The 51,024-nt window shown below is 59.9% G+C and carries 45 protein-coding genes; 21 read left to right on the top strand and 24 right to left on the bottom strand.

Annotated features, from left to right (window positions below; translation table 11 throughout):
• Nucleotides 1-382 precede the first annotated feature (382 nt).
• Nucleotides 383-586 carry a hypothetical protein gene (locus tag IT585_04545; protein MCC6962503.1) on the top strand — a complete coding sequence of 68 codons (204 nt, stop codon included), beginning with the start codon at nucleotides 383-385 and terminating at the stop codon, nucleotides 584-586.
• Nucleotides 587-592: 6 nt separating this feature from the next.
• On the opposite strand, the gene IT585_04540 is transcribed toward IT585_04545, so the two are convergent.
• From IT585_04540 to IT585_04485, 12 genes are all read right to left on the bottom strand, one after another.
• On the bottom strand, nucleotides 593-1,588 hold the full coding sequence (locus IT585_04540; protein MCC6962502.1) for a glycosyltransferase family 4 protein: 996 nt from the start codon (nucleotides 1,586-1,588) through the stop codon (nucleotides 593-595).
• 48 nt (nucleotides 1,589-1,636) lie between these two features.
• A complete protein-coding gene (locus IT585_04535; GenBank protein ID MCC6962501.1) occupies nucleotides 1,637-2,296 on the bottom strand; it encodes a PD40 domain-containing protein in 660 nt (219 codons plus the stop codon).
• 128 nt (nucleotides 2,297-2,424) lie between these two features.
• Nucleotides 2,425-3,714 (bottom strand): aspartate aminotransferase family protein, encoded by a 1,290-nt coding sequence (locus tag IT585_04530; GenBank protein MCC6962500.1) that lies wholly within the window; start codon nucleotides 3,712-3,714, stop codon nucleotides 2,425-2,427.
• A 428-nt stretch (nucleotides 3,715-4,142) separates the two neighbouring features.
• Nucleotides 4,143-4,559, bottom strand: a complete 417-nt coding sequence (locus IT585_04525; GenBank protein MCC6962499.1) for a YjbQ family protein — start codon at nucleotides 4,557-4,559, stop codon at nucleotides 4,143-4,145.
• A 10-nt stretch (nucleotides 4,560-4,569) separates the two neighbouring features.
• Nucleotides 4,570-6,267, bottom strand: a complete 1,698-nt coding sequence (locus IT585_04520; protein ID MCC6962498.1) for an AMP-binding protein — start codon at nucleotides 6,265-6,267, stop codon at nucleotides 4,570-4,572.
• Nucleotides 6,268-6,382: 115 nt separating this feature from the next.
• On the bottom strand, nucleotides 6,383-8,476 hold the full coding sequence (locus tag IT585_04515) for an Ig-like domain-containing protein (protein MCC6962497.1): 2,094 nt from the start codon (nucleotides 8,474-8,476) through the stop codon (nucleotides 6,383-6,385).
• A gap of 51 nt (nucleotides 8,477-8,527) precedes the next feature.
• The gene (gene pilQ / locus IT585_04510; protein ID MCC6962496.1) at nucleotides 8,528-9,826 is read right to left on the bottom strand and encodes a type IV pilus secretin PilQ; all 1,299 of its coding nucleotides are present in this window, start codon (nucleotides 9,824-9,826) and stop codon (nucleotides 8,528-8,530) included.
• 19 nt (nucleotides 9,827-9,845) lie between these two features.
• Nucleotides 9,846-11,501, bottom strand: a complete 1,656-nt coding sequence (locus IT585_04505; protein MCC6962495.1) for an AMIN domain-containing protein — start codon at nucleotides 11,499-11,501, stop codon at nucleotides 9,846-9,848.
• Nucleotides 11,488-12,132, bottom strand: coding sequence for a type 4a pilus biogenesis protein PilO (pilO, locus tag IT585_04500; GenBank protein ID MCC6962494.1), 645 nt, complete (start codon nucleotides 12,130-12,132; stop codon nucleotides 11,488-11,490). The genes IT585_04505 and pilO overlap by 14 nt, the downstream gene beginning before the upstream one ends.
• Before the next feature lie 29 nt (nucleotides 12,133-12,161).
• Complete coding sequence (locus IT585_04495) at nucleotides 12,162-12,950, bottom strand: PilN domain-containing protein (protein MCC6962493.1); 789 nt, start codon at nucleotides 12,948-12,950, stop codon at nucleotides 12,162-12,164.
• 5 nt (nucleotides 12,951-12,955) lie between these two features.
• Nucleotides 12,956-14,005 carry a type IV pilus assembly protein PilM gene (pilM, locus tag IT585_04490; protein ID MCC6962492.1) on the bottom strand — a complete coding sequence of 350 codons (1,050 nt, stop codon included), beginning with the start codon at nucleotides 14,003-14,005 and terminating at the stop codon, nucleotides 12,956-12,958.
• 211 nt (nucleotides 14,006-14,216) lie between these two features.
• A complete protein-coding gene (locus IT585_04485; protein MCC6962491.1) occupies nucleotides 14,217-14,711 on the bottom strand; it encodes a GspH/FimT family pseudopilin in 495 nt (164 codons plus the stop codon).
• 394 nt (nucleotides 14,712-15,105) lie between these two features.
• On the opposite strand from IT585_04485, the gene IT585_04480 reads away from it, so the two are divergent.
• Nucleotides 15,106-16,809, top strand: coding sequence for a S8 family serine peptidase (locus IT585_04480; GenBank protein ID MCC6962490.1), 1,704 nt, complete (start codon nucleotides 15,106-15,108; stop codon nucleotides 16,807-16,809).
• A 74-nt stretch (nucleotides 16,810-16,883) separates the two neighbouring features.
• On the opposite strand, the gene IT585_04475 is transcribed toward IT585_04480, so the two are convergent.
• From IT585_04475 to IT585_04465, 3 genes are all read right to left on the bottom strand, one after another.
• The gene (locus IT585_04475) at nucleotides 16,884-18,188 is read right to left on the bottom strand and encodes a hypothetical protein (GenBank protein ID MCC6962489.1); all 1,305 of its coding nucleotides are present in this window, start codon (nucleotides 18,186-18,188) and stop codon (nucleotides 16,884-16,886) included.
• Nucleotides 18,189-18,273: 85 nt separating this feature from the next.
• The gene (locus IT585_04470) at nucleotides 18,274-19,068 is read right to left on the bottom strand and encodes a GNAT family N-acetyltransferase (GenBank protein MCC6962488.1); all 795 of its coding nucleotides are present in this window, start codon (nucleotides 19,066-19,068) and stop codon (nucleotides 18,274-18,276) included.
• A 2-nt stretch (nucleotides 19,069-19,070) separates the two neighbouring features.
• Nucleotides 19,071-19,610 (bottom strand): hydrolase, encoded by a 540-nt coding sequence (locus IT585_04465; protein MCC6962487.1) that lies wholly within the window; start codon nucleotides 19,608-19,610, stop codon nucleotides 19,071-19,073.
• Nucleotides 19,611-19,853: 243 nt separating this feature from the next.
• Here IT585_04465 and IT585_04460 point away from each other — a divergent pair, with 243 nt between their 5' ends.
• The 17 genes from IT585_04460 to uvrC all read left to right on the top strand — a co-directional run bounded on the left by IT585_04460 (nucleotide 19,854) and on the right by uvrC (nucleotide 36,794).
• Nucleotides 19,854-21,239: a hypothetical protein gene (locus IT585_04460; GenBank protein ID MCC6962486.1), complete on the top strand. Its 1,386-nt coding sequence runs from the start codon at nucleotides 19,854-19,856 to the stop codon at nucleotides 21,237-21,239.
• Nucleotides 21,240-21,341: 102 nt separating this feature from the next.
• On the top strand, nucleotides 21,342-23,120 hold the full coding sequence (locus IT585_04455; GenBank protein ID MCC6962485.1) for a hypothetical protein: 1,779 nt from the start codon (nucleotides 21,342-21,344) through the stop codon (nucleotides 23,118-23,120).
• Between the two features lie 96 nt (nucleotides 23,121-23,216).
• Nucleotides 23,217-25,049: a hypothetical protein gene (locus IT585_04450; protein MCC6962484.1), complete on the top strand. Its 1,833-nt coding sequence runs from the start codon at nucleotides 23,217-23,219 to the stop codon at nucleotides 25,047-25,049.
• Between the two features lie 97 nt (nucleotides 25,050-25,146).
• The gene (locus tag IT585_04445; protein MCC6962483.1) at nucleotides 25,147-25,299 is read left to right on the top strand and encodes a hypothetical protein; all 153 of its coding nucleotides are present in this window, start codon (nucleotides 25,147-25,149) and stop codon (nucleotides 25,297-25,299) included.
• A 10-nt stretch (nucleotides 25,300-25,309) separates the two neighbouring features.
• Nucleotides 25,310-27,190, top strand: coding sequence for a hypothetical protein (locus IT585_04440; protein MCC6962482.1), 1,881 nt, complete (start codon nucleotides 25,310-25,312; stop codon nucleotides 27,188-27,190).
• A gap of 83 nt (nucleotides 27,191-27,273) precedes the next feature.
• The gene (locus IT585_04435; protein ID MCC6962481.1) at nucleotides 27,274-27,900 is read left to right on the top strand and encodes a hypothetical protein; all 627 of its coding nucleotides are present in this window, start codon (nucleotides 27,274-27,276) and stop codon (nucleotides 27,898-27,900) included.
• Nucleotides 27,901-28,084: 184 nt separating this feature from the next.
• Nucleotides 28,085-28,519, top strand: coding sequence for a 50S ribosomal protein L13 (gene rplM, locus IT585_04430; GenBank protein ID MCC6962480.1), 435 nt, complete (start codon nucleotides 28,085-28,087; stop codon nucleotides 28,517-28,519).
• 24 nt (nucleotides 28,520-28,543) lie between these two features.
• Nucleotides 28,544-28,936 carry a 30S ribosomal protein S9 gene (rpsI, locus tag IT585_04425; GenBank protein ID MCC6962479.1) on the top strand — a complete coding sequence of 131 codons (393 nt, stop codon included), beginning with the start codon at nucleotides 28,544-28,546 and terminating at the stop codon, nucleotides 28,934-28,936.
• A gap of 141 nt (nucleotides 28,937-29,077) precedes the next feature.
• Entirely contained in the window at nucleotides 29,078-29,848 is a 771-nt protein-coding gene (gene rpsB / locus IT585_04420; protein ID MCC6962478.1) for a 30S ribosomal protein S2, read from the top strand.
• A gap of 6 nt (nucleotides 29,849-29,854) precedes the next feature.
• Nucleotides 29,855-30,448, top strand: a complete 594-nt coding sequence (gene tsf / locus IT585_04415) for a translation elongation factor Ts (GenBank protein ID MCC6962477.1) — start codon at nucleotides 29,855-29,857, stop codon at nucleotides 30,446-30,448.
• Entirely contained in the window at nucleotides 30,448-31,185 is a 738-nt protein-coding gene (locus IT585_04410) for a UMP kinase (GenBank protein ID MCC6962476.1), read from the top strand. The genes tsf and IT585_04410 overlap by 1 nt, the downstream gene beginning before the upstream one ends.
• On the top strand, nucleotides 31,182-31,745 hold the full coding sequence (gene frr, locus IT585_04405) for a ribosome recycling factor (GenBank protein MCC6962475.1): 564 nt from the start codon (nucleotides 31,182-31,184) through the stop codon (nucleotides 31,743-31,745). Before IT585_04410 ends, frr begins: the two co-directional genes overlap by 4 nt.
• Nucleotides 31,742-32,494 (top strand): isoprenyl transferase, encoded by a 753-nt coding sequence (locus IT585_04400; GenBank protein MCC6962474.1) that lies wholly within the window; start codon nucleotides 31,742-31,744, stop codon nucleotides 32,492-32,494. Before frr ends, IT585_04400 begins: the two co-directional genes overlap by 4 nt.
• Nucleotides 32,491-33,309, top strand: a complete 819-nt coding sequence (locus IT585_04395) for a phosphatidate cytidylyltransferase (GenBank protein ID MCC6962473.1) — start codon at nucleotides 32,491-32,493, stop codon at nucleotides 33,307-33,309. Before IT585_04400 ends, IT585_04395 begins: the two co-directional genes overlap by 4 nt.
• Before the next feature lie 64 nt (nucleotides 33,310-33,373).
• Entirely contained in the window at nucleotides 33,374-34,336 is a 963-nt protein-coding gene (locus tag IT585_04390) for a UbiA family prenyltransferase (GenBank protein ID MCC6962472.1), read from the top strand.
• Nucleotides 34,333-34,890: a C40 family peptidase gene (locus IT585_04385; GenBank protein ID MCC6962471.1), complete on the top strand. Its 558-nt coding sequence runs from the start codon at nucleotides 34,333-34,335 to the stop codon at nucleotides 34,888-34,890. The genes IT585_04390 and IT585_04385 overlap by 4 nt, the downstream gene beginning before the upstream one ends.
• A 53-nt stretch (nucleotides 34,891-34,943) precedes the next feature.
• Entirely contained in the window at nucleotides 34,944-36,794 is a 1,851-nt protein-coding gene (uvrC, locus tag IT585_04380; protein MCC6962470.1) for an excinuclease ABC subunit UvrC, read from the top strand.
• A gap of 27 nt (nucleotides 36,795-36,821) precedes the next feature.
• Here uvrC and mtnA read toward each other — a convergent pair whose 3' ends face one another.
• Nucleotides 36,822-37,820 (bottom strand): S-methyl-5-thioribose-1-phosphate isomerase, encoded by a 999-nt coding sequence (mtnA, locus tag IT585_04375; protein ID MCC6962469.1) that lies wholly within the window; start codon nucleotides 37,818-37,820, stop codon nucleotides 36,822-36,824.
• 131 nt (nucleotides 37,821-37,951) lie between these two features.
• Here mtnA and IT585_04370 point away from each other — a divergent pair, with 131 nt between their 5' ends.
• A complete protein-coding gene (locus IT585_04370; protein ID MCC6962468.1) occupies nucleotides 37,952-38,722 on the top strand; it encodes an HAD-IIA family hydrolase in 771 nt (256 codons plus the stop codon).
• Nucleotides 38,723-38,851: 129 nt separating this feature from the next.
• Nucleotides 38,852-39,820, top strand: coding sequence for a PD40 domain-containing protein (locus IT585_04365; protein MCC6962467.1), 969 nt, complete (start codon nucleotides 38,852-38,854; stop codon nucleotides 39,818-39,820).
• A 66-nt stretch (nucleotides 39,821-39,886) separates the two neighbouring features.
• On the opposite strand, the gene IT585_04360 is transcribed toward IT585_04365, so the two are convergent.
• The 8 genes from IT585_04360 to IT585_04325 form a co-directional block, all read right to left on the bottom strand.
• Entirely contained in the window at nucleotides 39,887-41,356 is a 1,470-nt protein-coding gene (locus tag IT585_04360) for a leucyl aminopeptidase (GenBank protein ID MCC6962466.1), read from the bottom strand.
• A gap of 48 nt (nucleotides 41,357-41,404) precedes the next feature.
• Entirely contained in the window at nucleotides 41,405-43,234 is a 1,830-nt protein-coding gene (locus IT585_04355) for a bifunctional homocysteine S-methyltransferase/methylenetetrahydrofolate reductase (protein ID MCC6962465.1), read from the bottom strand.
• A 6-nt stretch (nucleotides 43,235-43,240) separates the two neighbouring features.
• Entirely contained in the window at nucleotides 43,241-44,206 is a 966-nt protein-coding gene (locus IT585_04350) for a methionine synthase (GenBank protein ID MCC6962464.1), read from the bottom strand.
• Nucleotide 44,207: 1 nt separating this feature from the next.
• Complete coding sequence (locus IT585_04345) at nucleotides 44,208-45,176, bottom strand: hypothetical protein (protein MCC6962463.1); 969 nt, start codon at nucleotides 45,174-45,176, stop codon at nucleotides 44,208-44,210.
• A 116-nt stretch (nucleotides 45,177-45,292) separates the two neighbouring features.
• Nucleotides 45,293-46,594 (bottom strand): HDOD domain-containing protein, encoded by a 1,302-nt coding sequence (locus IT585_04340; GenBank protein ID MCC6962462.1) that lies wholly within the window; start codon nucleotides 46,592-46,594, stop codon nucleotides 45,293-45,295.
• Between the two features lie 72 nt (nucleotides 46,595-46,666).
• The gene (locus IT585_04335; protein MCC6962461.1) at nucleotides 46,667-49,384 is read right to left on the bottom strand and encodes a response regulator; all 2,718 of its coding nucleotides are present in this window, start codon (nucleotides 49,382-49,384) and stop codon (nucleotides 46,667-46,669) included.
• A gap of 67 nt (nucleotides 49,385-49,451) precedes the next feature.
• Entirely contained in the window at nucleotides 49,452-49,604 is a 153-nt protein-coding gene (locus IT585_04330) for a hypothetical protein (protein MCC6962460.1), read from the bottom strand.
• A gap of 161 nt (nucleotides 49,605-49,765) precedes the next feature.
• Nucleotides 49,766-51,024 (bottom strand): dockerin type I repeat-containing protein (locus IT585_04325; GenBank protein MCC6962459.1); only part of this gene is annotated, 1,259 nt, incomplete at its 5' end.

Raw genomic sequence — 51,024 nt, 5'->3', positions numbered from 1 at the left:
TTGGCCATAAACAGCAGTGATTCCGCCAGCGTCGTCTTGCCGCTCGAACCGTGTCCGACTATTCCGATATTGCGAATTTGCTCAGCAAGGTACTCTTTCAAGGTCAGCTCCTCTGTGGAAAAAGGCCTAAAATCATAAGACAAATAGCTTAGCGGAATCGGGCGAATTTGTCAACCGAATTGTCGCCGCTCGCAGGCTCCGCGGAGAGTCGCGCCTGGAGCCAGCGCAGCACAAAAAACGGCACCCAAACCACCGCAGCAATCAGAAGCAGCACCAGACCTTGCAGCCGATGGCGATACTGCGGCTGTGCAGAATCTGCGCAGGCCGCGATTCGTGTCAATTCGAAGTGAAACGGTGTCGATCTTGAAGCATGGAGGAATACATGTACGTCCACTCGATTGCCGGCATTCATCGCGGCCTTGATCTGCTTGACCGCGCCGCGCGCCGAATCGCCGATTTCGAAAACAGCAACCCCGCGCGCGATCAGGTTGATCTGATCGTCGCCGAGCACGCGGTTAAGGCCAACGTCGCCGCCTTGAAGGCCCAAATCGATGCCGGCGGCGCGCTGCTGGATATCTTAGCCTGATTGCCCCTAAGAGATATGACGCACCGCAACCGCTTCGTCAATCACAGCCAATAGCCGATCCCGCCGTCGCGCGTACGAGAATTCCGTCAACACCCGTTGGCGCGCCTTCACGCCCGCGCTGGACGGCAGTGCCAGCGCGCCTCGGATCGCTGCCACAACATCCGCAGTCGCCCAACTTTCGACGATGATCCCGGCGTCGCCGACAACCTCCGGCAGCGCCCCGCCACGACTCACCACCGGCACGCATTCAAACAACATCGACTCCGCGACCGCACAGCCGAAGCTTTCGTGCCGCGACATCTGCAAGTAGACCTGCGCCGGAGCATAGTAGGAGCCGATGTCGGCATACGGCACCGCGCCGACGAGCTTCACGTTGGGCGGCAGGGTGCCCACCTTGCTTTGCAGCACCGCCGGAGCGATTCCGCCGACGTGCACGAAGCTCACGTCCGGCATCTGCGCGGCCGTGGCAAAGAATTCCTCCAGCCCCTTGATTCGCCAGGTGTCTTCCCGGCCATAGCCCACCGTCAACACACTCGGCGACTTGGGGCGCGCGATACCCTCGGCCAGGTCTTCGAAGCCGTGCGGAATCACCTTCGTCCTGGCCGGGTCAACCTGGAAATTCGCCAGCAGATCGTGGTGTGAAGATTTTGAGACCGTGAGCACCCGCGTTGCCCGATTCAGCACCGATTGTGTGGCCTGGCGGTGGAGGAGTCTGCGCGCGGTGCCGTAGTTGAGATCGGGGCGATGCACGACTTCATACCCGCCGATCACCAGCACAATCGGCTTGCCCTGACGTCGCGCCCGCACGACCAGCGGCCAGGCGCGCACGGTCGCAAACCAGACGAACAGCAGGTCGCAGTCGTCCACCAGCCGGCGCGAAGCGGCGGAGGGCCACAGCGCGCGCGGCAGGACGTATTCGACGACTTCGTGTCGTTCGCGCAGAATCCTGGCATCGCGCGTGATGAAGGACGCCGCATTCGCTGCGGCGAGCAGGATTTTCACGGGAGTAAATTACGATAAGCGTCGCTTGCGGACAAAGACTAACTGCCGCTACCGATCGGACGGCTGACTCGGCGGCGCGGGACGGTGCAGCGGAATTTCCTGTCTCTCGCTGACCCGCCCGAGCGAATCGAGCACTTCGAACGCGAACGACGTATCTGCCGCCTGTTTCCAGCCGACCAGTCGCAGGTTCTCGTTGCTCTGGGTCAACTTCTGCCAGCCGTTCATCGGCTTCGGCCTGACGTCGTTCTTCCCTTGCGGCTCCATCAAGTGAATCAGCAGGCGCTGGTCCGGCCCTTTGAAGCCGTAGGCCAGGTACTTGCTGTCGGGACTCCAGATCAGATCGTAGAAGCGCGTCTGGATTCCGAACACCACGAATTTGTCATATTGCTGTTCGCAATTGTAGACGCCTAGCCACTGATCGTCGGTGCCGGACACGAACGCGACCCATTTGCCGTCGGGGGAGGCTGCCATGTGATGGAATTTCTGATTGTCAAAGCGTTGATCAGCCGAGTGCGGAAACGCCATCGGCACGGTGTCCGCCAGATCGGAAACATGCAGCAGTACCGTGCGCTTATTTTCGCCGGAGCGAACGAAGATCTCCGTGCTGTCGCGATTGAGTTGGATTTTCGGGCTGCCCGGTCCGGCGGCATCGGCACACCCGATCAGGATGACGGTCAACGCGGTGGTCGCTATGGCAATGGCTTTCATTATTGCTCTCCACTCAGCTTGTGTGTTATGACTTATACACTCGAATCCCGGCGTTGACAACACAAAAGCAATCGGGCCTGCCCCAGCGGGCAGGCCCGATCAAGATCAGGAACCTCTGCAGTTCTGTCTTAGTCGACCAGCACTTTTTCCAGCCGTTCGACGATATAGTCGGCTTCGGCCTCAGTAATGACCAGCGGCGGGCTGATGCGAATCGTGTGGCCGTGGCTGTCGTTGGCCAAAAGATCCAGCTCCAGCAGCTTGCGGCAGAACTTCATGGCATCGCCGTCCTTGACTTCAATGCCGATGAACAGGCCGCGGCCGCGCACTTCCTTGACATGCGTCGAGCGCTTGGCGACTGCCTCGATCTTGGCCTTCAGATACGCGCCCATTTTCGCCGAACGCTCGGAAAGCCGTTCGCGCTTGAACACCTCGATTGCGGCAATTCCCGCCGCCATCGCCAGCGAATAGCCGCCGTAAGTCGAGCCTTCCGTCCCGGGATGGAAGACCATGTCCATCAATTTCGAGTTGGTGACCAATGCCGACAACGGTACCAGGCCGCCCGAAATCGCCTTGCCGATAATGATTGCATCCGGCGTGACATCCTCGTGCTGGAAACAGAAGTCGCGGCCGGTACGGCCCAGACCGACCTGAATCTCATCAAAAATGAGCATCAGGTCATGCTTGTCGGCCAGTTGGCGCAAGCCCTTCAGGAAGCCGGTCGGCGGAATGTACATGCCGCCCTCGCCCTGCATCGGCTCAACCAGGATGCCGCAAGTATTGTCGTTGATAAGCGATTCGACGCTCTTGAGGTCGCCGTACTGAGCCAGCTTGAAGCCGGGCGTCAGCGGGCCGAAGCCTTCCTTGTACTTCGGTGTTTCCGAGAAGGAAACGACGGTAATCATGCGGCCGTGGAAATTCGACGAGAAGACGATGATCTCCTGCTTGCCGTCCTGAATGCCCTTGGCCTTGTAGCCGTAGTAGCGCGCCAATTTGATGGCAGTTTCGACCGACTCGACGCCGCCATTCTTGCAGAGGGCTTTGTTGCCGTTGTTGCCGAAACGCGGCCCCAGTTGCGGCACGAGTTCGCAGAGATTCTTAAGGAATTGCGCCCGCACGTCGGTGTAAACGACGTTGGAAATTACCGAGCCATAGCCCTTGTGGAGAGCATCCACGATCGCTTTGACGATATGTGGATGATGATGCCCCGGATTGGCAGCACTGTAGGCCGACAGGCAGTCAAGAATCTTGCGGCCGTCCTTGGTGTACAGCCACGCGCCTTCCGTGTGATGAATGACAGTATGCAAGCGGGTGTAGTGGTGTGCGCCGTAAGTATCTTCGAGCTTGAAAACGTCGTCATCCGGCATAGAAGAATAGCCAACGTTTTGGAGGGTCTTTTCCGACACGGCATCGTAGTTCATACACATCACCTCGTTGCTTGAAGATTATCGGCGAACAAGCCACCAATCAGAATTATCGTCTATCAATAATAATATTACGGGAATAATTGTCAACAAGTTTCACTAAAAAATGACGGCGTATATGCAAACCAATAAGCAAGTTACGTAACTGGCTGGCACATATTGTAAAACGAATTTTATTCTGTCGAGGCAATTAAGCGGGATGAAAATTGTCCGACTGACACGCAGCCGCTTGAGTCTTACCGTCAGCCACCGCCCCGCTTGAGCCAGTAGGCGTAGAAGATCACCGCGCCAATCAGGACGATAATACTCAGCCAATTGCTCATTGTGGCCGGCTCAAGATGTCAAGCGTGGGGTTCCGCATACCGCTGTAAGAACGCAGGACGTGGCGCAAGGTTCCTCAGAATCCCGGTGCACAGCGCGACGCGCTATTCGCCCTGAATCTGCACGATGATTTCCCGCCGGCGTGGGCGGTTGTCGAACTCGAGCAGGACGATTTGCTGCCAGGTGCCCAGCATCAGTTTGCCGCCGACAATCGAGAAAGTGAATGAAGCGCCGACCAGGGCAGCGCGCAGGTGCGCGTAGCCGTTGCCGTCACCCCAACTGGCATCGTGGTGATAGGTCTTGTTTGACGGAATCAGCTTCTCAAAGATTTCCGGCAGATCCGCAATCAATCCCGGCTCATACTCGATCGTCGTGATGGCGGCTGTCGAGCCCGGCACAAACGTGAGGGCGGTGCCGTCGATTATGCCGGAATCGGTGACGGATTGCGCGACCCTGAGCGTCAGGTCGATGATATCGCCGTCACCCTTCGTCGTCACCCGGATTCCGAAGTTCTTAAACATGACGCGCGGGTCAGATCGCTCCCAATTTCTGCAGCGTCTCGAGCAGCACGTGGCGGCGCACTTTACGCGTCGAGGTCTTCGGCAGCTCTTCCGTCATCACGATGACGTCCTTGACGCGTTTGTACTCCGCCAACTGATTGCAGTGGCGCAACACTTCTTCGCGCAGTAGCTCGCGAATCTCCGCGTCGTTCAGGCGGTTGCCATTATTGATCGACGCGATGAATTCATAATCGGGAACGACGACGGCGATCGGCTCCTGCCCGGTACCCTTGGGGCGCGGCAGGATGGTGCATTCCATAATGAACGGCGAAGCGTCGATCACGGCTTCGATCTCCTCGGGGTAAATGTTCTTCCCCGCCGGAGTGATGATCACATTTTTCTTGCGGCCGGTGATATGAATGTGTCCGGCGTTGTCGAGGTAGCCGAGATCGCCGGTCATAAAGAAGCCGTCATTCATCACGGCGGCAGTGGCGCCGGGATTTTCGAAGTATCCGAGCATCACCATGCGGCCGCGGACGGCGATCTCGCCGATGCCCTGTTCGTTCGCATCGATGATCTTGACCTCCACTCCCGGCAGCGGGCGGCCGACGGAGGCATAATTGTTGTCGGATTTGTCATTCACCGAGAGCACCGGCGAGGTCTCGGTGAGGCCGTAGCCCTGCAGCAGCAAGATGCCAAGATTGTTGAAGAAGCGCGCAATCTCCGGATCGAGCGCGGCGCCGCCGGAGACGAGCATGCGAATCGAATCGAGCCCGGCCTTGCGGCGCAGCGCTGCGAAGATCAGCGATCCGGCCGGCTGATTGAGCAGCGACTTGGTCAGGTCGGAGAACCTCTGTCCGAACCGCACGAACAGCCGTGCCGGTAGTGACTTCTTCTGCAGCGCGCGCTCGATGCCGCCGTACATTTTCTCGAACAGCAGCGGCACACCGCACATGACGGTGACCTTGAATTGCTTGATGTCCGCCATGACATCGGCCGACTTGAGCGAGCTGACATACACGATCGACGCGCCGATCGACAGCGGATATAGAAAGCCGCAGGTGGCCTCAAACGTATGGTGCAACGGCAGTACCGACAGGAAGACGTCGTCCGGTCCGATCGCCAGACACGCCGTCACAGCCTGCAGGTCGGAGACGATGTTATCGTGCGACAGCATGACGCCCTTGCAGTCGCCGGAAGTGCCGGAAGTAAAGATCAGGATCGCCATGTCGGTCGGCTGCGCCGCCGAGGGACGCAGCTCGCGACCGCGGCCCAGGTCGATCAACTTGTCGAGCGACAGGTCGATCGGCACGCTGCGGTCACGCGGCGGGTCGATCGCGATGATGTCGGGATAGGGCGCCGACATCGACTGTAACTGGGTCAGATCGTCGTAGGTGCTGCCGGCGCAGAACAGATACTTCATCTGCGAGCGCGTGATGATCGAGCGCAATTCCAGATACTTCGCCTGCGGATCGAGCGGCACGACGATCCCCCCCGCCGTCAGGATCGACAAGTAGATCTGCCCCCAGTCGGGAGAATTGGGCGCATAGAGGCCGACGCGGTCGCCGGCGCCGACACCAAGTTCCTGCAGGCCGGCCGCGAGAGTCCGGACGCGATCAGCCAATTCGGAGTACGTCAGGGGACGCGTCTCCTGCCCGTAGCGCAGCCAATAGGCCGGGCGGTCGCCGCAACGATCAGCGGTCGCGAAGAGCAGTTCGTGTATGAGCATGCATCATATAATACCCTGCGACGACCCCCCTTTGGCAAGGGAAAATTGGGAAAACGAAACGGCCCGTCTCGTTGCCGGGACGGGCCGCCTCAACAGGAATTGGAGCAAGTTCGAACTATTCTTCGTTCTTGATCTTCACCTTCTTGGCAAAGGCGACTTCGCCGCGCGGATCGCGGTCGTTGACCGTGATGATCGACGCGCCGATCGAGGCCGGAGCGGTGAAGAACAGGTTGGCTTCGCCATAAGAATCGGTCGTCAGGAAGACGGCCGACAGCGTACCCAGGCTGGCCGAAACCTCAAGGGAATGGCCGCCGAGCGGATTGCCCGCGCGGTCTTTCACCACGATCGAGAACGGGACGGTAGCGCCCGGCTCGATTTCGGGTTCGATGATAATGTCGCAGTTGCCGACGTAGGTATAACCGGTCAGGAACAGCGTCTGGAAGGTGGCATCGGGACCGACAACACCGCCGGCCTGATAACGCACCACCGCGACCGCGCCGATGCCGTCATCCGGCGAGACCGGCGAATAGTCGCGCTTCAGGACTTCGGAGTGGTACTCGGTCTCATAGAGCGAGTTGATCCAGCCGTCCTGCGTGCCGCCGCCATTAATGGTACCGAAATCAGTCTTGAAGGTGACCGGTGTTCCCGGCACGACCCAGTTATTGTTGATGTCGCGCACCTGGATGATCACGGTACCCTTGTCTTCGCCGTCGGCGATGAGCGAGCTGGGGTAAGCCAGCGCGGTCATGTAAACGGAGGGACCGGAGGTGATGAACATCACCGTGTCGCCGACCTGGCCGCCCGCGGTGCTTACGAAGACATGCGCGAGGCCATCGTTGCGCGGATTACCGGAGTACCAGTCGACTTCGACAATACCGTCCGGCCACTGCGTGCCGGTCATCGCTTCGGCCTGCACGGTACCTTCTTCGGTACCAAAGTACACCGAGGTCGAGTCAGGCACGGGGTTGCCGTAGATGTCGTTGACATTGACCGCGATCCGGTTCAGCACGTTCACGACATCCCACGCGCGGATATTCAGGCTGGCCACGCCGACCGACAGGTGCGCCGGCGGACCGGCGTTGATCGTCAGGTGCGTCACCGCTGAGAGCACCGAGCCGGAGGAGGCGCGGAGACGAATTGTTCCCGCGACGGTTCCGGAATAGATGGTCACCGAGGCCTGTCCGGACGAATTGGTCGCAACCGTTACCGGACCGTAGCCCTGGCCCTGGATATTCTCGCCGCCGTTCGGACCGTTGGCGATGGTAAAGTCAATCGGAATGCCTTCCGGCACCTTGTTGCCGTACTGATCGTAGGCCGTGGCGGTCACGATCGAGAATTCGATGCCGCCAACGCCGCGGACGCGCAGGTCCTCGCCGTTGTGGGTCATCGTAATCGACGCGACCGAGGTATTCGGATTCAGCTTCGCCGGAATTTCGGAGTATTCGACTTCGGAGCCGTCGATCATGGTAGCGCGGATATAGACCGTCGTGGCCTGGCTGCCGGCGCGGTAGATCACCGACGCGGAGCCGCCACTGGTTTGAACGGTTGACGGAATTGAACCGATCGGATCCCAACGGCCGTTGGCGTTGGCGTCGAACATCAGACTGTCGATGCCCTGCGTGTAATAGCCGTCCTGATCGCGATCTTCAAAGCGTTCACCCGCGACCAGGTAGAGCACGGTGCCGTCGGCGACGGGGGCGCCGGCGGAAGTCTCGGCCGTGATCGTGACAAACGCGCTGTCTTCGCCGTTGGCCGTCATCAGCGCCGGCGTCAGTTCGATCGAGACGCGGCCGGTGGAGACGGCGGATTCGTTAATGCGCATCGCCTTGCTCTTGAAGTTGCCGCCGGTGGTGGCGGTGAGCGTGGCGTTACCGGCGGAGGACGCGGTAAACACCGCGGCGACCAAACCGCTGGCATCGGAGGTATCCGTCGTCGGTGTGAAGTAGCCGAGCGACGTCGGGCTGACCGTGAAGGTAACTTCGCGGCCGGCGACCGGGTTGCCGTTGGCGTCGGTCACCTGGGCTTCGACAATCACGGTCGAACCCTTGGTGACCTCGGACGACGGCGTCGAATAGATAGTTTCGATGAAGTAATTGCCGCTGCCCGAGAGCGTGTCATCACCGCAGCCAGCGATCACAAACGCGAGCGCGGCGGCGGCAGCGATCATCAACCCGACGGCGAGCTTGCGCAAGGGGGAAATCGACTTCATTGCGATCATCTCCTTAAGGCTGTTAAAGTCCTGAGCTTAATCTCGCCCGAGTTAATTGCCACGATCGCTGTCGGGCGGCGTGCCGGCCAGGCTGCCCTCGACAACGGTCGGAGTTACAAAGATCACCAGGTCACGGTTCTCGACTTTCTTGCGTTCGTAACGGAACAGTGCTCCGAGTAACGGAATGTCTTTCAAAACCGGGATACCGGAAACGTCGTTAATCACATCCTGCGTCGTCAGACCGCCGATGACGGCCGTTTGGCCGTTTTCGACGACGACGTTGGTTTCAGCATTGCTGGTATTGATGATGACGCCATTCGCGTCAAACTGGTACGAGCTGCGTTCCGGCCGCAACGCCATGAGGATCTTGTTCTCCTCGGTGATGTGCGGGGTGACGCGCAGCAGCGTGCCGATTTCTTCAAACGTGATGACCACGTTGCCGGCCTGGTCGAACTGCTTGATCGGAATCTTCTGACCCATCTGGATCTTGGCTTCCTTGTTGTCGACCGTGGTGATTTCCGGGTGCGCCACGATTTTGCCGTGACCGTCGGAAACCAGCGCCGAAATCGTCGCCTTCAGATCCCAGCCATCCTGAATGGTCGAGAAGGTGAAGTTGCCGGCCGGATTGGCGACGCGGTCGAGCAACTGACTCGATTCCTGCGTGTACTCCTTGCCGGAGGAAGTGCGCTTGAAGCCGGTCGACGTGATGTCGATGCCGTACTCTTGCAGCTTCGAGGTCGAGACTTCGACCATCTGGGTCGAGATCCGGATCTGCTTGGTGGCATAATCAAGATCGCTGACCAGCTTGGAGATCTTGGTGACGTTCGACGGCACGTCGCGGACGATCAGGTTATTGGTGCGCTTGTCGATCTGCACCTTGCCGCGCTCCGACAACAGCGGGGTGACGGTCTTCTGCAGGTCTTCCGCGGCGGCATTGTCGATCTTCATCACCGAGGTGTTGAGTTCGGTGAGTTTTTCCTTCTCGGCGTTGTGCTTTTCGAGGGTGGCGACTTCGTCGAGATAGGTCTTGGTCGGCACGACGCGGATGAACTTGGCGGTTTCATCGACGGTGAGGCCGTAGGTCTTGCAGAGAATGTCGAGCGCCTCGCGCCACGTCACGCGCTTCAGGCTGAACGTCACGTTGCCCTGCACTTCCGGAGTCGTCACGATATTCACCTGGCCGTAATCGGCGAGGAAACCGATGACGGTGCGAATGTCGGCGTTTTGGAAGCTGAGGTTTTTGATCGGCGCCGACGGATCATCCTGCGCCAGCGCGGGCTGACCGGCAACGGCCAGGGCGAGCGCGAGCAGGACAATCGCTATCAGGCAATCGAGCTTTTTCCCTAACATTGGTCCCTCTCTCTATTGATTATTGACTGTCTTCCAGATCCAAGGCGACCTGACGGTTCCAGCCGTACTGGCGAATCTGGAAGACCACGCGGTCTTCCGTAATCGACAGCACAAAACCGTTCTTCACGCGATCACCAGTCTGCAGGATGTAGGAGTAGCCGTTGGCATCCTCGAACAGCGCGCGACTGGAACGTTTATCAAGGAGCACGCCGACCAGGCGCAGCGACTCGACATCGGGGATGCGGTCGTAACCGGCGCTCTTCTGGGCGTCCTCGATTAGAGGCTCGAACGGATCGAGACGGCCGCCGGTGTTGTAGACGACGATCTCACGTTCGGGCAGGAATTCGTTGTAGGGGCCGACCTGCGGCGCTTCCGCGTATTCCTCGGTCGGGACTTCCATCAATTCCTCCGCCTGCCGCTGTTCGTCCGCTTCGTTTTGCACGAACTTGATTCCGCGTTTGTATTTCAGGCGGATGCGGTCGATCTTATTGAGCGACGCCGGGGTGTCGGTGTTCTGCGCGAGTTCAGACGTCTCGGCTGCGCCCTCGTCGCCGGCGCTCTTGTCGCGCTGCGCTTGATACTTTTCGCGCACGGCTTCGCTCTTCGACTTCACGGCGGCGTTCGCGTCATCCTGCGCGACTTCCGGCGCGGATTCCGCCTCAGTCTCGTTTGGGGTGTGGTTCAGCGCCGTGCCGACGGTGCCGGCAGCGGGCGGCTGGTTCTCGGCAAACTTCGGTTTCGGATTCACCTTCACATCCGGCAGCGCCGTTTTCTGGCTGGTTGGCGGCTTGATCGACTCGCTCGGAGTCGCCGCCGGCTGCGTGCCCGGCTTGTTGAGCTGCGGGATCACCGCCGAATCCACCACCTTGGCCGGTTCCGACTTGGGTTGCGCTGCAGTCGTCGCGGGCGCGGGCGCCGGCTTGGTCGTCGTCGCCGGAGTAGTTTGCTTCGAATCGGACGGACTGGCGCCATAGATCGTTTCGAGCAATGCCGGATCGCCGGTGACGGTCGGCGGCGGAGTCGAAGTGCCGGCGGTCGGCGGCGTCTGGTTGGTACTCGAATTGGTCGGTTTTTTATTCAGGAGCTTGCCTTCGTCGATCGGCTTGCCGGCCAACTGCAGGTTCTGCTTGGCCGGATCGCTCCGGTCGACCTTGGGGGCGTTGGCTTCATTGCCTTCAATCGCCGGCATCGGTTTCGGTGCGGCCGGCTGCGAGCTGGCCACCACCGGAGCGGCGCCCGGCACCGCCGACCAGGCGGCAAAATCCTGATCGTTCGGCGTGTTGATCATCAGCGTGACGCCGTTGTCGCCGGCCTTGACCTTGTAGGTCACGGTCGCCGCGGCATCAACCACGATCCGGACGATCTTCTCCGGCTCGGTTGAGAACTGGCTGGTGCGGATCTGCTTGATCGTCGCGCCCGGCAGGTTCGCAAACGCGTGCTGCGGCAAGCCGTGGATGGCATCCTTGATATCAACCACGATGCGGTAAGGCTTATTGGCGGCCTGCTCGACAATTTGGTGCGTGAAGTCGCACTTATCGCTGCAGGCGATGGTGAGCTCGGTAAACTGGCCGCTCTTCACCATCTGGAGATTCGTGACCTGGACGGTCGCGTAAGCCGAGAGCGGCGCGGCGACCAGGATGATCGTCAGCAGCAGCAGAAGCTTAGTTCGTAACATTGCCCGGCTCCTCTCCTTCAAACTGCACGCCTTTCAGCTTCTCTTCCGGCTTCACGAAGTAGGTCGAGAGGAAGAAGTTGGCTTCCAGCGTGCGCGTGTCGTAATCACCCTTCTTGCGGTCGGCCGTCTTCTGGGAGGCAACTTCCGGAGGCAGTCCCTTCAGCGTCAGACGCGAGACGTTGGTGATAAACGGGAAATTGGCGACGGCGGCGAGGAATCGTCCCAGTTCATGGTAGGTGCCGATGAACTTGACGCCGTATTCCGACGTGTTGTAGAACGACTCGCTGCTGGCCATTTGCGGCGTCACTTCGCCGATCTTGGCCTGCGCGACCATCGAGGCGGAATGCAGTTGCAGCAGGAAGTCGGGCACCTGCTCTTCTTCCGGCAGCAGTTGTTCGATCGCCTGGTAACGGTCGAGCAGCTTCTCATATTCTTTGCGCAGTCCCGCCAGCGATTTGGCCTTGAGTTCAATCGTTTTGAGATTGGTCATCACCTGCTCGTAGCTGGCGCGCTGGGCACTGAGCCGCTCGCTCGCGGGCTCGAACACCTTCGAGTGCCAGAAGTAGATCGCCAGTATGAACACCAGCGCTACCAGGAGCAGCTTTTGTGTTTTCGGGTCTTTGAAATCCATCTATGCCTCCGGCTCGCTTGCCAAAATCCTTACTGTTCCCTGTAATCCGCGGTATAATCGAAATCGTAGACGTCGTCTTCGTGCCCGGCGGTCGACGATAAGTTGAGATCGTCATCGGAGCCGTCCTCGAACTCGTCGCGCGCGCGGTCAGCATCATAATTCAGACTACAGGTGATCTTGAAGTTGTAGGCCGTGACATCGCCGACGTCTTCGGCGACCGCACGGCTCAATTTGATGTTGTCAAAGAAATCGGATTTCATCAGCCCGATGATGAAGGAGCCGATGGCGTTCAGGCTGTGGGCGTAGCCGTCGATCTCGGCGGTGCCCACGGCCGGACCTTCCAGCGCCGGCGGGGTTCCGGCGGCCGGCGGCGGCGTCTTGGCGGTGCCGCTGGACGGTGGCGCGCTCTTGCCGGGCTGCTGCGGCGACACCGCGCCGATGCTGGGTGGCGTTTCCTGGAAGCCGGTCATCCAGAGGAATTCCGGAATGCGGCTGTTCAGGTCTTCCATCAGCCGGATATAGAAGTCGCGGCGCTGGTCGAGCTTTTCGATCGCCGACACGCGCGCGAGAATCTTGCCTTTGACTTCGGTCAACGCGTCGATAATCGCGATGTCCTTCTTGTAGCGGCCTTCTTCGATGCGCGCCTTCTGGATCAGCTTTTCCAGCCGGCTGACCTGGTGCGTCTGGTAGAAGCTGATGCCGCCGAGGGCGACCACGACCGCGGCCGCGGCGACGCCGACGTACATGAACTTCTTGTCGAAGTTGAGCACATTGCTGCGCCGGCGGTATTCTTTGGGGAGTAGATTGATTTCCAGCATAGTATCTATACCTTCCTTGCTGCCAGTCCAATCGGCACCGCCAGCAGGGGTGCAATTCGCTCCGGCTGGACATTGGTAAAGATGTCGGGATCGTATTCGATGTTGCGCAGCGGGTTGGCGATCTCGATCGGGATATTCAGCTTCGACTGCAGGAATTCCGGCAGGTGCGGCATCAACGCGCCGCCGCCCGACAGCACCACCCAGTCGATCTTGTCAACTTTCGCCAACGACCGGAAGTACGAGAACGCGACTTCCAGGCCGGAAATCAGTTCTTCCGCCGAGGTGATGATCGTCGCCTTGAGCATATCCTGATCGATCGAAGCTTCCATTTCCCCCTTGATCGCCTTCATCGTCAATTCCTGATTCAGGCGGAATTCCTTCTGGATCGTGTCGAAGATGATGCGCCCGCCGGCGGCGACGTCGCGGGTCGAATGATAGATGCCGTCCTTGATGAAGACGACGTTGGTGTTGTCGTAGCCGATGTTGACCAGCGCCGTGACGCGCTCGGGGTGAATATCGTAGTTGATCTCGTAGGCATTGAGCACGGCAAAGGCGTCGGTATCGACCAGCACCGGCCGCAGGTTAGCATCCACCAGCAGATCGAGGTATTGTTTGAGGAAGTCGTTGCGGGCCGCCACCAGCAGTACGTCCATCTTGTTATTGACCTCGTCGACGCTGAGGACATGGTAGTCCATCGTGACATCGTCGAGATCATAGGGCGCCCGCTGTTCGGCTTCGAACAGGATCGCCTGCTCGGCTTCCGGACCGGTCTTGCGGTCGAGTGTGAATTTGTCGGTGATGACGCCGTGACCGGAGACCGACACGACGACGTCGCGCGCGCGCGGGTCGACCATATCGATGACCGACTGGATGTTGAAGATCACGGTGTCGCGGTCCTTGACCTCATCCGAAACAATCGCTTCCGGCGGAAGATCACGGGTCTCCATGGCCAGAAGCGCGTAGGTACCACTGCGGCGCTCGAGCTTGACGCACTTGATGGACGACGCGCCAATATCCAGGCCGACGACCGTCTTGCTGCCTTTGCCAAACAACATATCGTACCTTATCTGTTAAAAGTCGCTAATTTCTTCATCGCAAAGGGAGACCGTGGCGTCCCCGCAATACCGGATCCTGTTAAGTCCTTTAACTCTGTTTTATTATCGTCGAGCGCTTCGGAAAAAATTAGCGAGGGTGCTAAATTTCTTTACAGCGGGATGGGGCCGCGCCGAGGTGTTGACGCGGCCCTGTACTAAAGTGAAGCAAAGGCTAATCGTAGCGTTCGAGACGGGCGCGCCCGGATCCCGCCACCAAAGAGACTGAGAATGAAGAGCTTGAGTAACCGGAGGCGCCGTAACAGAGGATATCGCCGCTCTGCGAGGCCGTGCCGTCGGGATTGAAGATCACTGTTGAATTTGCGAACGTGCTGTTCATCGAGCTCAGGGGCACCTGGATCGTGTCCGTCTTGACGACTGAATCGCCCATTTCATAGGTACCGAGTTCCGGACTGACCAGGTCGACGAACACCAAGACCTTGCGGCTATCGGCGTCGAAGAACACACCGTGCGGGCGCTGCGTGCCGATCGCGGCCGCGCGGGCATAGCGCAACGAGCTCAACATTTCCCGACCAACATTGTCGAATTTCATCTTCTTGATGGCGCCGCCGAAATTCGGTACGGCGATCGCCGCCAGCAGCCCGATGATGACGACGACAATCATCATCTCCATCATTGACATGCCGCTATGAGACTTGATTCTGGTCATCGTTTCTCTACTCCGTTCGTATAGTAACCGGCAAATGTCTCTGCAATTGCGTTGCCAAACCGTTGGGCGGGCGAAAGCTGAAGGCCGATGGCGGGTTAGGCGCCTCGGTCGCGATCACGCTGATGCCGGCCGTGCGCAAAACTATGAAGCTGAGTCTCCAGAGTATGGGATGGCGGCAATACTGGACAGCGTTGTGCGCGCGAAACAACACTACGATCGACTGTGTTTAACTCGATGACGAGTCACTCCCGGTTGCCATGCCGAGCTTGCGCCGGAGTGAAATGTGCCGATACATTGAGCAAATGGGCGAGTTCAACGTTGACATAACGAGGCTTCGTTAATATCTTGACGTAGCGTTAGTTACTTCGATTCACTACCACGCACGAGGTGCAGCATGCTCAATTTCCGCCTTTGGATCGCCGCGTTATCGCTGCTGGCAATATCCATGGCCGTTGCTAAAGTTCGACCCGAAGCCGAGGATCCGACGCTGGTGCGCGCCAAGCGCGCCGCCGTGATCACCGACCGGGCAGTTCAATACCTGGCGAACCACCAAACTGACGGTCTGGTCAAGGTCTGGGTCTACTTCACAGACAAGGGGATATTCAACAAGGCACAACTTCAGCAAGCCGCGCAGCTTGTTGATGCCGGCATGACCGAGCGAGCCAAGGCGCGCCGCCTTAAGCATGGCGTCTCCGACGTGAAGTTCACCGATTTGCCGGTTTACGCGCGCTATGTTGACCAACTGACCCAGCAGGGAGCGCGTGTCTTGCGCACTTCCAAGTGGTTGAACGCTGCGGCGATCGAGATCCAACCATATCGCCTGGGCAGCCTCGCCACCGCCGAATTCGTCGCATCGATCGAGCCGGCCGTGGCGATGAAACGTTCGTTGCCGGCGGAAGAACCGCTCAAAGGCGATGCCCCGGTGGAGAAACAGGCGTTGGGCACACACGCGCTGTCGTACGGAAATTCTCTGACCCAGTTGGCGCAGATCAATGTTCCGGTGTGCCACGATTCCGGCTATGCCGGCCAGGGCATGATTATTTCGATGTTTGATACCGGCTTCCGCAAGACGCACAATTCCTTCGCGAATGCCTATCTCGACGGGCGCGTCCTCGCGGAATGGGACTTTGTTTACAACGACGGCAACGTCGCCAACGAGGCCGCCGACTGGTCCTCCGCCTGGAGCCACGGAACCTCAACCTGGTCGACCTCCGGCGGCGAGAACCCGGGCGTCCACTACGGCCCGGCGTACGAAGCTTCGTTCATTTTGTGCAAGACTGAAGACGTGCGCGATGAGACGATTCAGGAGGAGTACAACTGGGTCGCAGCGATCGAGTGGGTTGATTCCATCGGCACCGACATCGTGTCCTCTTCCCTCGGCTACACCGACTGGTACACTGCTCCCGATTATGACGGCAACACCTGCGTGACAACGGTCGCGGCGGATATTGCCGCTGCCAACGGCATATTAGTTGTGAACTCGGCCGGCAATTCCGGGCCAAGCGCCTCAACCCTCGGGGCACCGGCGGATGCCGATAGTATTGTGACCGTGGGCGCAGTTAGTTCTTCGGGTGCGATTGTCTCGTTTTCCTCGCGCGGTCCGACCGCCGACGGCCGGATCAAGCCGGAAGTCTGCGCTCAGGGATCGTCAGTGTCGGTGGCTTCGTCGGGCGGCGATGCGTCCTACACGTTCTCGAGCGGCACGTCGTTCTCCTGTCCGCTGACGGCCGGAGTAGCGGCGATCGTCTGGGGCGGTCATCCGACCTGGACGAACATGCAGGTGCGGGAAGCCTTGATGATGACGGCCTCGCAGTCGGCCACACCAGACAACAACTATGGCTGGGGAATTGTCAATGCCTGGGCAGCGCTGCACTACTCCTATGCCCCCGCGTTCATGCCTGGCGACGCTGACGGCAACGGCAAGATCACCGTGTCGGACCCGGTCTACATGATCAATTACATTTTCTCGGGCGGGACTCCGCCGGCTCCGACTTCATCGGGCGATGCGGATTGCAGCGGCTCGCTGTCGATTTCGGATGCGGTATACCTGATCAATTTCATTTTCGCGGGCGGTCCAGCACCGGCGCTTTGTCTCTAATCCGCGATTTGATCCTGGGATTTCAGCGGCAGGCTGTCACGCCTGCCGCTTTCTTTTTGCTGATTACTCGTGCTTTAGAAGGCCCGTTGTTGGCGCAGTTCCTGTAGCGCCAATTCTGAGATCACCATCCGATTCTTGCAATAATCGCTGGGAGGAATTGTGTCGACGATGGCGACTTCGACCGTGAACCAGCGGCCGAGATACTTGCGGTAGGCATTCTCAATAATCTCGAGATCGCGGGGAAACTCAAAGTCCGCCGTTGGTTCGACGCGGACCAGGACCCGGTCAGCGGCGGTCTGCTCCAATTGGACCCGCTTGAATCGAGAGAATCCGACGTCGCGCAGCTGCGACGCCATGTAGGGGCAGAACAGGCCCTCGGGCGTCAGCAGCAGATCCTTGTTGCGCCCACCGACGATCTCGAGGGTCGGGAAGCCGACGAGGGCTTGCGCCGGATGGTCGCGGTCGATACCGACATCTTCAGTGTGATAGCGGATCAGGGGAAACGCGTAGTTCTCGAAACCGGTCGAAACGATGTTCGCCGGTGCGCCGACAACCGGCTGTCCGGCAACATCGAGGAACTCGAGGTGGACGAAATCCGCGTGGACGTAGAGCCGGCCGTCGGCAAGTTCGCCGGCGGAGGCCGTGTTCTCGCGATTGCCGTAGTATTCCCGAATCGGCCCGCCGAAGAAGTCGGCGATGATGTCGCGATATTCCGGGTAGATCTTTTCGCCGACGAGATAGACGATCGGGACTCGAAACGGCGCGAGTTGGCGCTGGCGCCAGGACAACACCAGCGCCGCCAGATTGGACGGCTGCGCGTAGATCAGACGCGGGCGGAATTCGCGGATACTGCTGTACAGCCGCGGCGCCAGCTCGAAGGTGATGGCGCGGGGATCGATTTGGCGGCAATTCTCGCTTAAGTCATCATGAATGGCGGATTTGTCCGCTGACGCCAGTGCGGTCGTCAATTGCACCCGCGGCTCGCGGTAGCGGTAACCGAGGTTGAACCAATGCCGCCACACGATCGCGCACCGGATGGTCTCGGCGCGCGCACTGCGATACATCACCATGCCGTCGCGTGTCGTTGCGCTCGTGACCGTCTTGATCGGTCGCAGGCGCTCGAACTCGTCGGACTTGAACTCCTCCCCAAATTGAAAAACATCGGCCTTGTGGATGCATGGTAATTGCAGAAAATCGGCGGGTGTGTTCAGATCGCCCGGGCGAAATCCCAGCGCGCCGTAAACGCGGCGATAGAACGGCACGTGGATAACCGCATAGTCAACGATTGCCTGCAGTCGCCGGAACTGATACCGAGCAATTTCGTCACGGCTCCATTGCTGCAGATTCCGATGGCGCTTGTAGCAGCGTCGATATTCCACGCCATACTTCAAAGGGAGGGGAATCGCCGAATGGAAGGCTTGGCGCAGTGGATCGAGAAGACGGCTCATGAGTTGTGCCCCGATATCAGGTGTCCCGTTTTATCGCGCTCAATTCACGGTAGGGCGCGACTTCCACGAACCCCAGCCTGCGGTAACAGGCAATAGCGGCAGCATTGTCGGCTTTCACATTGAGGCCGACCGAAGTTATCGTGGGAGCCAGCGCGTGCATGATCGCCTGCATCACCGCTGTCGCCAACCCGCGGCCGCGGTACTGCGGCAGCGTCGCGACATTGCCGATCGCCGCCACCTGGTACTGCGGTGAATAGACATGAACGCCGCCGGCGGCAATCAATCGTCCATTGTCACGCGCGCCAAAGTACATTCCTGTCGCCAGCATGCGCGGATCAAACCAGTTGCCCGGATACGCCGCGCGGTAGAATTCTTCAATATCCCGTGTTTGCTCTATCGTCAGCGGCTCAATACCGCTTGACTCTCCGCTCGATCTGGCCGGACTCAGCGCCGCATGCATCTTGAGGTGAAGGCCGTGGTCGTCCAACTCGCAGAATTCTGCCAAGGCGACTTCCATCCCCGGTGACAAATGTGCATAGAACCGTGACGGCAACTTCGGCCGCAGCGCACGCACGAGCGCCAAATTCGACGAGTGATTATCGCTGTCAAGGACGATCAGCGTCGCGCCGGACTGCGCATGATAGATGAGGGCGAGCGCCTCAGTCGTGCCTTCCCCCGGCCAACTCCACCATTCGGTGTGAGGCCAGAAGAAGTCATCGAGATCACCGATCTGGTAGATATGCAGCGGGACGTTGCGCCGCAGATAGGCGCAGATCGTGGCCCGATCAGTCAGTCTTGTTGGTTCCGACACATCTATTTCACTGACTTGAGAATCGCCTTGAATTTGTCGCCTTCGGCTACGCGCAGAAGCTCGAACAGCGCCATCTCAGTGCTGGTGATGCCGGCGCCGAGAGCTTTCATGCGTTCGAGGCCGAGCCGGCGGTTGGCCTCCGTGCGCGACGACACCGCATCGGCGACGACCTCGACCTGAAAGCCCTGTCCGAGCAAATCCTGCGCGGTTTGGTACACGCAGACGTGGGTCTCAATGCCGACCAGCAGCACCTGGCGACGACCGCTCGCTTTGATCTTCTCGGCAAACGCCGGATTGCCGCAGCAACTGAACGTGTTCTTCACCAGCGGCTGCTGCCCGGTCAAGATTTCGGCCAGCTCGGGTATCGTCGCGCCCAGGCCGAGCGGATTCTGTTCGTTCCAAAGGATTGGAATCCCCAGGGTCTTGGCCCCGCTCGCCATCCGCTGCAGGTTGGCAAAGAGGGATTCGCGATCGTGCATCAGTTGCGCCAGTTTGCCCTGGACGTCAACGATCACCAAGATCGCCTTCGCGGCATCAAGCATCACTATCTCCTTTCTCAGGATGAGATTTCCTGAGAGAACATAAGCGGTGCGCCGTCGCTTGCCAAGCAGGATTGGACGGCAGTCGAGGCTTGACTTTGTCACAAGATTGGATATATTTCTCGACGTTAAGTCCTGATTCGGGAAAGCCCAAAAAACGGCGTCGCTTTGCCCCGCCCGCGCGGAGCTGCTTTTCGACGTGGTCGGCGCCGGTTGAGGACGCAACTCACAAAAGAGGAAGAGCCAATGAATCGCATCCCGTTAACCGTCGTGCTGGCGATGGCGTTTGTCGCGCTGGCAACCGTCCGGCCGCTCAATGCCGGCGTGCCGTTGCTCATTTCCAATCAAGGCCGATTGACCGACGACAGCGGTGTCGCGTTGAACGGCAGTTTTCAACTCACCTTCCGCATCTACGAAAATCCTGTCGGCGGGATTGCGCTCTGGACAGAGGTACACGATGATGTGTCCGTCGTCGGCGGTCTTTATGGAGTCCTGCTGGGAGCCGTCACGCCGCTGGCACCGGAAATTTTTGATTCTCCTAACACGTTTCTTGGTGTCACCATCAACGGCGGTGCTGAATTGTTGCCGCGCCGCCAGATCGTGGCAACCGCTTACGCCCTGCGCGCCGGCAGTGTCGACGGCGCCGGCGGCGGCGAAATTCTCGGTGATTTGTCGGTTCAGGGCGAACTGGCGGCCGGCGATTCGCTATACGCAGTATCAGTTCGCATCGGCAGCAGTGCGCGCGACGGCGGCCTGTCGCTCTCCCGTGGCGGATCATCGCAGCCGGTGGCGCTTTTGGAGGCCACGGCCTCCGGCTCGCGGCTGGTTCTGCGCGATCTTTCCGCGGCGCCGGCGGCGCAACTGGCGGCAGATTTGTCAAGCGGCGGCGGCGGTATGCTGGTGATCAACCGCGATAATCAGGGCCACAGCGGCGTGGTTATCGACGGCAACTACGCGGGCACGGCCAGCCCGACTGTCGCCATTACCGGCGCCGAGCGGTCAGCGCTGTTTGACATGACTATCGGCGGCGACAATTCCGTGATGCTGCCCGTCGGATCGATCAGCGCTCTCGAAATCGCCAACGAGCCGGGAGTGGCCTCAAACGTTGTCACTGCCGCCGCGCTCAGCAACTCGCTCGGCGTCCTGACCGATCGCAGCCTGAACTGCCCCGGCAACGGCTATGTAATTGTGATCGCCACCGCGCAGCTCGAGGTCAATCACTTGCAGGGTGCAGCGGACGAAATTCACTTTGCGGTTTCCGACCAAGCCGTAACGATTCCGGCTTCGCAGGACTACCGCTGGCTGGTCCCGTCGGCGCAGCCGAGCGCGACGATTGCCCAGCCTGTCACCGTGCAGGCAGTCTTTGTCGTCAACGCCGGCGCAAGGCACTTCTACCTCTTGGGGCGGCAGGACTCCGGAGCCGGCGCCACCGCTGCCAACATCAACCTTACCGCGCTATTTGTCCCGACCTGGTACGGGATCGCGCCGGCTGCAAGCAACTCGGCTGCAGGCGAATTAGACGCACAGATTGCGGCTCGCGCGGCCGCCGAACAGGCTGCCGCGCTGGAGAGCCTCGAGGTGCGCTTGCGGCGGCTCGAAGCGGAACTCTTGCCGCAGGCCGGCGCCCGCTGAACGCCGATTGCCATTGGCTCAACTTTCGCTTTACAATTCCTCAAAAATGGATAATATGGGGCTATACTTGCGATTATCGACATCCGACTCAAGGAGATTCCCATGCCCCGTGCAATTGCGCGTTCGATTCTTGCCCGCTTGGCCCTGCTCTTGCCCTTGGTCGCGGCGCTGTCGCTGCAGGCAGCGGTTCCCGGTCTCGTCAGCTACCAAGGACGATTGACCACTGCCGCTGGCGACCCGGTTCCCGACGCCACTTACTTCCTGCGCTTCCAGATCTACGACGCTCCCACCGGCGGGACCTCGCTTTGGAATTCCAACATCCAGCCCGTAGTTGTGACCGGCGGGGTTTACACCTATCTGCTGGGCCAAGATGTTTCCCTTCCCGACGGCATTTTCAACAACGGCAACCGCTGGCTGGGAATTACGGTCGGCGCCGATCCGGAGTCCACGCCGCGCAAGCAGTTCCTGACCAGCGGCTTTGCGTTCGTCAGTCAAAATGCCGATTCGGTCAACTGGGGCGGCATCAGAAACATGCCGGCCGGGTTTGCCGACGGTATTGACAACATTGGAACCGGCGATATCACCGCGGTGAACACAACCGGCGGCTTGACGGGTGGAGTGACGTCGGGTGACGCGAATATTGCGATAGCGTCCGGCGGCATAACTTCAAGTCACATCCAGAACGGAACCATCGTCGATGCCGACATTGCGAATTCCGCCAACATCGCTCCGGGCAAAATCGCCGGCGGCATTCCAACACTCACCGGTACGCAGACATTCTCCGGCGCAAATACGTTCAATAGCACCGTCATTTTCGGTGACAGTACGGCGCGGATTGACAATACGACAATTGCGCTCGGGCGAATTACCGCCGCACCGACGGCGCTGCTGTCCGCGCGCCGCAAGTACAACGACACGTTTTTCAACTACGGCCTTTATTCCTGGCTTGAAAACGCTTCCACCGGCCAGACCACGGCATTGTACGGGCTGAGCCGCGCCTCGACTCCCGGTGCCGGCAACGGCGGCCTGGCGCAAGGCGTTTATGCGCGCGGTGAATCCGACGGCACCCCTCGCTACGGCGTCCAGGCGATTTCCCGCTCCCTGACTCCCGGCCTGACGACCGGAGGTTCCTGGGGAGTTGTTTCCAACGCCAAGTGGGGATCGGATGTCTTCGGCATGTACGCTTCCGGCGACTCTGCCTCGTTCGCTGCCTACGGTGTCATGGCCAAGGCCCTGAATAGCGGCTCTGGTTACGGCGTACACGGGGCCGCGAACAATAACGCAACTTACGGCTACGGCGTCTGGGGCGAAGCATACAACAACGGCTGGGCGAACTATGCCGGCTACTTCGCCGGAGACGTGAACGTGAGCGGCACGATTTTCACGCCGGCCAAGGTCACCCAAATCGATCATCCGCTCGACCCGGAGAACCAGACGCTCCGCCTCGCCGGTATTGATGCGCCCGATCAGAAAGTGATCTATGACGGAATTGTGACCACGGACAACAACGGTGAGGCCGTTGTCGTTCTGCCCGCGTACGCGGATGCACTCACTACTGATTTCCGATATCAACTGACGGTAATCGGCGATTTCGCGCAGGCAATCGTTATCAGAAAGGTCGAACACGGCCAATTTACGATCAAGACGGAGAAGCCGAATCTCGAGGTTTCCTGGCAAGTGGCCGGCTTGCGCAAAGACGCCTTTGCCCGGGCCAACCCGCTGGTGGTTGAGTCCCGGAAACGCCCGCAAGAACGCGGTGCCTATTTGCAGCCGGAGGCCTTCGGTCGGGCGCGGGATCAGGGCATCGATGCGGTGCGCTCGCACGCGCCGATCACGCCGACGACCAATGATGACTTGCTTCCGGCTGAACTGAAACCATGATCAGCCGCGGCGGACCGACGATCCCGAACGGCGCTTGTGCGGACAATCTTCGAGCGCCTGCTTGCACTCTGAGAACTACACTAAAGGAGACCTGAGATGATGAAGCCCGATTTCCTCCGAACCACTCTTGCGGCCCTGATTCTACTCTCGTTCCTGGGAATGGTCGCACGTCGCGCCGAAGCCGCGACTCCCGGCCTGGTGAATTTTCAAGGACGCTTGACCACCGCCGCCGGCGATCCGGTGGCCGATGGGCTCTACTTGATCAAATTCCAAATATATGATGCCCCCGCAGGCGGCCTGGTGCTCTGGAACTCGGGTTACCAGAGTGTGCAGGTCTCTGGTGGCATTTACACTTACTTGCTCGGTCAGGATGTCCCCTTTCCCAACGGACTCTTCGTCGGCGGCAGCCGATGGCTCGGAATCACCGTCGGTGTGGATCCGGAGCTGTCGCCACGCCGGCAATTGGTCGCAACCGCATACGCGATTGTCAGCCAGACTGCCGATTCGGTAAACTGGAGTGGGATTAGAGGCGTTCCGGCCGGATTTGCTGATGGCATCGACGATGCCGGTAGCGGCGACATCACGGCAGTCAACACGTCAGGCGGTCTCACCGGCGGAACTGCTTCGGGCGACGCCAATATTTCCATTGCCAACGGCGGTGTGACCTCCGGTCACATCGGCGACGGTCAGATTGTTGATGCCGACATCTCCGCCGCCGCGAATATTTCGCCCGGCAAGATCGCCGGTGGGATGGCGACGTTGACCGGTTCGCAGACCTTCTCCGGCACCAACACGTTCAACAATGCCCTCATTGTCGGCGACAGCACGGCGCGGCTCGACAACACGAGCATTGCCATCGGGCGGATCACGGCCGGGCCGAACGCGCTCTTGTCGGCTCGGCGCAAGTACGACGATACGTTCTTCAATTACGGCCTCTATTCCTGGCTCGAAAACGCTTCGTCCGGCACGACTACCGCGCTTTATGGATTCAGTAAGGCGTCAACGCCCGGCTTCTCCTACAGCGGCGTAGTACAAGGCGTGTACGCGCGCGGCGAGTCGGACGGAAGCGAGCGCTACGGCGTCCGCGCGCTCGCGCGCACCCTGAGCGGCTCCGGGGCGGTAAACGGGAATACCTACGGCGTCTACTCGCAGGCCTACAATGGCGCAACCACTTATGGCGTGTACGCCGAGGCCGATTCTTCGGGGAGCCTGAGCTACGGAGTCTACGGATTAACTAAGCACAACTACAAGGGCTATGGTACAGTCGGGACTTCTTATGCCAACTCCAATGACGGCTACGGCGCCGTCGGCAGTGCCACCGGCAACCTCGGAAGCGGCTACGGTGTGTACGGTAACGCTTCTACCAACAGTGTGCAGAACTGGGCCGGCTACTTCACCGGCGATGTCAACGTCACCGGCAATGTCTTCACGCCGGCCAAGTTCACCGAGATCGACCATCCGCTCGATCCGGAGAATCAAACACTCCGATTGGCCGGAGTAGACTCACCGGAGCAGAAGGTCATCTACGACGGCGTGGTGACGACAGATGCCAATGGCGAGGCTGTAGTTGCAATGCCACCCTATTTCGATGCTCTCAATGCCGAGTTCCGCTACCAACTAACGGTCATCGGGGAATTTGCTCAAGCGATTGTTCTCCGGAAGCTGGATCACGGCCGATTCACGATCAAGACCGACAAACCGAATCTGGAAGTTTCCTGGCAGGTAACCGGAGTCAGAAAGGATGCTTTTGCAATCGCGCATCCGACTCAGGTCGAGATGCCGAAGCGGCTAGAGGAGCGCGGCACGTACCTGCAGCCAGATGCTTTCGGCCAGCCGCGTGAGCGCGGTGTCGATCAACTTCGCCACGGCCAATTGCGACAGCCCCAGCCGGAGCCGACGGCCATGCCGGAACCGACCGACAATCGATAGCTCTCCCATAACTCGCGTTCGCTGAGTAGGGGCCAGTCCGCCCATATCAAATTCCTTGACAATTTTGTCCGGTTTACTATGTTTTGGGAGCGCCGGTATGGCCGCAGCCACAATCTACCACATCGACTTGATCTTTCCGTGGGAGGGCACCGTGCCGTCCGATATCACCGCGCAGGACTGCTGTTCCCAGTTCTGCCAGCAACTGCGACCCGACACCGGTGCGCAGGTAATCAGATCGCTTCAACCATAGGAGTCTCGCTGTGCGTCCTCATGTACTAACAACACTCGTTTGCTTGCTCGTCTTCTCGACTGGTCTCTTCGCGGCAACACCGCTCCTGCTGAGCTATCAAGGTCGACTTACCGACGATGCCGGCCTTGCGCTGAACGGATCCCATCAAATCGCGTTTGCGCTCTTCGACAGCGACAGTGGCGGTATTCAGCTTTGGTCGGAGTTACACCCGGCGGTGACGGTCACCGATGGTCTGTTTTCGGTCGTTCTTGGCTCGATCAATCCCCTCGCTCCCGGCTATTTTGTCGAACCGAACCGCTATCTGGCGATCAGAGTAGACGGCGGCCCCGAACTCGCGCCGCGGCGCCAGATGATTTCTTCGGCATATGCTTTCCACAGCTATGACAGCGACCTGCTTGAGGGAGAGCCGGCATCGCACTATCATAGTTGGACGAACCTGACCAACGTCCCCGCTGGGTTTGCCGACGGGACCGACAACGTCGGCACCGGCGATATTACCGAGGTCGTGGCCGGCGAGGGGCTGGAGGGCGGCGCGACGACCGGCAGTGCATCGCTTGGCATCGCCGACGCCGGGGTGACCTCGACGCACCTGCTCGACGGCACGATCGTGAACGCCGACATCAACAACTCCGCCGCCATTGCCACCGGCAAGATTTCAGGCACCGCGATGAATCTGACTTCATCGCAGACCGTGTCCGCCTCGAAGACCTTTGCCGGCGGCCTGAACATCGGCGATTCGACCTTCTACGGCAACAACAGCGGTGTCGTGATCGGCACCGACGCCTTTAGTCCGTCCTCATCCTATTTGCTCCAGGCCATACGCAACTACAGCACGACGGGATCTCGCTACGGCCTCTACGCCGATCTCGACAATTTCAGCACCGGCACGGTCTACGGAATGCGCAGCCGCGCCTCGGGAGCCACCGCCGGCGCCGCCAACGCCGGCACTGTCTACGGGTATTATGGGGTGGGCATTTCCGACGGCGATTATCGATACGGAGCGTATGTCCATGGGCGAGCCCGCACTGTCGATCTTAAGACGGGTTCAAGTTATGGCCTGTATGCTGAAGCCAGCTACGGCGTTGCCGCCTACGGCGCCGAGCTACACACCTCCAACGCGATTTCGGGATTCGGTGTGTTTGCCGAAGTCACCGGTAATAGCACTGGTACGGGCGTCTACACCAGCGTACACGATAACACCGCAAGTTCTTCATCGATTGGAATTGTCAACTTTGTGCTGGATAATGGGGGCAACGCCTACGGTATCTCCGGCACTACTGGCAGCAACGTTGGTACCGGCTACGCCGTATATGGCCACTCTTACAGCAACGCCACCAACTGGTCCGGCTATTTCACGGGCGATGTCTATGTCGGCGGCAATGTCTATATGCCCGCTAAGATCACGCGAATCGACCACCCGGCCGACCCGGAAAATCAGAATCTGCAACTGGCCGGGGTTGATTCGCCGGAAATGCTGGTGACGGTCTCCGGCAATGTCGAAACGGATGCAGGCGGTCAGGCGGAAGTGGCCGTGCCCGCCTACTTCACGGCGATCACTTCTGATCATCGCTACCAACTGACGGTGCTCGGCCAGTTTGCCCAGGCGATCGTCGCCAAGGAACTCTCGGGCGATCGCTTCCAGATCAGGACGGATCAGCCCAACGTCAAGGTGTCCTGGGCGGTCACCGGCGTGCGGACGGACAAGTTTGCCAAGGCCAATCCGCTGATTTCCGAGATCGCCAAGCCAGCCGAACAGCGCGGCCGCTATCTCCATCCGCAGGCCTACGGCCTGCCATTTGAACGAAGCATCGACTTTCCGGCCGTGCAGGAACTGACCAAGTTGCCGCCGGCTGCGACCAAGCCGCAGGAACCGGATCAACCTGCAGAGTGAGGAGACTCGCAAGGACGGGTTAATAAAGATTTGCGTTCTCGCAAGAAAGTACTATTTTGATCTATATTCGCAGGAGACTTACCATGAAATCACCGATTTCGCGTGTTCTAATCATACTGACTGCGCTGGCCCTTGTCGCTTCTGCTTCCGCCGCTAAGACCGACACCAAGGCCAAAACCGTTAAGTCGGTTCCGACGACAACCGTCAGTTCTCCCGTCACGCAACCGGCGCCGACGGCCGCCACGACGACGAATCAGACCGCCGTGCCGACATCCGGGAGTGAATCTGATAACCCGACTTTGCCGGCGACACAGAAGCCGAATGCACCGCGCGCCGGGGAGCAGATTAATTGGGATGTGATTGCCTCCGGTGGCGGCACCATGTCCTCGGCCAATTTTGTGCTTGATGGCACCATCGGTCAAACCGTGGCCGGTCCATCCAGTTCGGCTTCATTCGTGCTCAATTCCGGATTCTGGCAGAACTTCGCGACCGGAGCCGCCTACCTCTGCGGGGACGTCGACGACAACGGCCGGGTGGACATCACGGACGCCGTGTTCATCGTGAACTACATTTTCGCCGGCGGTGCGGCACCCGATCCGCTTGCGTCAGGCGACGTCGACTGCAACGCCCGCGTCGACATCACCGACGCCGTCTATTTGGTGAACTTCATTTTCGCCGGCGGTTCGGCGCCTTGCGCGGGCTGCCCGTAGACGGGCGATCGGAATAATTGTCGTCAGAAAGGGGGAAAAGGGCAAAAAAAGCCGCTCGAGCGGCCAACCGGCTCTCCCCCAACGGCGTAAAAAAATCGCGTTATTGTGTGCGCACCCTTGACAAACCGATCCGGTTCACTATCTTGCGGGTCTTGTTATTGGTGAGAAGTGTAAGGAGTAGTTAGTGAGAACCGCTTTTCTAAAACCCGAGGCCGTCGAACGCAAATGGTACGTCGTCGACGTCAACGGCAAGATCCTCGGACGCCAGGCGACTAAGATCGCCCGCATCCTGATGGGCAAGACCAAGCCCGAGTATTCGCCGTTTATGGATCTCGGTGACTTTGTCGTCGTCGTCAATGCCGACAAGGTGCGTCTGTCGACCCCGAAGAAGGAATCTGAGAAGACCTGGCATTGGAACACCCTTTATCCGGGCGGCCATCGTCAGATCACCTTTGATAAGGCGATCACCCGTTATCCCGAAACGATCATCCGCGATGCGGTTTGGGGCATGTTGCCCAAAGGCCCACTGGGACGCAAGATGATCCGCAAGCTCAAGGTCTACAAGGGACCGGTGCACCCGCACGCGGCGCAGAACCCGGAACCGCTGGAATTGAAATAGTTGTTGGAGATAGAAAGGTAGTTAATGTCACAAGACAAGATTCACGCTACCGGACGGCGCAAGAACGCCGTGGCCAGTCTCTGGCTGATCCCGGGTCGCGGCAAGTGGAGCGTCAACGGACGCGAGATTCTGCCCTACCTGACCCGCGAATCGCTGGTGACGCACGCGTCCGAGCCGCTCAAGGTTACCAGTCTCGCCGGCCGCTTTGACATCGAAGTCAACGCGACGGGCGGCGGTTTGTCCGGCCAGGCCGGCGCCATCCGCCTCGCCCTGGCGCGGGCGCTGGCGACCTTCAATCCGGAACTGCGCAAGCCGTTGAAAGTGGCCGGCATGCTGACCCGCGATCCGCGCGCGGTCGAGCGCAAGAAGTACGGCCAGGTCAAGGCGCGCAAGCGCTTCCAGTTCTCGAAGCGTTAATTGGAATTCACCGGGCAGCCCGCAAGGTCTGCCCTTCGATATCACACATCCGGGGATTCGGACGGGTGGTCGAGTCGCTGACTCGTCCCGTTGACCGAAGAGGATCCGGGTGGCGGTTTAACCACACATCAGGAGTTCTTAATGCCCGCAGAAGTCACTGTTCGTGACCTCCTCGAAGCCGGCGTGCACTTCGGTCATCAGACCCGCCGCTGGAACCCGAAGATGAAGAAGTTCATCTTCACCGCCAAAAACGGCGTCTACATCATCGATCTCAACAAGACCCTCAGCGCCATCAAGATCGCCAGCCGCAAGGCGCAGGAAGTCGTCGGCAAGAATCAGTACATCTTGTTCGTCGGCACCAAGAAGCAGGCGCAGGATGTCATCAAGGCCGAGGCCCAGCGCTGCGGCCACTTCTTTGTCATCGAACGCTGGCTCGGCGGCATGTTGACCAATTTCCAGACGATCAAAAAGAACATCAAGCGACTGAAAGATATCGAGAAGATGCGCGAAGACGGCACCTTCGAGAAGCTCACCAAGAAGGAAATCGCCGGCCTGACCAAAGAGCACGAGAAGCTCGAGAAGGTGCTGGGCGGTATCCGCGACATGAATCGCCTGCCGGGTCTGATGTTTGTCGTCGACTGCAAGAAGGAGAAGATTGCCGTCGCCGAAGCCAACAAGCTCGGCATCCCGATCATCGGCATCATTGATACCAACTCCGACCCCGACCCGATCGACTTCCCGATTGCCGCCAATGACGACGCCATCAAGTCGATCCGCATCATCACCCGCCAGGTGGTTGATGCCGCCCTCGAGGCGAAAGCGATGATGATCCCGCAGCAAACCGAGGCTCCGGCTGCCGACCACGAAGCTTCCGCCGGCAAGTTCGATGGAGCTGAACACTCAGAGAGGTAAACAACAATGACCATAACAGCTGACATGGTAAAGGTCCTGCGCGAGCGTTCCGGCGCCGGCATGATGGAGTGCAAGAAGGCGCTGACGGAGGCCAACGGCGACATGGACAAAGCCGTGACGATTCTGCGCGAACGCGGCATCGCCAAGGCTGCTTCCAAAGCCGCCCGCGAGACCCGCGAAGGCCTGATCGGCCACTACGTCCACCCCGGCGACAAGCTCGCCGTCCTGGTCGAAGTCCAGTGCGAGACCGACTTCGTCGCCCGCACCGACAACTTCAAAGAGCTGGTCAAGAACATCGCCATGCACATCGCCGCTTCCAATCCGCTGGTGGTGCGCCGCGAGGACATCTCCCAGGATGTCTACGACCGCGAACGCGAAATCTACCGCCACCAGACCCTCAACGAGGGCAAGCCGGAAAAAATCGTCGACAAGATCGTTGACGGTCGCATGGAGAAGTGGTATTCCGAGGTCGCGTTGCTCGAACAGCCGTTCGTCCGCGATCCCGAAATCTCGGTGGGCGATTTGGTCAAGAACGCCATCGCCAAGATCGGCGAGAACATCGTCGTCCGCCGCTTCGTCCGCTACCGGCTCGGTGAATAATGGCGGTCGCACCGGTTTATAAACGGATTCTGCTCAAACTCTCCGGCGAGCAACTCGCCGGAGAGCAGGGCTTCGGCATCGACCTCCGCCGCCTCGAATACATCGCCAACGAAATCAAGTCCGTGAAAGAACTCGGCGTCGAGGTCGGCCTCGTCATCGGCGGCGGCAATTTCCACCGCGGCGCCCAGGGCACTGCGCTCGGCATCGGCCGCGCTACCGGTGATTACATGGGCATGCTCGCCACCGTCATCAATTCGATGGCGCTGCAGTCGACGCTGGAGAATTACGGCATGTATACGCGGGTGCTCTCGGCGATCCGGATCGAGGCTGTGGCCGAACCGTTTATCCGCCGCCGCGCTATCCGCCATATGGAGAAAGGCCGCATCGTCATCATGGCCGCCGGCACGGGCAACCCCTACTTCACGACCGACACCGCGGCCGTGCTGCGCGGGATTGAGACCGAGGTCGACGTGGTGCTCAAGGCGACCAAGGTCGACGGCGTCTACGATGCCGACCCGATGAAGCACCCCGAGGCCAAGCGCTTCGCCGCCATCAGTTACGACGAGGTGCTGCGCCGCGACCTGAAAGTGATGGACGGAACCGCTTTCACGCTTTGCCGCGAGAACAAGCTGCCGCTGGTGGTTTTTAAGTTGACCGATGCCGGGAATCTGTATAAGGTGGTGACGGGCGAGAAAATCGGTACACTGGTAACGTTCCGTTCGGAGGAAGTTGTATGACAATCGTCAAGCAGTTGTTGACTGAAGCTGAAGATAAGATGAAGAAGTCGATCGCTGCCTTGCAACACCATTTCAGCACCGTGCGTTCCGGCAAAGCCAATGTCCATATGCTCGACGAGGTGATGGTCGACTACTACGGCACCCCGACCCCGCTCAAGAACGTCAGTTCGATCAGCACTCCTGAAGCGCAGTTGATCGTCGTGCAGCCGTGGGAAAAGCCGTTGCTCGGCGAGATCATGAAGGCGATTCAGAAGTCGAATCTTGGCTTCAATCCGCAGTCCGACGCGCAGGTGATCCGCATCCCGGTGCCGTCGTTGAGCGAAGAGCGCCGCAAGGAGCTCGTCAAGCTCGTCAAGAAGATGGCCGAGGAGAACAAGGTCGCCGTGCGCAACATCCGCCGCGACTCGCTCGACCACGTCAAGCGCCAGCTCAAGGATCACAAGATTTCCGAGGATGAAATGGAAAACGCGGAGATCGATGCCCAGAAGCTGACGGATAAGTACATCGCGCAAATCGACAAGCTCACCACCGCGAAAGAAGCCGAGGTGATGGCGGTCTGAGCGCGCGCCTGACCTCCGATCTGGCTTCTCTCAAAGAGAAGATCGTCCCTGACAAATTGCCCGCCCACGTTGCCATCATTATGGACGGCAACGGCCGGTGGGCCGCAAAACGCGGCCTCGACCGCTCCGCCGGCCACAAGGCCGGTGTCGGCGCCGTGCGCCACATCGTCGAAATCTGCGGCCAAGTCGGCATCTCCTATCTCACGCTCTATACCTTCAGCCTGGAGAACTGGAAGCGCCCCAAGTCCGAGGTCGGCTTCCTGTTCAAGCTCCTCGACGACACGGCGCGCTCGGAACTGGCGGAACTCAACAAGAACAACGTCCGTCTGATCGCAACCGGTCAGCTCGACCAGATTCCCTTCACGCGCCGCCGCGCGATCCTGCACGCGATTGAAAAAACGTCCAAGAACTCCGGCCTGGTGCTCAATCTCGCCCTCAACTACAGCGGCCGGATGGAGATCGTCGAGGCGACCCGGAAACTAGCGCGCGACGTCAAGGCCAACAAGATCAAGGTCGGCGATATCGACGAGTCCCTGTTCTCGACCTACCTGTTTACGCATCCGCTGCCCGATCCCGATCTGCTGATCCGCACGTCGGGCGAAATGCGGCTGTCGAATTTCCTGCTCTGGCAGACGTCGTACACCGAGCTTTTTATCACGCAAACGCTGTGGCCCGATTTTGCCGAGCGCGAGTTCCTTGAAATCATCCTCGATTACCAGAAACGCGAGCGCCGTTTCGGCAAGCTATGATTTCGCGCAATCTGTTCCAGCGCCTGGCCGTCGCCGCCATCTTTATTCCGCTGCTGCTTTACATCTTTCATCTGGGCGGTGTCGCGTTTCTCGTCTTCGTTGAGCTGCTGATCATCCTCTCGGTTTGGGAGTTATTCAGCCTGACCAAGATCAAGCTCTACCTCTGGCAGAAGCTGATCCTGATTGCGCTGGCGGCGTTTCCACCGATCACCGACGCGTATCTTCATGGCGCCTACTTGCTCGAATTTCTCTTCGGCGCGATCTTCCTCACCACCCTGCCCTACACCTTCACCCGCGGGCTGGGTGAAGTCTCGCGCTCGATCGGCATCGGCTTTTTCGGTGTGCTCTACCTCAGCCTGGGCTTCTCCTGCCTCATCCTGATTCGTTCTGCTGACGTTGTCTTGTCGGAGCAAGCCGCCGGCTGGGTGACGTTCTTGTTCGCCGCGATCTGGATTATCGATTCGGCCGCCTACTATGTCGGCGTGAAATTCGGCCGCACCAAGCTTTCCCCCGCCATCAGCCCGAACAAGACCGTGCAGGGCTTCTTGGGCGGTTTCCTCGGCGCGATCCTGACCGCCGGCATCTTCCATTTCATCTTTCTTGCTGACGTCGGCTTCCCCCGTTTGATCCTGCCGGCGTTGATCATCGCCTTCTTTGGACAGCTCGGCGATCTGGTTGAGTCGATCTTCAAGCGCGAGATGGGCGTCAAAGACTCGTCGAACCTGATTCCCGGCCACGGCGGAATTCTCGACCGTTTCGACTCGCTCGTCTTTGCCGCGCCGGCACTGTATTTGTATCTGCGCTATCTGGTGTAGTCCCGGCCATCTTTTTTATTGAAACCTTCTCCGTCCGCCGCCATATTAACTGTTGCGACCGGATATGAAGAGAATCATCGACTATATCTTCCTGATGCGCCCGATGCTGATCATCCCGGTGTGGACGATCGCGCTGCTCGGCGCCCGCGCCGCCCTCTGGCGCGAGCGCGGTTTTAGTCCCGTCACCCTTGACCACTTCCCCTTTGTCGGGCTGACCACCTCCGACTTGAATCTGTTGCTGATGTTGCTGCTCTCGACCCTGCTGGCCGGGGGCGTTTTCGTGCTCAACCAGATTTTCGACGTTGATTCCGATCGCGAAAACAAGAAGTTGTTTTTGATCCCCGAGGGTCACGTCTCAATTGGCGAAGCCTGGAACATCTACTTCTTTCTCACCGGCATCGCGCTGATCGGTGCCTTTGTTCTCAATTGGCAGCTCGGTTGTCTGTTCGTCGTCGGCGCCTGGTTTGGCTTTCAGTACTCGTATCCGCGCTTCAATCTCCGCGAACATCCCTACAAATCATTTCGCAATAACGTCCTCGCCCACGGCACGTTGGCCTTCCTGTTCGGCTGGGTGATGTACCTCAACTTCAACATCGAGGGCATCATCAAGTCGTTTCCCTACTTCCTCGCTGTCGGCGCAGTCTATCTGAACACCACCCTGCCCGACTTGCGCGGCGACACCGCGGTCGGCAAGAAGACGTATGCCGCCGAATGGGGCGTAGCCAAGACGCTGCGATACGCGGCCTGGATGGTCGTCGGCGCGTTGATTTTCTCGATCATGATCGCCGACTACGCCTTTGCCGTCGCCGCCGCCGCGTCCCTGCCGTTCTTTATCGCTGCCGCCACGACCAAATCGATCGCGACGGCGACGTTAGCGACGAAGGTCTCGATTCTCACGCTCTCGCTCTTTGCGGCCTTGTTTTTCCCCCTCTATTTGGCGATCCTGATCTTGACTATCGTCGGCGCGCGAATTTACCACTCCCGCAAGTTCAATATCGCGTATCCGGCGATCGTGGAGAAGAAGTGAAGCTCGCCGCGTCGCTCATCGGGTTGGCGGTAGCGCTGCTGTTCATCGGTTGTACTTCGGCCGTGCGCTATTCGACGCCTCCGGGCGGCGTTCGCGAGCGCGTCGCCGTTGATACTTTGCCCAGCGAACCGGCCGTCGAGGAAGAGCAGGATGAGCGTCCGCTTCCCAAAGAGACGCTCACCCGCATCGACAAGGCGGTGATGAATCGCGTGATTTCGCGCTACCTCGGCACGCCCTATCAGGATGGCGGCACGGGGACGCTCGGGATCGATTGTTCCGGGCTGGCCTATGTCGTCTACCGCGACTACGACGGTACGCGCCTGCCGCTCAATGTCCAGGCGCTCTATCGCCTCGACAACCGCGTCGGCTACGACGATCTCGCTTACGGCGATCTGATCTTCTTCCGCATCAACGACCGCCGCGTCTCGCACGTCGGCATCTATCTCGACAACGGCAAGTTCATCCACGCCTCCGAGTCGCGCGGCGTCGTCGTCGACAGCCTCAACGACGAATACTTCGCCAGCCGTTACGCCGGCGGCCGCCGCATCCACTAATTGCCGCATTTCCTCTTTGCCCAATTGCCGCCCGCACGCGTATTTTCTCTGCCATGAGCGAAATCTCGGCGCACCTGCGCGACAAGCTGGAAGACCTCCCGACCAAGCCGGGCGTCTATATCATGAAGGACGACGTCGGCAAGATCATTTACATCGGGAAAGCCAAAATCCTGCGCAACCGCGTCCGCACCTACTTCGCCCAGGCGCCGGAGATCAACCCCAAGGTTGCTGCGCTCAAGAGCAAGATCGCCGACTTCGAGCTGATCGTCACTGACAACGAGATCGAGGCGTTGATTCTCGAAGCCAATCTCGTCAAGAAGCACAAGCCGCGCTATAACATCAATCTCAAGGACGATAAGCGTTACCCCTTCCTGATGATCACGCAGGACGATGACTTCCCGCGGCTGGTCGTGACCCGCACCATGCGCCGCGGCGACGGGATCTATTTCGGCCCCTACGCCAACGTCGGCGGCATGCGTGAGACTTACAAAATGATCACGCGCCTGTTCAAGCTCCGCACCTGCAAGTTGAAGATCCCGCACCCCAAGGGCGAAGGCCGCTACAAGGTTTGCCTGCAATACCATATCAAGCGCTGCGACGGCCCGTGCGTCGGGCTGCAAAGCAAGGCGGACTACGACAAAGAAGTCCAGAAGGTCATCAAGCTCCTGCAGGGCAAGTCGGCGAGCCTGATTGATCAGCTTCAGGTCGAAATGAAGCAGCTCGCGCTCGACCAGAACTACGAAGAGGCCGCCCGGGTGCGCGACCAGATCCGCACGATCGAGGCGATCATGCAGAAGCAAAAGGTCGTCGCCGACCACGCCGTCAACCGTGACATCATCGCCTTTGCCCGCTCCGGCGGCGACATTGCCGCGGTCGTCCTGCAGCTGCGCGACGGCTTGCTGATCGGCCGCCAGAATTTCCACCTCAAGGCCGACGCCGGCGACAACGAATCCGACATCGCCGAATCGTTTTTCAAGCAATACTATCTCAGTTCAACGATGGTGCCGGAGGAAGTCTACTCGTCGTTCCAACCCGAGGACGAGAAGTTGATCCAGCAGTGGTTAACCCAGCGCCGCGGCGACCGCGTCGAACTGCAGGTGCCGCAGAAGGGCGAGAAACTGCGGCTGGTCGAAATGGCCGAAGCCAACGCGCGCCTGCTCCTGCAGGAATTGCTGAAACAGCGCCGGGAACGCGCCGGCAAACTCCCCGCCGCCGTCGCCATGTTGCAGAAGGACCTCTACCTCACGACGCCGCCGGTCAACATCGTCTGCTTCGATATCTCCAACCTGGGCCCGGCCGATCCGGTCGGCTCGATGGTCTTCTTCCGCAACGGCAAACCGCTCAAGCGCAATTACCGTCACTTCAAGATCAAAACCGTGGTCGGACAAGATGACTTCGCCATGATGCGGGAAATTGTCGCGCGGTACTTCACGCGCGTCCTGACCGACGAGGCGGAGATGCCGGATCTGTGCATCATCGACGGCGGCCGCGGCCAACTCGGCGCGGCGCTCGAAGCCCTCAAGGAAGTCGGTATTAACGACCTGCAAATCTGCGGCCTGGCCAAGCGTCTGGAGGAGATCGTCCTGCCGGGGGAGAAGCGCATGCTGTCGCTGCCGCGCACCTCGCCCTCGCTCAAGCTGATGCAGGCCGTGCGCAACGAGGCCCACCGCTTTGCGATCACCTATCATCGCTCGCTGCGGGACAAGAAAACCGAGCGCTCGCTGCTCGACGCCATCGCGGGGATCGGCGACAAGCGTAAGGAACAACTCCTCAAATCCTTCGGGTCACTTGAGGCGATCCGGGCTGCCGATGTTGAGGCGATCAACCTAATCGTGAAGAACAAACCGCTGGCGCAAAAAATCGTCAACTTCTTCCAAGCCCAGTCGATCAGTCCGGAACGCTGATCCCTTTTTCCGGCTCTCAGCCCCTGTCTACCGCTCGCCCCAGCGCTTGCACTTAATGACTTCGCGATCGGTGATGATCGCCGTGATGAGATTGTTGGGGGTGACGTCAAAGGCCGGGTTCGCGACGCGCACGCCGGGCGGCGTGATCCGCTGCCCCGCCAGGTGAGTGACCTCATCCGCACCGCGTTGCTCGATTTCAATGTCGACGCCGGAAGCGACCCGTGGATCGAAGGTCGAGGTCGGGGCCGCGACGTAGAACGGGATGCCATGATACTGCGCCAGCACCGCCAGCGCATAGGTGCCGATCTTATTGGCAACGTCGAAGTTGATCGCGATCCGATCGGCGCCGACGATCACGCAGTCAATCATCCGCTGTGCCATCAGCGCGCCGGCCATATTGTCGGTAATCAGGGTGACGTCCAGCCCTTCGCGCGAAAGCTCCCACGCTGTCAACCGCGCGCCCTGCAAAATCGGCCGCGTCTCGCAGGCGAACACTCCGAGCTTCTTGCCGGAGCGGAACGCCTGATAGATCGCTGCCAAGGCCGTGCCCATGCCTCCGGTCGCCAGCGCGCCGGCGTTGCAGTGCGTCAGAACGGTCCCGACCGCCGGCATCAAATCCATGCCGTTCGTCCCGATCCGCTCGCACATGCGCGCGTCTTCGTCGTGAATCTGCAGCGCCAGATCGAGCAGGCGCGCTTCCACGTCGGGCGAACCAGCGTAGGCGTGATAAGAAATCAACATCCGCTCCACCGCCCAGCTCAGATTGACCGCGGTCGGACGCGCCGACTTGATCTCATTGATCGCCACGGCGAACTCGACCTTGTTGCGACACTGCCGCGCGGCCAGGACGATGGCGTAAGCCGCCGCAATCCCGATCAGCGGCGCGCCGCGCACCTGCAGCGTTTTGATCGCCCGGACCAATTCGTGATAATCCTGAAGGCGCAGATAATTCTCGACCGCCGGCAGCTTGGTCTGGTCGAGAATCTCTACCTCTCCATCAACCCAACGAATCGTGGAGAAATTCAAAGCGGCAAAGTCCTTGTTAGTTGTTGCTCACCGAGCCCGCGCCTAATAAATGCGCATTTCCCTTAAAATCAATAACTCTTGCCGCAAATTGATCGCCAAGATCGCCGCTCGCACTCTATATTAGCCGGGTCATGGCGATTGACTTTCGCACCGTTCGCGCCGTCCTCTTCGATCTCGACGGCACGCTCACCGTCGACGGCGGCCCGCTGCCCGGCGCGGCCGCAACGCTACAGCTTCTGCGTGAGCGCGGCATCCCCTTCCGCATCTGCTCCAATACGACAACCCGTTCGCAGCGCAGCATGGCGCAGATGCTCACTGCTGCCGGTTTGCCCGTCGATCCCGATCAGGTTTTCTCGGCCCCCGGCGCCGCGCGCGAATACTTGCGGCGTCGCAAGGCCAGGACGTGCTGGCTGCTTCTGGCGGAAGATACACTGACGGACTTTTCTGAGTTCAACCACGACTCCGACGACCCCGAGTTGATTGTCATCGGCGATATCGGCGAGCGCTGGGATTATGCCCTGATGAACCGCCTCTTCCAGCTTGTCCGCAACGGCGCCGAAATCGTCGCTCTCCACAGAGGCAAATCATGGCTGACCGGCGGCCAAGTCAAACTCGACATCGGCGCCTTTGTCTCCGGCCTCGAGTATGCCACCGGCAAACCGGCCATCGTCATCGGCAAACCGAGTCGTGATTTCTACTTGATGGCGCTCTCAAGCCTGAAACTGCCGGCGTCCGAGGTCATCATGGTTGGCGACGACCTCGACAACGATGTCGCCGGCGCTCAGGCGGTCGGTCTCAAGGCGGTGCTCGTTACGAGCGGCAAGAGCGATTCGGCACCGGCTTTGATTCAGCCCGACCTGACGCTTAAATCGGTAGCTGAACTGAAAGCGCTATTTACTTGAATATCAATAAATTAGAGGCACGGCTTGACAACTGCTGCCACGTCCGTTTTTTACCGATAATCTGAAACAATGGCGCAGTTTCGAGTACAATTACGTGAGAATCATTTTTCAGTTCGGATAAGGAGAATCATGAAACGAGTTACCCTGATCGCGCTTGCCGCTGTCATCGCCCTCACCGCGACGATGTTCGCCCAGCAGAATATCAAGAAGGGCAATACGATTGCCTTTTTGCGTAACAACGATCTCTGGCTAATGGACGCCGACGGCGCCAACCAGCGCCCGTTCGTTACCGGTCTCACCAATGCCCGCGGCCGTTTGAGCTGGTCGCCGGACAACAAGAAGATCGTCTTCTCCCGTCGCGGCATGGTCACGCTTCAATACCCCGACATGGGCGGCCACCAACACGCCGTTTACGACCTGTTCTACGCCTATACCGATTCCAGCAGCAATTTCTGGGAAAACATCACCAACACGATGGGCGCGCAATATCCGGAATTTGTCCGCGACGGCAGCAGGATCATGTTTCTGCACGATCTCAACGCCAATCTCGCCAATGTCACCAAGCCGAACTACCGGCTCTGCTTCTACGATACCAAGACCTTCCTGCTGCGCAACCTGGAGATGACCGCCAGCTCCGACCTGATCGTCTCCTCGCCAACGATCTCACCCGACGGCAAGCAGGTCGCGTTTGTCGTGATGCGGATGCAGGGCGAACAATTTACACCGACCGGTATCGCCGTCGCTGGAGTGGCGGAGTTCCCCCTCAAGGACGAAGTCCTGCTTGAACGAGCCTCCAAGTTCAAGGGCGCAACGGCTCCTGCCTGGTCGCCGGACGGCAAGTGGATCGCCTACATGTCCAGCGACATGAACGACCAGTCGCTTTCGATCGCGACTCCCGACCTGAGCGATAAACGGGTGTTATGGAAGCCGACCGCCGGTCTGGGCTTCGCGGGTGGACCGGTGACCTGGTCGCCCGATTCGAAGTATGTCGCCTTCGCCACCCAGAACGGTTCGATCTATAAGCTGGCGATTACCGGCGGTGAACCCATGCGTCTCTCCGGCCCCGGTAACGACTTCAACCCCGCCTGGTGCAATTAGGCCGATTATTCCAATGATCTGTTGATGAAGGGCACGTGCAAACGTGCCCTTTCGTTTTCTGAAGACTTAGAGATTCGTCAGCGCTTCTACGACCGTTCTCATGCCGAATCCTGACGGCCCCTTCGGCGTGATTTCGGTTCCGCGATACTCATAGTCGACGGCGGCGATATCCAGATGCAGCCAAGGTATCCCGCCTGTGAACTTCTTCAATAACAATGCCGCCGTGATCGTCCCGGCCGGACGCCCGCCGGAATTGACCATGTCGGCGATATTCGACTTGATCTGCTGCTCATATTCTTCCCACAATGGCAGACGCCATATCTTTTCGCCCGTCGTCGCCGACGCCGCCGCAAACTTCTCCACCAGTATGTCCGAGGTCGCCAGAATCGCCGCACCCGCGTTCCCCAGCGCGACCGTGGCCGCACCGGTCAACGTCGCCACATCAATCAGATAGTCCGGCCTCGACTTGGTCGCGTGGCCGAGCACATCCGCCAACAGCAGCCGTCCCTCGGCGTCGGTGTTGATGATTTCAATCGTCTTGCCGATCGAGGTCGTGACCACGTCGCCCGGCTTGTATGCCCGCGAGCCCGGCATGTTTTCGCACGTCGGAATCAGCGCCGTCACCGCCAGGGCGGGCCGCAGCTGCGCCAGCGCCGCCATGGCGCAAATCACCACCGCCGCGCCGGTCATGTCCTGCCGCATCTCGAACATATTCTCGCCCGGCTTGATCGAAATGCCGCCGGTATCAAACGTAATTCCCTTGCCGACAAGTATCACCCGCTTGCGCGCCCGCCCCTTCGGTGTATAGTCGAGGCGAATCAGCTTGGGCGGCTCCGCCGATCCCTTCGCCACTGCCAGGAACGCCCCCATCTTCATTCTCTCAATCAGCCGGCGATCGTATACGGAAATCCTAAGGCCGTGCTTGCGCGCCAGTTTCCGCGCTTCGCCGGCCAGCGCCGTCGGCGTCAGCACATTTCCCGGAGCGCCGGAAAGATCACGGCAGAGATTCTGCAACTCGGCCAGGATCCGCCCGCGCCCGGCGCCGGCGCGCAGCTTCGCCACCTGGCGTTCCTGTGGCGTTAGCAGCGTGAGCTGCTGCACATCCTGCCGGCCGGCACTCTCGCTTCGAAAGCGCAGGTCACGATAACCGCCCAGGATGAAACCTTCGACAAACGCCTGGGCCGCGCGGCCTGTGTCGAGCGCCACCGGCAGTTGTTTCGGCCACAGCGTCACGACCCGGCCCATGGCGGCCTGACCGGCCGTGCCGCCGGCGCGCCGAATCCGATCCAGCGTCACCTCGCTCGGCCGGCCTAGCCCGACTAACAGCACCCGCGCAAATCTCTGCGGCGGATGCGGCACGAACGTGCCCCGCTCCAACGCTTCACCCTGAAAGTGTTTCCGGCGCCGCAGTTCCGCGATCTGTCCCTTCAGCAGCTTGTCCAGGTCCGCCGGCGCGGTATCTTCCTTTGTCAGCAAGACACACAAAAGGTCGCAACTCATCTTCTTGATATCGCTGAGATCGCAAGTGACACGCATGATGTCGTTCTCCCTGAGTAGAATTCTAATTGGCGGGAATATAGCAGATTACGGTTCGAGAACTTTGAGAATTGTATCGAAGCGGCCGAATGACGGCATCAGGTAGACTCCCTGCACCAAGTGGCGCGCCCGCTGCAGCAGCTCGCGGCACGAATCGACCCCGACCATCGCGGCGTCCTTGCCCGCCGCTTCCAGGCGTGCGCGCAACAGAGACGGAATCTCGATGCCGGGCACTTCGTTGTGCAGAAACTCGGCGTGGCGGTATGACTGCAGCGGCAGCAATCCCAGCAGCACCGGCAGCTTCAGATGCGCGGTGCGTTCGAGAAACCGCTCGAGCGGCTCCAATTCGTAGAGCGGCTGCGTCATCGCGAACTGCGCCCCGGCCGCCACCTTGCGCTCGAACCGTTCGACTTCGCGCTCCAAGTTCTCCACCGTCGGGTTGATGGCGACCCCGACCGAAAACTCGGTATTCGAACCGATCGGATTTCCGGCCAGATCGGAACCACCGTTCAGCTTGGAGATGATTTCCACCAATCCGATGGCGTCGACATCGTACACCGCCGTCGCGTTCGGATAGTCTCCCAGTGCCGGCGGATCGCCGGTGAGCGCCAGCACATTGCGGATTCCCAGCGCGTGCGCGCCGATCAAGTCCGATTGCAGCCCCATCAGGTTGCGATCGCGACAGGTGAAATGCAGAATCACTTCCATCTTCACCTGCGCGGCAATCAGTCCCGACACCGCCAGGCAGCTCATTCGCGTGCGCGCCATCGGCGAATCGGCGACGTTGACGGCGTCCACACCCGCCTCCTTCAGTTTCGCCGCCGCCTTCAGCACCTTCTCCGGATTCGCTCCCCGGGGTGGGTCAATTTCCACCGACACGACAAACTGCTTGCCCAACTTTTCCGCGAAGGCCGAGACTTTTCGCCCCGGTTGCGCCGGTTCGATGCGCTCGATCTCGGCGCGCGTCTCGTGGACGGCCGCCGTCGGGCGGGCAGCATCAATCGTATCCAGCACCCGCCGCATCGCGCGGATGTGCTCCGGTGTCGTGCCGCAACATCCGCCAATCAGCCGCGCTCCCAGGTTCAGAAACTTGCCGCAGTAGTCGGCGAAGTACTCGGGCGACGAGACGTAGAAAAACCGTCCTTCGTAATACCGCGGCAATCCGGCATTCGGCAGTGCCGACAGCGGCAAGTCGGTGTGTTGACGCAGCATGGCGAGGAAATCATAGATCCGTTGCGGTCCGACCGAGCAGTTCGCTCCCAGCACGTCCACCCCCAGCGCTTTGCCTGCAGCCAGGACTTCCGGGGGCGTATTGCCGCGGATCGTCGCCAGATCGTCGTTGATGCTTACCTGCGCCACGATCGGCAGCCGGCACAGCCGCGCCACTTCTTCAACCGCCAGCCGCAGCTCCTCGACATCCGGCATTGTCTCGATGATGAAGAGATCGACGCCCCCTTCCAGCAGCGCCTCCGCCTGCTCCGCGAAATACTCGCGCGCCGCGCCCGGGGAGATACCACCGAAGCGCCCGATCAACTTTCCCAGCGGCCCGATCGCTCCCGCCACGAAGATATCGCGCCCCAGCACTTCCCGGCGGTCGCGCGCGATCTTGACCCCCTTGACGTTGATCTCGCGCACGAAATCCCCCAGCCCGTGTTGACTCAGCTTGTAGCGATTAGCGCCGTAGGTGTTGGTTTCGATCAATTCGCTGCCGGCCTGGATATATTCATCGTGCACCGCGCCCACCAACTGCGGCGTGGTCAGATTGAGCTGGTCCAAGCATTGATTGAAGGAAGCCCCTTTCGCGTGCAAATACGTGCCCATCGCGCCGTCGCCCAGGATCGGCCCGGCGGCAATGCGCTCGCGAAACGTCTGACTCATGGGAAACTACTTCAGCCCGTGGCCGGCCTTGACGACTTCCACCGCTTCCACCATGTTGCGCAGCTTCGCTTCCGATTCCGCCGTCGTCCGCGTCTTCAGTCCGCAGTCCGGATCGATCCACATCAATTCCGGATCGAACACTTCCAGTCCTTTGCGGATTCCCGCCACGATTTCGTCGACGCTCTCGATCCGGTGGCTGTGAATGTCCAGCACCCCGAAGGCAATACGCTTGGTGAACTTGGGTTTGCGGAAAACGTCCAGATTGCTGTAGCCGGAGTTGGCGAACTCCAGATCGAGTTGATCCACCGGCAGATCGAGCAGCCGCGGGTAGATCGACTTAAAATCGCCGTAGCAGATGTGGGAGATTGTCATCGCGTTGATCCCCTGCGTCACGATTCCCATGGCTTCAATCGCGATCTCCAATTCTTCCGGCCGCGTCGAGATCGCCGGTTCGTCGATCTGGATATACTTGGCACCGGCCGCCTCCAGGTCGCGCACCTCCTCGTGCAGCAGCCGCGCAAACGCCAGCACCACTTCCCGCCGCGTCTCGTAGTGAGTGTTGAACGACCAATCGCACATTGTATACGGCCCGGTCAGCATCCCTTTGACCGGCCGGGAGGTGAGCGACTGCGCGTACTTGAACATCTCCACGGTCATCGGCTGCGGCCGCTGGAGTTCGCCCGCGACGATCGGTTTGCGGTAATAGCGATTGCCGTAGGAGCGCACCAGATCACTGATGCCCATGCCGACCAGCTTCTCGGCGAAATAGGTGGTCATGTCGCCGCGTTCCATTTCGCCGTGCACGAGGATATCGATCCCGAGATCCTCCTGCAGGCGAATCGTCTCGCGCGTCGCCTGCAACTCCAGCTCGTGCAACTGCGCATACGGCAGCTTGCCCGCGGCGAAAGCCGTCCGCGCTTTCTGCAGATAATCGGGCTTGGGGAAACTGCCCACACTTGTCGTTTCCAGCATGTTACTGCCCTCCGCGAAATGCCCGTACCGCGCTGCCCAGCAATGACAGTTTTGCCAGTGCGTCCCGATGCGGCAGAAATTCCAGACCGCAGGACGGGCTAACGTAAGCATCCGGGTGGCGGCCGCTGATCCGTTCCAATTGCGCGCGCACCTGTTCCGGACGCTCCAGCTTGATATTCCGCGCTTCGATGATACCGAAGCAGCGATTGTGTGCCGAGTCCAAATTTAGAGTGATATCCAGATTTCGCGGCTGAGAAACGCAGTCCACCGCAATCACCTGGCCGCGAAACTCCCGCAGGGCCGGCACCAGCCCGCTGATATCGCCAAAGTAGAAGCACAGCCAGAACTCCGCGCTCTGTCCGGCGATGACCTGATTGAGGGCCGCGATCGCCGCCACCCCGTACTCCGGCAGTTTTGGGAGACACGGCTCGTCAAACTGAATGTGCCGCGCGCCCGCCCTGATCAACGCCTCGGTCTCACTGCGCAATACCGACACCAAGTAGGCCATCAGCGTTTCCATCGAGCGATAATGCTGGTCTTCACACAACTGCGCGAAACTGAACGGCGCCGGCAGTACCGCCTTGACCGGACCGCCGAACTCCCTGGCCGCTTTGGCATGATCCGCCGCCATGATCGCTTCGCGCCAGCGCACCGTCCCCGTGACGCGGGGGCGGCGATAGTACACGTTGTTGTCAAACCACCGCAGCAGACCGCCGCTGTGGAAGCCGTCCAGCCGCGCCGCCAACGGCGTCACCAGGTCGTCCCAGCGAATTTGCCCGTCGGTCGGCAAGTCGATCCCCGCTTCGCGTTGTTCGCGCAGAACGCGCGCGGTTACCTGATCATAGGCCGCCGTCAACTCCGCGGCGGCGATCTCGCCCTTGTCGAAGCGATGCAGCATCTTGCGAATATTCACATCGCCCTTCGTGGACGAAAGCTTCGGATAGTTGCCAACCGTTGTAGTCTGGATCATGGCGTCATTCTATCTTTCACGGGTCTACATTACAAGCAATTCTTTTCGTCACCGGTCTGCAAGCAAAAAAGGGCGCGGAGTCCGCGCCCTGGTTTTTCCGTGTTTCGCCTCGAATCCTAAGAATTGACCATCTGCCGGTCGAAGGCTTCCATGCGCTCACGGATGCGCTCGTCGATGTTGATCGCATCAGAGTCGTTATAGAACTCCTGGTCGTCGAAACGCGACAGCGCCTTCAGCTCGGCCAGGACGGCCAGAATCTTGAGGATCGAGTTTTCGACCACCTTGAGCGAGACGTCGATTTTGCCGGTGCGATCGACGATTTCCTTCTTCTCGACCGCCATCTGCAGCAACTGCACGCGCCCGCTGATGGCCGTCGCGACGTTGTTCAGGTAATGCGAGAGCGTCGCGATGGCGATGTTCTTCGAACGCACCATCCCCGCCAGTCGCTCCTCGGCCAGCAGCTTGCCCGACAGCTCCTGGCGGTCCTTGAACAATCCTTCAATCGTCAGGTACGAGCGGCACAACTCACGGTTGGCGCGCGTGAGCAGGTCGGTCGAATTGCCGATGTCGATGCCGATGGTCGTCGCCGCTGCAACCGCTTCGTCGAGCAACTCGAAGGCCAGGCTATCCATAAACTCGCGATTGAATTGCAGCGACTCCGCCAGCCGCGCGACTTGATGCGAATTGCGCTCGATGTACTTGATGTTCGGCGTCTGGATGTTGCGCGCCAGAATATTGGCCAATTGCACGATCGCCAGCAGCCGGTCGGAATTGGGATTTAGATCGAGATGGTGATGCGAGCGGACAACGCGCTGCAAGTCTTCCGGCAACCGCCAGCGCGTGGCAATGATGCTGCCCAGTTCGGCGTGGTCGACGTCGAACACGCGGCGCTCGGCTTCGATGTCGTCGTCGCCGCTATTGATCATTTCCCGCACCCGCAGATAGGCCTCGGGATGCGCATTCATCATGTACAGCTTGCCCAGGTCATGCAGCAACCCGGCGACAAACGCCTCCTCGGTGTTCTTGATGCCGAGATTCTGCGCCATTTTGCGCGCTAACAGGCCAACGCCGATACAATGCAAATAGAATTGCCGCAGTTCCGGCTCGCCCAGCACCGAATCCTTGCGCGGCGGCACAAATACCGAAACCGACAGCGCAATGCACTTGATGGCATTCGCCCCCAGCACCCGGATTCCCTGATGTACGGTCTTGATCTGCGCGCTGCGCATATAGTAGCTGGAGTTGGACATCTTGAGCACGCGCGCCGTCAGGGACGGGTCTTTCAGGATGATATCAGCCAATTGGTCCGGGGAGGTTTCTTCCGAGGACACGGCTTCCAGGACTCGGATGAGCGTGTCGGGAATTGACAGTAAGTCCTTCGAGGCATCGATATTGTCAAGGAGGCGTATCTTTTCCATGGTTCTCCCGAATAGTAGATGTAGAGCCAATTCTATTATCGGAAGAACTTTGGCGCGCTTGAAGCTTGTCGATTATCCGGCGATCATTTCGCAGGCGGCGCCGATCATCTTGTCCAGCTGTTCCATCTTGAACGGCTTGGTTAGCACGAAGTCTGCCGCGTCGCTCGCCATCCGCTCGGGTCGTTGCAGCGAGTCCCATCCCGACAGGATGATTACCGGCGTTTGCGGCGCCAGCAACTTCACCTGCTCGGCAATCGACCAGCCGCTGATGTCGGGCAGACCCGCTTCGGCGATCACCAGATCGAAGTGCTCCTGCCGGAACAAGCGCAGGGCCTCATGGCCGCCGGCGACGGTGCTGATGCGGTGCCCCATCCGCGTGATGATATTCGTCAGCAAATCGCGAATTACTTCCTGGTCGTCGATCCCCAGAATATTCAGTCGGCGCCCCTTGTCTTTCTTGCGGTCGGCGCGGACGAAACGCCAGACCAGCGTTTCGACATTCCCTTCGCCCGGTGCCACCGCGTATTCCGCGGGCAGCGACCGAAATGCTTCGGGGAAATCCAGGGCCACGACCGCCGGTTGCCAGTCGCCGACGTCAACCCGTTGCTCGCGGAAACGCCGCATTTCAACCTCGTTCACCGTCAACTGGAAATAGCGGTAGTGTTCATCTTCAAAACTGGACAAGAATAGTCGTCGCCCGGCCCGCTCGGAGAAGAATGTCTTCACCAGCGCTTCGATGGCCGCCGGCACCGCCCGATTCTCGCCCGCCAAGGCGGCGGCATCAACATTGCTGTCGATACGATGCCAGGTGACGAAATCCAGCAGCGAGGTCCCGTTGCTTCCCACCGGCTCCGGTGGCGGCGCCGGCGCCGCCATGCGCCGCGCTGTCGTTGTCGGCACAATCGGATCGGGATTAGTCGCCGCCGGCGCTGCATTCCTGGTCCGCCGCGCCAATTTCAGTGTTCCGACATCCACTAACCGCCGCAGCAGTTCGAGGCTCTCCTTCGCCATCGGTTCGTCCGGCAGGCCCAGAAGGACGATCGCTCCCAGCGCTGCCTCAGGCGTTCGCATCGGCAGACTCCACAGCGTCACCGTTTCCGGCAATCCCGCCAGTGCTTTCGCCAACTGCATCTGGCCTTCTCCCGACACCATCGCAACCAGCTCGGCGCGCGAGAGACGTCGTTCGTTCTCCTCGCCAACCGTCAACCGGCCAATCCATTCCGTCAGCAACTGGCTCTGGCGCGCGCGCCCGGCCTCCGAACCGAAGCGCAAGCCCGATTGCTCAACCACCGGTTCGCGTTCGTCGCCGCCGCTTGCGAGCGCGACAATCCGCACCGTCGCTTGCGGCACCAGGCCGGAAGCGCTGTCGCTGATCGCGGCGGCAATTTGTTCCGGCGTTTCCGCCTCGAGAAGCTGCCGCAGACAAGCGTCCAATTGCGCCACCGAGAGGCGGAACCGCTCGCCTTCGCGCTTGGCCAGGAACAGGAAATGCAGATCGGCGAGATAGACCGAGGCCACCCGCACCGCCGACAGCTTTTCTTCGGAGAACTCCAGAGAGGCATTTTCGCTTTCCAATAGAAACACCAGATCGTCGCGGTCGGGATACGGTACCGGCACGAACAACGTCTGCCGCGGCATCGAGTCGAAACCGCGTCCGGCCGGCGCGGATTTTGGCGAGGTCAGCAGCAGCAGCTTGCGCTCCGACACCGCGCGATTCAAGCCCGGCAGTTTGCGTTGATCCAGCAGCAAACCGGTTTCGGCGCCGCCCGATGATGCCTTGACGCGAAACTCGCCGGCGGCGTCTTTGAACACCAACTTGATGCAATCCGCATCGAAGAACTTGCGGACGCGCTCGAACTCTACCGCTTCGCGCAGTTCCAGATTGCTGCCGATGCCGCGCCGGAAGAACAGCTCTTCCGTAATGCGCTTGGCCTCCTCCGACGGCCGCAGCCGGTCTTTCAGGCGCAGAATTTCCTTCTCGTTACGCGCGCTCTCGAGCAGGGTGGCGAGATGATTGGTCGCGACATTAAGGGCCGCGGCGCGCCGCTGATGGAAATGGAATGGCCGCGTCGAAAAGAGGGCCACGCTGCCGAGCACGCGGTCGCGCGCCCGCAGCGGATACACCGCCAGCGACAGAAACCCCGAGCCGGCGAACAGCGCCGCCGTCGCCTGATCGGTTTCCGCCACGTTGGTGATATTTTGCGTCCGCGCCAGTTTCTGCACGCGGCCGAAGACGTCGCCGGTCACGGCCAGTCGCTCGATGCGTTTGGTAATGTCCGGCGGTAGATTCGAATATGCCGCCAGGATCAGCTCTTCCGTATTTTCCTTGTAAAGCAGAACCGCTGCGCCGTCCGATTCCGAACGCTTCAGCAGTTGATTGATGGCGAGATTCAGGATTTCAACGAAGGAAAACGGCTGTTGCGAGAGATCCTGCAGGTTCAGGTAGAGCGCCCGCCACTCTTCGTCATCGCTCTTCTGCGTCTCGATCTGGTGCATCGACGAGACAATATTGCCGATCCCCCAAATCATCATCACCGCCCCGGCGGCAATCGTCAGTTGCGACAGCACCGTCAGCCAATACACCAGCTCCGGCACAAACAGATTGACGAACGCCGGCCAGCCGAGCAGGAACTGCAACACGCCGGTCAGCACCAGCAACCACAGCGCGAGCACGATTTTCGTCCAGCCGTTCGCCGCCAAACCGTGCAGCCGCGCGCGAAACTTCGGAACGACGAACAGCAGCCCCGCCGCCACCGCCACAATCACCAACCCATAAATATTCACGCGCATCAATCACCTTTCTCCGTCGATCCCGGGACCGGGACCGCCTGTGCAGTATTTCGGAAGAGCGCGCCGCTTAGCCGCGGCCGCGCTTTTTGATCAAGATTCCGAGTCCAAGCACCATTAACGCTACCGGCCACAGGACAGCCCCGATGTCGCCGCGAATGACGCCCAGATTCTTAAGCAAGAAGATAACGCCCAGTGCAAGTATGATCAGCCCGACAAACACGGCTACCCGCTCCCAAGGTTCGCTGTGATTAAACGGAATTAAACCCAACCGGCAAGCAGTTTTTTCTTCGGGCCGCCCGGGTCGGATTGCTGCAGAAGGGCCAAAAAAAGGGACTGCGGTGAATCACCGCAGTCCCAAATCCAGGCGTCCGTCAGCTCAGGCTAATACAAGCACGGCTCCGGACCGCCAATGAAGATCCAGTTGAGCAGGTAGACCACGTCGGAGATTGTGATTTGGCGGTTGCAGTCGACATCACCGGTAATGAAAATCGGCACCGGCGCCGGCCCGCCACTGAAGATGTAATTAACGATATAGACGCAGTCCGAGACATTTACGATGCCATCGCCGTTCGCGTCGCCAAAGGTGTAGATCCAGACCACCACCGGCAGGGTCAGCGGTGAATTGGAGGCGGTATTCGACGTAAACACGATCGAACCCGTGTGGCGACCCAGCGACAATCCGATGGGATCGCTGCGGACCATGACGCTATCGACCGTGGTCCCGGCCGCCGGTTCCGGCGTCAGGAACGGCACCGTCGAAGTCGCCGCCCAATCAACACAGCCGCCGAGCTGGTTGGAGATGTAGACCTTCTGATTCGCGCTTCCCAACTGCGTGTACTTGAAAATGTACAGCAGGGAGTCGCGCGACAGTTGCAGGACCTTCGTCGCCGGGGTAGCGGCCACGGTAAACGTCACCACGACTTGCTTCGGCGGATCCAGCGCCAAATCGGAACTGACGTAGATGGTGTCCATATAGACGCCCGGCCCCAGCCCCGTGACATTGACCTTGACCGTCACCGTCTGTTGACCACTGCCGGAACCCGGCGTTGCGCTCAGCCACGGCGCGTCGTAGGACAAGTGCCAGTAGAGCAACGGCGTCCCCAGCAACGGCGTGATCAGGAAGGTTTTGGAGGCAGTCGGCGGGTAGGTCCCGCACTCGACGCTGCTGAAGTTCAGCGCGCTGGTTGAGACCGACATGTTCTGCGGAACTTCCATCTTCCAGAACGTCACCGGTACCCGCTTCGGCGCATTGATTGCATTGGTCGAGTGGATCACGATCGTATCGTACTGCTTGCCGAAATCGACGACCAGACGGTTGAACGACAGCGTCACCGTCGACGGCGAGCCCTGTACCGTCGAACCGGTGTCGACGCTCAGCGACAGCCACGGCTTGGTCTTGGTCAACGACCACTGCAGCGTCCCGCCGCCGTCATTTTCAATCGTCAGAATGCGGTTGTACGGGTTCTGCGATTCCGAACCGATGGCATAGATGGAATCCGGCACGGGGTCAATCACCGGAAAGGCCGAGAAGATTTCGAAGACCACGACCAGGTATTGCGGCGAGTTGGTCGCGGTGCCATCGCTGATCGCCACGGAATCCTTGTACACTCCGGCGCCGAGTGCCGTGTTGTCGACGGATA

It is taken from the genome of Candidatus Zixiibacteriota bacterium (assembly GCA_020853795.1).
In the GTDB taxonomy this organism is placed as follows: domain Bacteria; phylum Zixibacteria; class MSB-5A5; order CAIYYT01; family CAIYYT01; genus JADJGC01.
The sequence above is the reverse complement of the archived record's forward strand: the minus strand, read 5'-3'. Positions and strand labels throughout refer to the sequence as shown.

Excerpts from the sequence above, each read along its gene's own strand:
- IT585_04350 (MCC6962464.1), bottom strand. The coding sequence starts at position 44,206 with ATGCTGGAAACGACAAGTGTGGGCAGTTTCCCCAAGCCCGATTATCTG.
- IT585_04365 (MCC6962467.1), top strand. The coding sequence starts at position 38,852 with ATGAAACGAGTTACCCTGATCGCGCTTGCCGCTGTCATCGCCCTCACC.
- IT585_04370 (MCC6962468.1), top strand. The coding sequence starts at position 37,952 with ATGGCGATTGACTTTCGCACCGTTCGCGCCGTCCTCTTCGATCTCGAC.
- IT585_04450 (MCC6962484.1), top strand. The coding sequence starts at position 23,217 with ATGATGAAGCCCGATTTCCTCCGAACCACTCTTGCGGCCCTGATTCTA.
- pilQ (MCC6962496.1), bottom strand. The coding sequence starts at position 9,826 with ATGTTAGGGAAAAAGCTCGATTGCCTGATAGCGATTGTCCTGCTCGCG.
- IT585_04360 (MCC6962466.1), bottom strand. The coding sequence starts at position 41,356 with ATGCGTGTCACTTGCGATCTCAGCGATATCAAGAAGATGAGTTGCGAC.
- IT585_04355 (MCC6962465.1), bottom strand. The coding sequence starts at position 43,234 with ATGAGTCAGACGTTTCGCGAGCGCATTGCCGCCGGGCCGATCCTGGGC.
- IT585_04545 (MCC6962503.1), top strand. The coding sequence starts at position 383 with ATGTACGTCCACTCGATTGCCGGCATTCATCGCGGCCTTGATCTGCTT.
- IT585_04445 (MCC6962483.1), top strand. The coding sequence starts at position 25,147 with ATGGCCGCAGCCACAATCTACCACATCGACTTGATCTTTCCGTGGGAG.
- IT585_04390 (MCC6962472.1), top strand. The coding sequence starts at position 33,374 with ATGAAGAGAATCATCGACTATATCTTCCTGATGCGCCCGATGCTGATC.
- IT585_04525 (MCC6962499.1), bottom strand. The coding sequence starts at position 4,559 with ATGTTTAAGAACTTCGGAATCCGGGTGACGACGAAGGGTGACGGCGAT.
- IT585_04460 (MCC6962486.1), top strand. The coding sequence starts at position 19,854 with ATGAATCGCATCCCGTTAACCGTCGTGCTGGCGATGGCGTTTGTCGCG.
- IT585_04515 (MCC6962497.1), bottom strand. The coding sequence starts at position 8,476 with ATGAAGTCGATTTCCCCCTTGCGCAAGCTCGCCGTCGGGTTGATGATC.
- IT585_04485 (MCC6962491.1), bottom strand. The coding sequence starts at position 14,711 with ATGACCAGAATCAAGTCTCATAGCGGCATGTCAATGATGGAGATGATG.
- IT585_04530 (MCC6962500.1), bottom strand. The coding sequence starts at position 3,714 with ATGAACTACGATGCCGTGTCGGAAAAGACCCTCCAAAACGTTGGCTAT.
- IT585_04465 (MCC6962487.1), bottom strand. The coding sequence starts at position 19,610 with ATGCTTGATGCCGCGAAGGCGATCTTGGTGATCGTTGACGTCCAGGGC.
- tsf (MCC6962477.1), top strand. The coding sequence starts at position 29,855 with ATGACCATAACAGCTGACATGGTAAAGGTCCTGCGCGAGCGTTCCGGC.
- IT585_04410 (MCC6962476.1), top strand. The coding sequence starts at position 30,448 with ATGGCGGTCGCACCGGTTTATAAACGGATTCTGCTCAAACTCTCCGGC.
- rpsB (MCC6962478.1), top strand. The coding sequence starts at position 29,078 with ATGCCCGCAGAAGTCACTGTTCGTGACCTCCTCGAAGCCGGCGTGCAC.
- pilO (MCC6962494.1), bottom strand. The coding sequence starts at position 12,132 with ATGGATTTCAAAGACCCGAAAACACAAAAGCTGCTCCTGGTAGCGCTG.
- IT585_04520 (MCC6962498.1), bottom strand. The coding sequence starts at position 6,267 with ATGCTCATACACGAACTGCTCTTCGCGACCGCTGATCGTTGCGGCGAC.
- pilM (MCC6962492.1), bottom strand. The coding sequence starts at position 14,005 with ATGTTGTTTGGCAAAGGCAGCAAGACGGTCGTCGGCCTGGATATTGGC.
- IT585_04335 (MCC6962461.1), bottom strand. The coding sequence starts at position 49,384 with ATGCGCGTGAATATTTATGGGTTGGTGATTGTGGCGGTGGCGGCGGGG.
- IT585_04345 (MCC6962463.1), bottom strand. The coding sequence starts at position 45,176 with ATGATCCAGACTACAACGGTTGGCAACTATCCGAAGCTTTCGTCCACG.
- IT585_04480 (MCC6962490.1), top strand. The coding sequence starts at position 15,106 with ATGCTCAATTTCCGCCTTTGGATCGCCGCGTTATCGCTGCTGGCAATA.
- frr (MCC6962475.1), top strand. The coding sequence starts at position 31,182 with ATGACAATCGTCAAGCAGTTGTTGACTGAAGCTGAAGATAAGATGAAG.
- IT585_04505 (MCC6962495.1), bottom strand. The coding sequence starts at position 11,501 with ATGTTACGAACTAAGCTTCTGCTGCTGCTGACGATCATCCTGGTCGCC.
- IT585_04340 (MCC6962462.1), bottom strand. The coding sequence starts at position 46,594 with ATGGAAAAGATACGCCTCCTTGACAATATCGATGCCTCGAAGGACTTA.
- IT585_04535 (MCC6962501.1), bottom strand. The coding sequence starts at position 2,296 with ATGAAAGCCATTGCCATAGCGACCACCGCGTTGACCGTCATCCTGATC.
- IT585_04455 (MCC6962485.1), top strand. The coding sequence starts at position 21,342 with ATGCCCCGTGCAATTGCGCGTTCGATTCTTGCCCGCTTGGCCCTGCTC.
- IT585_04495 (MCC6962493.1), bottom strand. The coding sequence starts at position 12,950 with ATGCTGGAAATCAATCTACTCCCCAAAGAATACCGCCGGCGCAGCAAT.
- IT585_04435 (MCC6962481.1), top strand. The coding sequence starts at position 27,274 with ATGAAATCACCGATTTCGCGTGTTCTAATCATACTGACTGCGCTGGCC.
- rpsI (MCC6962479.1), top strand. The coding sequence starts at position 28,544 with ATGTCACAAGACAAGATTCACGCTACCGGACGGCGCAAGAACGCCGTG.
- IT585_04395 (MCC6962473.1), top strand. The coding sequence starts at position 32,491 with ATGATTTCGCGCAATCTGTTCCAGCGCCTGGCCGTCGCCGCCATCTTT.
- uvrC (MCC6962470.1), top strand. The coding sequence starts at position 34,944 with ATGAGCGAAATCTCGGCGCACCTGCGCGACAAGCTGGAAGACCTCCCG.